The organism is Stenotrophomonas sp. GSD10 (assembly GCF_056172695.1).
Map to the genome: position 1 here is coordinate 3,431,570 of NZ_JAOCMC010000002.1, position 56,673 is coordinate 3,488,242.

47 protein-coding genes and 10 pseudogenes (1 of these 57 running past the window's edge) are annotated in these 56,673 nt (G+C 67.5%); 34 read left to right on the top strand and 23 right to left on the bottom strand.

Features of this window, described 5'->3' with window-relative positions:
* A protein-coding gene (locus tag N4G47_RS16035; RefSeq protein ID WP_475288657.1) for an OprO/OprP family phosphate-selective porin crosses the window boundary here: on the top strand, positions 1-55 show its 3' end. It extends 1,112 nt beyond the left edge of the window; the window shows 55 of its 1,167 coding nt (coding positions 1,113-1,167); its start codon lies off the left edge, out of view; it ends in the stop codon at positions 53-55.
* 66 nt (positions 56-121) lie between these two features.
* The gene (locus N4G47_RS16040) at positions 122-2,770 is read left to right on the top strand and encodes a hybrid sensor histidine kinase/response regulator (protein ID WP_475288659.1); all 2,649 of its coding nucleotides are present in this window, start codon (positions 122-124) and stop codon (positions 2,768-2,770) included.
* Positions 2,771-2,904: 134 nt separating this feature from the next.
* On the opposite strand, the gene N4G47_RS16045 is transcribed toward N4G47_RS16040, so the two are convergent.
* From N4G47_RS16045 to N4G47_RS16060, 4 genes are read right to left on the bottom strand one after another with little or no spacing between them, the layout of a single operon-like run.
* On the bottom strand, positions 2,905-3,552 hold the full coding sequence (locus N4G47_RS16045) for a response regulator (protein WP_475288663.1): 648 nt from the start codon (positions 3,550-3,552) through the stop codon (positions 2,905-2,907).
* 27 nt (positions 3,553-3,579) lie between these two features.
* On the bottom strand, positions 3,580-4,635 hold the full coding sequence (locus N4G47_RS16050) for an ABC transporter substrate-binding protein (RefSeq protein WP_475288665.1): 1,056 nt from the start codon (positions 4,633-4,635) through the stop codon (positions 3,580-3,582).
* Entirely contained in the window at positions 4,632-6,023 is a 1,392-nt protein-coding gene (locus N4G47_RS16055) for a sensor histidine kinase N-terminal domain-containing protein (RefSeq protein ID WP_475288669.1), read from the bottom strand. Before N4G47_RS16055 ends, N4G47_RS16050 begins: the two co-directional genes overlap by 4 nt.
* Positions 6,016-6,705, bottom strand: a complete 690-nt coding sequence (locus N4G47_RS16060) for a response regulator (protein WP_475288673.1) — start codon at positions 6,703-6,705, stop codon at positions 6,016-6,018. Before N4G47_RS16060 ends, N4G47_RS16055 begins: the two co-directional genes overlap by 8 nt.
* Positions 6,706-6,927: 222 nt before the next feature.
* On the opposite strand from N4G47_RS16060, the gene N4G47_RS16065 reads away from it, so the two are divergent.
* The 14 genes and pseudogenes from N4G47_RS16065 (at position 6,928) to N4G47_RS16130 (ending at position 20,426) form a co-directional block, all read left to right on the top strand.
* Positions 6,928-8,064, top strand: coding sequence for an OprO/OprP family phosphate-selective porin (locus tag N4G47_RS16065; RefSeq protein ID WP_475289957.1), 1,137 nt, complete (start codon positions 6,928-6,930; stop codon positions 8,062-8,064).
* A gap of 75 nt (positions 8,065-8,139) precedes the next feature.
* Positions 8,140-9,468, top strand: a complete 1,329-nt coding sequence (locus tag N4G47_RS16070; protein WP_049411738.1) for a CitMHS family transporter — start codon at positions 8,140-8,142, stop codon at positions 9,466-9,468.
* Between the two features lie 24 nt (positions 9,469-9,492).
* Positions 9,493-10,233: an acetoacetyl-CoA reductase gene (gene phbB / locus N4G47_RS16075; RefSeq protein WP_012481221.1), complete on the top strand. Its 741-nt coding sequence runs from the start codon at positions 9,493-9,495 to the stop codon at positions 10,231-10,233.
* A 123-nt stretch (positions 10,234-10,356) separates the two neighbouring features.
* A complete protein-coding gene (locus N4G47_RS16080) occupies positions 10,357-10,893 on the top strand; it encodes a hypothetical protein (protein ID WP_475288677.1) in 537 nt (178 codons plus the stop codon).
* 120 nt (positions 10,894-11,013) lie between these two features.
* A pseudogene (locus N4G47_RS16085) lies at positions 11,014-13,347 on the top strand (type VI secretion system Vgr family protein); the annotation flags it as partial.
* A 169-nt stretch (positions 13,348-13,516) separates the two neighbouring features.
* Positions 13,517-14,350, top strand: a complete 834-nt coding sequence (locus N4G47_RS16090; protein WP_475288679.1) for a DUF4123 domain-containing protein — start codon at positions 13,517-13,519, stop codon at positions 14,348-14,350.
* Between the two features lie 377 nt (positions 14,351-14,727).
* Positions 14,728-15,039, top strand: a pseudogene (locus N4G47_RS16095) (DUF3304 domain-containing protein); the annotation flags it as partial.
* Positions 15,032-15,613 carry a DUF3304 domain-containing protein gene (locus tag N4G47_RS16100; protein ID WP_475288681.1) on the top strand — a complete coding sequence of 194 codons (582 nt, stop codon included), beginning with the start codon at positions 15,032-15,034 and terminating at the stop codon, positions 15,611-15,613. The pseudogene N4G47_RS16095 and the gene N4G47_RS16100, both read left to right, overlap by 8 nt.
* A gap of 261 nt (positions 15,614-15,874) precedes the next feature.
* Positions 15,875-16,186, top strand: a pseudogene (locus N4G47_RS16105) (DUF3304 domain-containing protein); the annotation flags it as partial.
* Positions 16,179-18,167, top strand: coding sequence for a phospholipase effector Tle1 domain-containing protein (locus tag N4G47_RS16110; protein WP_475288683.1), 1,989 nt, complete (start codon positions 16,179-16,181; stop codon positions 18,165-18,167). The pseudogene N4G47_RS16105 and the gene N4G47_RS16110, both read left to right, overlap by 8 nt.
* Positions 18,164-19,264 carry a hypothetical protein gene (locus N4G47_RS16115; RefSeq protein ID WP_475288685.1) on the top strand — a complete coding sequence of 367 codons (1,101 nt, stop codon included), beginning with the start codon at positions 18,164-18,166 and terminating at the stop codon, positions 19,262-19,264. Before N4G47_RS16110 ends, N4G47_RS16115 begins: the two co-directional genes overlap by 4 nt.
* Complete coding sequence (locus N4G47_RS16120; RefSeq protein WP_475288687.1) at positions 19,198-19,626, top strand: hypothetical protein; 429 nt, start codon at positions 19,198-19,200, stop codon at positions 19,624-19,626. The genes N4G47_RS16115 and N4G47_RS16120 overlap by 67 nt, the downstream gene beginning before the upstream one ends.
* 148 nt (positions 19,627-19,774) lie before the next feature.
* A complete protein-coding gene (locus tag N4G47_RS16125; protein ID WP_475289958.1) occupies positions 19,775-20,152 on the top strand; it encodes an META domain-containing protein in 378 nt (125 codons plus the stop codon).
* Between the two features lie 4 nt (positions 20,153-20,156).
* A complete protein-coding gene (locus tag N4G47_RS16130; RefSeq protein WP_475288689.1) occupies positions 20,157-20,426 on the top strand; it encodes a PAAR domain-containing protein in 270 nt (89 codons plus the stop codon).
* A gap of 93 nt (positions 20,427-20,519) precedes the next feature.
* On the opposite strand, the gene N4G47_RS16135 is transcribed toward N4G47_RS16130, so the two are convergent.
* From N4G47_RS16135 to rsgA, 3 genes and pseudogenes are all read right to left on the bottom strand, one after another.
* Positions 20,520-22,823, bottom strand: a complete 2,304-nt coding sequence (locus N4G47_RS16135; RefSeq protein WP_475288690.1) for a TonB-dependent receptor — start codon at positions 22,821-22,823, stop codon at positions 20,520-20,522.
* Positions 22,824-22,978: 155 nt separating this feature from the next.
* A pseudogene (locus tag N4G47_RS16140) lies at positions 22,979-24,231 on the bottom strand (flavohemoglobin expression-modulating QEGLA motif protein).
* 185 nt (positions 24,232-24,416) lie between these two features.
* The gene (gene rsgA / locus N4G47_RS16145) at positions 24,417-25,526 is read right to left on the bottom strand and encodes a ribosome small subunit-dependent GTPase A (protein ID WP_475289959.1); all 1,110 of its coding nucleotides are present in this window, start codon (positions 25,524-25,526) and stop codon (positions 24,417-24,419) included.
* A gap of 114 nt (positions 25,527-25,640) precedes the next feature.
* On the opposite strand from rsgA, the gene N4G47_RS16150 reads away from it, so the two are divergent.
* The 3 genes and pseudogenes from N4G47_RS16150 to N4G47_RS16160 all read left to right on the top strand — a co-directional run bounded on the left by N4G47_RS16150 (position 25,641) and on the right by N4G47_RS16160 (position 28,259).
* Positions 25,641-26,915, top strand: coding sequence for a pyridoxal phosphate-dependent aminotransferase (locus tag N4G47_RS16150; protein WP_475288692.1), 1,275 nt, complete (start codon positions 25,641-25,643; stop codon positions 26,913-26,915).
* A 3-nt stretch (positions 26,916-26,918) separates the two neighbouring features.
* Positions 26,919-27,536, top strand: coding sequence for an SGNH/GDSL hydrolase family protein (locus tag N4G47_RS16155; protein ID WP_475288696.1), 618 nt, complete (start codon positions 26,919-26,921; stop codon positions 27,534-27,536).
* Positions 27,537-27,540: 4 nt separating this feature from the next.
* Positions 27,541-28,259, top strand: a pseudogene (locus tag N4G47_RS16160) (class I SAM-dependent methyltransferase).
* A 122-nt stretch (positions 28,260-28,381) separates the two neighbouring features.
* On the opposite strand, the gene N4G47_RS16165 reads toward N4G47_RS16160, so the two are convergent.
* Positions 28,382-29,161: a polysaccharide deacetylase family protein gene (locus N4G47_RS16165; RefSeq protein ID WP_475288700.1), complete on the bottom strand. Its 780-nt coding sequence runs from the start codon at positions 29,159-29,161 to the stop codon at positions 28,382-28,384.
* A gap of 58 nt (positions 29,162-29,219) precedes the next feature.
* Between N4G47_RS16165 and grxD the strand changes: the two genes are divergently transcribed.
* Entirely contained in the window at positions 29,220-30,146 is a 927-nt protein-coding gene (gene grxD / locus N4G47_RS16170; RefSeq protein ID WP_475288704.1) for a Grx4 family monothiol glutaredoxin, read from the top strand.
* A 111-nt stretch (positions 30,147-30,257) separates the two neighbouring features.
* On the opposite strand, the pseudogene N4G47_RS16175 reads toward grxD, so the two are convergent.
* Positions 30,258-30,796, bottom strand: a pseudogene (locus tag N4G47_RS16175) (DUF924 family protein).
* Positions 30,797-30,839: 43 nt separating this feature from the next.
* Positions 30,840-31,616, bottom strand: a complete 777-nt coding sequence (locus tag N4G47_RS16180) for an AMP nucleosidase (RefSeq protein ID WP_057497361.1) — start codon at positions 31,614-31,616, stop codon at positions 30,840-30,842.
* A gap of 164 nt (positions 31,617-31,780) precedes the next feature.
* Between N4G47_RS16180 and N4G47_RS16185 the strand changes: the two genes are divergently transcribed.
* The 5 genes and pseudogenes from N4G47_RS16185 to N4G47_RS16205 all read left to right on the top strand — a co-directional run bounded on the left by N4G47_RS16185 (position 31,781) and on the right by N4G47_RS16205 (position 36,567).
* Positions 31,781-33,178 (top strand): amidohydrolase, encoded by a 1,398-nt coding sequence (locus tag N4G47_RS16185; protein WP_475289960.1) that lies wholly within the window; start codon positions 31,781-31,783, stop codon positions 33,176-33,178.
* The gene (locus tag N4G47_RS16190; protein WP_475288710.1) at positions 33,178-34,461 is read left to right on the top strand and encodes an amidohydrolase family protein; all 1,284 of its coding nucleotides are present in this window, start codon (positions 33,178-33,180) and stop codon (positions 34,459-34,461) included. Before N4G47_RS16185 ends, N4G47_RS16190 begins: the two co-directional genes overlap by 1 nt.
* A 20-nt stretch (positions 34,462-34,481) precedes the next feature.
* On the top strand, positions 34,482-35,114 hold the full coding sequence (locus N4G47_RS16195; protein ID WP_475288713.1) for a DsbA family protein: 633 nt from the start codon (positions 34,482-34,484) through the stop codon (positions 35,112-35,114).
* 94 nt (positions 35,115-35,208) lie between these two features.
* Positions 35,209-36,151, top strand: a pseudogene (locus N4G47_RS16200) (DegV family protein).
* A gap of 77 nt (positions 36,152-36,228) precedes the next feature.
* Positions 36,229-36,567: a hypothetical protein gene (locus N4G47_RS16205; RefSeq protein WP_475288715.1), complete on the top strand. Its 339-nt coding sequence runs from the start codon at positions 36,229-36,231 to the stop codon at positions 36,565-36,567.
* Between the two features lie 32 nt (positions 36,568-36,599).
* Here the strand turns inward: N4G47_RS16205 and N4G47_RS16210 are convergent.
* From N4G47_RS16210 to N4G47_RS16225, 4 genes and pseudogenes are all read right to left on the bottom strand, one after another.
* Positions 36,600-38,010: pseudogene (locus tag N4G47_RS16210) on the bottom strand (efflux transporter outer membrane subunit).
* Complete coding sequence (locus N4G47_RS16215) at positions 38,007-39,089, bottom strand: HlyD family secretion protein (protein WP_475288717.1); 1,083 nt, start codon at positions 39,087-39,089, stop codon at positions 38,007-38,009. Before N4G47_RS16215 ends, N4G47_RS16210 begins: the two are co-directional and overlap by 4 nt.
* A 20-nt stretch (positions 39,090-39,109) precedes the next feature.
* Positions 39,110-40,638, bottom strand: a pseudogene (locus N4G47_RS16220) (MFS transporter).
* Positions 40,639-40,980: 342 nt separating this feature from the next.
* The gene (locus tag N4G47_RS16225) at positions 40,981-41,889 is read right to left on the bottom strand and encodes a LysR family transcriptional regulator (RefSeq protein ID WP_475288719.1); all 909 of its coding nucleotides are present in this window, start codon (positions 41,887-41,889) and stop codon (positions 40,981-40,983) included.
* Positions 41,890-42,030: 141 nt separating this feature from the next.
* Here N4G47_RS16225 and N4G47_RS16230 point away from each other — a divergent pair, with 141 nt between their 5' ends.
* A complete protein-coding gene (locus tag N4G47_RS16230) occupies positions 42,031-42,477 on the top strand; it encodes a universal stress protein (protein WP_475288723.1) in 447 nt (148 codons plus the stop codon).
* A gap of 5 nt (positions 42,478-42,482) precedes the next feature.
* Positions 42,483-42,953: a hypothetical protein gene (locus N4G47_RS16235; protein ID WP_475288725.1), complete on the top strand. Its 471-nt coding sequence runs from the start codon at positions 42,483-42,485 to the stop codon at positions 42,951-42,953.
* 38 nt (positions 42,954-42,991) lie between these two features.
* On the opposite strand, the gene N4G47_RS16240 is transcribed toward N4G47_RS16235, so the two are convergent.
* The 5 genes and pseudogenes from N4G47_RS16240 to N4G47_RS16260 form a co-directional block, all read right to left on the bottom strand.
* Positions 42,992-44,380 carry a GGDEF domain-containing protein gene (locus N4G47_RS16240; RefSeq protein ID WP_475288727.1) on the bottom strand — a complete coding sequence of 463 codons (1,389 nt, stop codon included), beginning with the start codon at positions 44,378-44,380 and terminating at the stop codon, positions 42,992-42,994.
* Positions 44,381-44,608: 228 nt separating this feature from the next.
* Positions 44,609-45,439, bottom strand: coding sequence for an S-formylglutathione hydrolase (gene fghA, locus N4G47_RS16245; protein ID WP_475288729.1), 831 nt, complete (start codon positions 45,437-45,439; stop codon positions 44,609-44,611).
* A 63-nt stretch (positions 45,440-45,502) separates the two neighbouring features.
* Complete coding sequence (locus N4G47_RS16250; protein ID WP_475288732.1) at positions 45,503-45,859, bottom strand: YqcC family protein; 357 nt, start codon at positions 45,857-45,859, stop codon at positions 45,503-45,505.
* Positions 45,860-45,867: 8 nt separating this feature from the next.
* Positions 45,868-46,977, bottom strand: coding sequence for an S-(hydroxymethyl)glutathione dehydrogenase/class III alcohol dehydrogenase (locus N4G47_RS16255; protein WP_475288735.1), 1,110 nt, complete (start codon positions 46,975-46,977; stop codon positions 45,868-45,870).
* Positions 46,978-47,035: 58 nt separating this feature from the next.
* Positions 47,036-47,310: pseudogene (locus N4G47_RS16260) on the bottom strand (metal/formaldehyde-sensitive transcriptional repressor).
* Between the two features lie 186 nt (positions 47,311-47,496).
* Here N4G47_RS16260 and N4G47_RS16265 point away from each other — a divergent pair.
* Together N4G47_RS16265 and N4G47_RS16270 are read left to right on the top strand one after the other, a co-directional pair.
* Positions 47,497-47,841 (top strand): Imm70 family immunity protein, encoded by a 345-nt coding sequence (locus tag N4G47_RS16265; RefSeq protein ID WP_475288739.1) that lies wholly within the window; start codon positions 47,497-47,499, stop codon positions 47,839-47,841.
* Entirely contained in the window at positions 47,802-47,915 is a 114-nt protein-coding gene (locus N4G47_RS16270; RefSeq protein WP_475288741.1) for a hypothetical protein, read from the top strand. Before N4G47_RS16265 ends, N4G47_RS16270 begins: the two co-directional genes overlap by 40 nt.
* Before the next feature lie 11 nt (positions 47,916-47,926).
* Here the strand turns inward: N4G47_RS16270 and N4G47_RS16275 are convergent, their stop codons facing one another.
* Positions 47,927-48,832, bottom strand: a complete 906-nt coding sequence (locus N4G47_RS16275) for a LysR family transcriptional regulator (protein ID WP_475288743.1) — start codon at positions 48,830-48,832, stop codon at positions 47,927-47,929.
* 128 nt (positions 48,833-48,960) lie between these two features.
* Here N4G47_RS16275 and N4G47_RS16280 point away from each other — a divergent pair, with 128 nt between their 5' ends.
* On the top strand, positions 48,961-50,064 hold the full coding sequence (locus N4G47_RS16280) for an alkene reductase (RefSeq protein ID WP_475288746.1): 1,104 nt from the start codon (positions 48,961-48,963) through the stop codon (positions 50,062-50,064).
* A gap of 112 nt (positions 50,065-50,176) precedes the next feature.
* On the opposite strand, the gene N4G47_RS16285 is transcribed toward N4G47_RS16280, so the two are convergent.
* A complete protein-coding gene (locus tag N4G47_RS16285; RefSeq protein ID WP_475288747.1) occupies positions 50,177-50,734 on the bottom strand; it encodes an SMI1/KNR4 family protein in 558 nt (185 codons plus the stop codon).
* A gap of 234 nt (positions 50,735-50,968) precedes the next feature.
* Between N4G47_RS16285 and N4G47_RS16290 the strand changes: the two genes are divergently transcribed.
* On the top strand, positions 50,969-51,385 hold the full coding sequence (locus tag N4G47_RS16290) for a VOC family protein (RefSeq protein WP_475288749.1): 417 nt from the start codon (positions 50,969-50,971) through the stop codon (positions 51,383-51,385).
* A 61-nt stretch (positions 51,386-51,446) separates the two neighbouring features.
* Here N4G47_RS16290 and N4G47_RS16295 read toward each other — a convergent pair whose 3' ends face one another.
* A complete protein-coding gene (locus N4G47_RS16295; RefSeq protein WP_475288752.1) occupies positions 51,447-52,331 on the bottom strand; it encodes a LysR family transcriptional regulator in 885 nt (294 codons plus the stop codon).
* A gap of 107 nt (positions 52,332-52,438) precedes the next feature.
* Between N4G47_RS16295 and N4G47_RS16300 the strand changes: the two genes are divergently transcribed.
* Positions 52,439-53,497 (top strand): NAD(P)-dependent alcohol dehydrogenase, encoded by a 1,059-nt coding sequence (locus N4G47_RS16300; RefSeq protein WP_005419275.1) that lies wholly within the window; start codon positions 52,439-52,441, stop codon positions 53,495-53,497.
* Positions 53,498-53,620: 123 nt separating this feature from the next.
* On the opposite strand, the gene N4G47_RS16305 is transcribed toward N4G47_RS16300, so the two are convergent.
* Complete coding sequence (locus N4G47_RS16305; RefSeq protein ID WP_475288755.1) at positions 53,621-54,985, bottom strand: glutamate--cysteine ligase; 1,365 nt, start codon at positions 54,983-54,985, stop codon at positions 53,621-53,623.
* A gap of 152 nt (positions 54,986-55,137) precedes the next feature.
* Between N4G47_RS16305 and N4G47_RS16310 the strand changes: the two genes are divergently transcribed.
* Entirely contained in the window at positions 55,138-55,842 is a 705-nt protein-coding gene (locus N4G47_RS16310) for a VIT1/CCC1 transporter family protein (RefSeq protein ID WP_475288757.1), read from the top strand.
* Entirely contained in the window at positions 55,839-56,663 is an 825-nt protein-coding gene (locus tag N4G47_RS16315) for a helix-turn-helix transcriptional regulator (protein ID WP_475288759.1), read from the top strand. The genes N4G47_RS16310 and N4G47_RS16315 overlap by 4 nt, the downstream gene beginning before the upstream one ends.
* The last annotated feature ends 10 nt before the right edge of the window (positions 56,664-56,673 follow it).

Sequence of the window (56,673 nt, forward strand, 5' to 3'; positions counted from 1 at the left end):
TGGCGTGCACAGCACGCCGGAGATCTTCGAACTGCGCGCGCAGATGCACTTCTGACCCCTTCCACGTCAGATCCCGGCGGGCGTGCACGCCACGCCCGCCGGCCCTGCGTAGACTGCCGCCATGTACTGGCTGAGCCGCCATCGGATGCTGTTGCTGACCCTGCTGGTGATGGTCGGCGGCACCGTGTTGTGCGCGGTTGCGGCGGGACACTACGCCTGGCGCCGCGCGCTGGGCGAAGAAAGCAGCCAGGTGCAACGCCAGCTGCAGCTGTATGGCCAGGGCCTGCAGCAGCGCATCGACCGCTTCGGCACCCTGCCGCAGGTGTTGGCGCTTGATCCGGACCTGCTGCACGCCCTGCGCGTGCCACCCTCGCCTGCCGAACGGCAGCGGCTGAACCTCAAGCTGCAACGTGCCAATGAAGTCACCCGCGCCTCGACGCTGACCCTGGTCGGCCACGACGGCGTGGCGGTGGCCGCCAGCAACTGGGACCAGCCGACCACCAATGTCGGCGAGAACTACAGCTACCGGCCCTATTACCGCCAGGCCCTGGCCCAGGGTCGTGGCCGCTTCTACGGCATCGGCATGACCACCGGCGTGCCGGGCTATTACCTGTCGCAGGCCATCGAGGAAAACGACCAGCGCCTGGGCGTGGTGGTGATCAAGGTCGAACTGTCCGCGCTGGAGCAGGAATGGCTGAGCAGCCCGGATGTGGTGCTGGCCAGCGATGACCATGATGTGGTGTTCCTGGCCAACCGCGATGCCTGGCGTTACAGGCTGCTGCGCCCGCTGGGTGCCGATGAGCGCCGCGAGATGCTCGACGCCCGCCAGTACGCCGATCGCGCCCTGCAGCCGTTGCGCGCGCGTACCGAAGACGTGCTGGCCGACGGCGGACGCATGGTGCGCCTGCTCGACCCCGCGTTGCCACAGCCGATGCTGTGGCAGACCCTGGTGCTGCCGGCCGAAGGCTGGAACCTGCACCTGCTGCACGACGCCAGCGCCGCCAGCAGCGCCGGCCGGGCCGCCGCCGTCACCGGGGGCGCGGCGTGGCTGGCGCTGGGCTTCCTGGTGTTGTTCGTGCAACAGCGCCGGCGTCTGGCCAAGCATCGCCTGCGCAGCCGCCGCGAGCTGGAAACCCTGCTCAAGCAGCACGCACAGGAACTGCGCACTGCACAGGATGGCCTGCTGCAGGCCGCTACCGATGCCGACAGCGGGCTCAGCCGCAGCCTGGCGCACCTGCCACAGGGCGTGGTGGTGATCGACCGCGAACTGCGGCTGGTGGCATGGAATGCACGCTATCTGGAACTGTTCCGGTTCCCGGCAGACCTGGTGCGCGTCGGCCGTCCGATCGAGGAACTGTTCCGTTTCAATGCCCGCCGCGGCCTGCTCGGGCCCGGCCCGGTCGATGAGGCCATCGAGCGCCGCCTCAACCATCTGCGCAGCGGCCGTCCACATATGCGCGAGAGCGAGAAAGACGACGGCACGGTGCTGGAGATCCGCGGCAACCCGCTACCCGACGGCGGCTTCGTCACCAGCTATGCCGACATCACCAGCTACAAGAACGCCGCGCGCGAACTGCGCTCGCTGGCTGACGCGCTGGAACACCGCATCGCCGAGCGTACCCACGATCTGGATGAGGCGCGCCGCGAGGCCGAGCAGGCCAATCGCTACAAGACCCGCTTCGTCGCCTCGGCGGTGCACGACCTGCTGCAGCCGCTCAATGCCGCGCGCATGTTTGTCTCGGTGCTGCGCGGCAAACTGAGCGACCCGGCACAGCAGCAGACCGCCGACCATATCGATGCGGCGTTGGCAGCGCAGGATGCGATCCTCAACAGCCTGCTGGATATCTCGCGGCTGGAGTCTGGATCGCTGCAGATCCGCGTGCGCACCTTTGCGATTTCGCCTCTGCTTGAAACCCTGGCCCGTGAGTTCGGCATCGCCGCGCAGAGCCGTGGCCTGCAGCTGGACTGGGTGGATACCCGTGCGCTGGTGGTCAGCGACGAAGCCCTGCTGCGGCGCATCCTGCAGAATTTCCTGTCCAACGCGCTGCGCTACACGCCGCGTGGACGCGTGCTGATCGGCTGCCGGCGCGCAGGCGACCAGCTGCGCATCGAGGTGCATGACCAGGGCCCAGGCATTCCGGAAAGCCTGCAGGGTGAGATCTTCGAAGAGTTCCGCCGCCTGAACGATGGCGTGGAGCAGGAACGCGGTGCCGGCCTGGGCCTGGCCATTGTCGAACGCATCGGCCGCCTGCTCGGCCACCGCATCAACCTGCGCTCAACGCTGGGCAAGGGCAGTGTGTTCACCGTGAGCGTGGCACTCGGGCACGCCGACGATGTGATCGCACCCGCCGCAGCGCCGGTCGTCACGAGCGAACCCTTCGACGACAGCCCACTGCGAACATGCCGGGTATGGAGCATCGACGATGACCCCCATGTCTGTGCAGCGACCCGCGCGCTGCTGGAGCGCTGGGGTTGCCAGGTGGAACTTGCCGATGGGCCGCAGGGAGCACTGGAGATCGCCAGTGCATTGAACGTTCCGCAGCTGCTGCTGCTGGACGTGCGCATGGGGCAATGGCACGGTCCGGACCTGTACGAGGCGCTGTGCACGCTGTGGAAGGCGCGACCGCCGGTGATCCTGGTGACCGCCGAACGCGATGAGGCGCTGAAGGCACACGCCGCGGAGAACGGCTGGGGCTACCTGCTCAAGCCCGTGCGGCCGCCGGCGCTGCGGGCGTTGATGACCCAGGTGTTGTTGCGCCACCGCGCGTAGCGTCGAGCTTGCTCGACTGTCGTGCTTGGTAGCGTCGAGCTTGCTCGACTGCTGTTGCCAACCCAGTCGAGCAAGCTCGACTCTACAAAGCAGCAGTCGAGCAAGCTCGACTCTACAGAAGCAGCAGTGCAGGGTCAGATCCCGCCCGCATCCCCTTCCGGCTCCAGCGCCTTCACCAGCACGGCCGCCTGGGTGCGGCTGTGGCACTCGAGCTTCTTCAGGATCGCGGTGACGTGCACTTTCACGGTGTTCTCGGCCAGGCCAAGCTCGTAGGCAATCTGCTTGTTGAGCAGGCCATCGGCCAGGCACAGCAGCACGCGAAACTGCTGCGGGGTCAGCTGCGCCAGGCGGCTGGCCAGCAACGCGTCGGCCTCGGAACGTTCGGCGGCCATCGCCGGGAACCACAGGCCGCCGTCCAGCACCGCCTGCACCGCCTCGCCGATGGTCTCGGCCGGGGCCGACTTCGGGATGAAACCGGCGGCGCCGAACTGCTGGGCGCGGCGGATCACCCGCGGATGATCGTTGGAGGAGAGGATCACCACCGGGATGTCCGGATGCGAACCGCGCACGTGCAGCAGTGCGGAAAAACCGTGTGCACCGGGCATGGTCAGATCGAGCAGCACCAGGTCCATGTCCGGGTGTGCATCCAGCGCTGCGGCCAGCGCTTCGGCACTGGCCACCTCACGCACCTGCGCCAGCGGCAGGCTCTGCCGCAGGGACTGCACCACCGCCGAACGCAGCAGCGGATGGTCATCGGCGATCAGGATGGTGTATTCGCTCATGCCGCCATTGTACGGGTAGCCGCCGGGTCAGCGCCCCGCCGGCTCCACGCTGCTGCGCCAAGCGTCGAGGAACTGGCTGCGCTTGAGCGCGTCCAGGTACACCAGCAGGCCGGGGCCGAGCTGGATCGGGCGGCGGCTGCGGCCGGGGGCATCGTCGGCACGCGCGTTGCCGGTCACGATTGGCATCAACCGCGCTTCGCGTGACAGTACCTGCTGGCCGCGCGGCGACAGCAGGTAATCGAGGAAGCGCCGCGCCTCCTCCGGGTGTGGGCCGGTGCGCGGGATCACCGCGGTACGCAGCACCACCAGCGTGTAGTCCTCGGGCTCGACGATGGCCAGCGGCGCGCCGGCATCCACACGTGCCTGCGCGTAGGAGCCGAGCACGTTGTAGACCAGCGACAGTTGGCCACTGGCCACCTTGTCCAGCAGCACGCCGGTGCGCTCTTCGCGCACCACGTCGTTGTCGCCGAGCGCACCCAGCAGCGCGCCGGCGATGCTGCCACGCTGCGCATCCTGGGTTGCCAGCAGGTAGCCGACACTGCTGCGCTCGATGTCATAGGTGCCGACCTTGCCGCGCAGCGGTGCACCTTCAGCACGCAGGCGGTCGAGCAGCTGGCGGCGCGTATGCGGCACCTTCGCCGCTGGCAGCGCGCCGGTATTGTAGACCATCACCACCGGCTCATAGCTGATGCCGAAGGCCTCGTTGCGCCACTGCGCCCAGGCCGGCAGCGCAGCGGTCTGCGCCGAGCGATGTGGCAGCGCGTGGCCATCGTTGACCAGCTTGGTCTGCAGGTCCATGCCGCTGGAGATCAGCAGGTCCGGCGATGCCGGCCCGGCACGGTCGTGCAGGTACCGCGCGTACAGGTCCTGGGTGATGATGTCCTCGTACACCACCTCGGTGCCGGGATGCAGACGCTGGTAATCGGCGATGACCACCGCGAACACTTCAATGTCGGTGGTGCCGTGGATGCGCAGCTGCGCGGTGGCCTTTCCCTGTGCCGGGAAACGGCGCACCTCGCCGGGCGCGGCCAGCACCGGCAGCGCCAGCAGCAGGGCAACGGCAGCTGTGAACAGGCGGATCATGAACTGCTCCGGGGCAGGCGGATGGTGGCGACCAGGCCGCCCTGCGGGCGGTTGCTCAGATCGATGCGGCCGCCGTGGCTGTCAATCACGCGCTTGACGATGGCCAGGCCCAGCCCGGCACCGCCAGAGGGCGCCCCCTCGCCACGTGCGAAGCGTTCGAACACGCGTTCGGCATCGGCGGGCGCGATGCCCGCGCCATGGTCGGCAATGGTCAGCACCGCCTGCCCGCCCTCGACGGTCAGGGCGATCTGCAAGGGGCCGTCGCCCCCGTACTTCAATGCGTTGTCGACCAGGTTCTTGATGGCCTCGCGCAGCAGCAGCGCGTCGCCGTGCACCTGCACCGGCTCGGCGGTCATCGCCAGCTGCACGCGCGGTGCCGGGCCAGCCTGCGGCAGCGCTTCATGCAGCGCCTGGTGCACGGTCTCGGCCAGGTCCACCGCGGCAAAACGCTGCAGGTGCGAACGATGGATCACGCTGGCATCGCTGAGCAGCTGGTTGAGCAGGCGGCTCATGTGGGTGGCGTTGCGCTCGATCGCCTGCAGGCTGCGGCGCATGTCGTCCGGATCGTCATCATCCAGCGCCAGCTGCGCCTGCGCGCGCAATGCCGCCAGCGGCGTGCGCATCTGGTGCGCGGCCTCGGCCATGAACGCACGCAGCGTCTCGTTGCTGCTGGACAGCCGCTCCATGAAGCGGTTCAGCGCCGCCACCATCTGGTCCATCTCGCGCGGCACGCGCGCGTCCAGCGGCTTCAGGTCGGACGGTTCGCGCCGCGACAGCTCGCGCTCCACCCGCACCAGCGGGCGGAACGCGCGGTGCACGCCGAACGCCACCAGCGCCAGCAGCAGGCCGGACAGCACGCCGACCGACAGCAGGGCGCGGTTGACCATGTCCTGCGCCACCGCTTCGCGCGCACGCCGGGTCTGGCCCACCTGCACCTGCACCTCGCCCTGCGCCGAGGCCGCGGCGAAACTGCGGCTGACCACCACGAAGCGCACCGTCTCACCGCTGTAGGCCGCATCGAACAACTGCGGCTGGGTACCGGGCCGACGCGGCGGCGCCGGCAGATCGCCATAGCCGGTGATCAGGTTGCCGCGGCTGTCGGCCACCCGATAGAACACGCGGTCCTCCGGCGCCATCGCCAGCAGGTCCAGCGCCGCGTACGGCAGATCGACCTGCCACTGGCCGTCGATCAGCGCCACCGAATCGGCGATGGACAATGCCGAGGAGACCAGCAGATGGTCGTAGGAGCGGTTGGCCGCGCGTTGGCCGTAATCGCGTGCGGCGAACAGCAGTGCCACCGCGAACACCGCCAGCAACGCACCGAGATACAGCAGCAGCGTGCGCCGCAGCGAGCCCGGCGCGGCGTTCGCGGTGCGTGCATCAACCATCGGCGTCGCCACTGCCGTCGCTGGTTTCCAGCAGATAACCCACGCCGCGTACCGTGGTGATGCGCAACGGTGCGCCGGCCAGCTTCTTCCGCAGGCGCCCGACATACAGTTCGATGGCATTCGGGCCGGCCTCGTCATCGAAGCCGAACAGGCCGTTGCCGATCTCGTCCTTGCCCACCACCTGGCCAAGGCGCCCGACCAGGATCTCCAGCAGGCGGTACTCGCGGTTGGGCAGCTCGATCGCCTCGCCATCAAGGCTGACCCGGTGCGCGGCGTTGTCGAACTGGAAACCGCCGATCTGCACCACTTCGCTGGCCTGGCCACGCGCGCGCCGCAGCAGCACGCGGCAGCGCGCTTCGAATTCGCGGAAATCGAAGGGCTTGCCCAGGTAGTCGTCGGCGCCCACATCCAGTGCCTGCACACGGTCCTCGATGCCATCGCGTGCGGTCAGCATCAGCACCGGGGTGCTGTCGCCGCGCTCGCGCATGCCGGCCAGCACGCGCAGGCCATCGAGTTTGGGCAGGCCGATATCCAGCACCACCAGGTCGAAGCTCTGGTAACGCAGCACGCTGGCGGCGGCCAGGCCGTCGGCCTGCCAGTCCACCGCATGGCCACTGCGACGCATGCGACGGATGATCGCATCGGCCAGATCCGGGTTGTCTTCGACCAGCAGCAGGCGCATGGGCACACCGGTGGGAGGGGAAGCGAATGCTACCGCATGGCGCACGGTCCGCCCGCCGGGCCCCGGTTTACGCTGCACCGCACAAACCGTTGACAGGACGATGACAGCTACGGCAACCCAGACTGCGGCCGCGCACCGTCCGGTGCCCACGATTGCCGCGCGCCTGGCGCGCACCTGGGAGGGTTTGTGGAATTCACGTTTGCCTGGCGGCGTCCTGTCGCCATGATGGCGCTGGCGGCCCTGTCGGCGCCGGCTTTCGCCGAAGACGACCGTCCGGTCACCGCCACCCTGGGTGGCCGCCTGCACCTGGACTTCGCCACCTTCGACAACGACAACCGCGGCACCCCGAACAAGGACGACACCGAAATCCGCCGTGCCTGGGTCGACGTGTCCGGCAAGTTCTTCGTGGTCGACTACAAGCTGGAAGCCGATTTCTCCGGCGATCGCGTCGAGGCCAAGGATGTGTACCTGGCGCGCAGCTTCGGCAAGGCCGGCAAGCTCACCGTCGGTCAGTTCAAGCAGTACTTCTCGCTGGATGACCGCACCAGCTCCAACTACGGCAGTTTCCTGGAGCGCGGCAACGCCGGCACCACGCTGGCGCCGCTGTACCGGCTGGGCGCGTCGTGGCAGGCCAACCCGGGTGACTTCACCTGGGCAGCCAGTGTCTACAGCCTGGAAAGCATCGATGCCTGGCAGGTGAAGGGCCGTGCCGCCGGTGGCCGGGTTACCTGGGCGCCCTCGCCCGCCGACGGCGACGTGCTGCACCTGGGCCTGTCGCTGGCCCGCGAGGCCTATGACAACCCCGGCGCCAACGGCGTTCCCGGCCTGAAGATCCGCCCGCGCCCGGCCGGCCATCTGTCCGACAACAGCCGCCTGACCCTGGTCGACTTCTCCGCCGGCCGAGATACCGACGTCAACAAGTGGTCGCTGGAATACGCGCAGGTGCGCGGCCCGCTGTCGTGGCAGGGCGAGTTCAGCGGTGCCACCTTCGATGACGGCGCGCAGCGCGGCGATGTGATGGCCGCCTACGGCATGCTCAGCTGGTTCGTCACCGGCGAAAGCCGCGCCTATGACCGCAAGACCGGCCGCTTCGCACGGGTCAAGGACATCCGCCACAAGGCCGGTGCCTTCGAAGTGGCGCTGCGCTATGACCAGATGTGGGGCGCGCAGCATCTCGATGGCGCGCCCGACCTGCGCCGCGGCAGTACCGAAGCGTGGACGCTGGGCGGCAACTGGTACCTGCGCGACAACCTGCGCTTCATGCTCAACGTGATCGAAAGCCGCAACCGCGACCGCCTGGCCGGAATCACGGTGGACCGCACGCGCGCGGTCACCGGCCGCCTGCAGTACGACTTCTAAGCCCGGTTTCCCGGGCATGCCGCCCGGGCCCCTTCCACTCCCCCACGTCCTGTTTTCGCAAGGAGTCCGCAGATGATGCTGAGCATCCTCGGCTTTGGCATGGTCATTACGTTCATGTACTTGATCATGAGCAAACGCCTGTCGCCGCTCGTCGCCCTGATCACCATCCCCATCCTGTTCGCGCTGATCGGCGGCTTCGGCGCTGGCATCGACGAGATGATGCTGGAGGGCATCAAGAAGATCGCGCCGACCGGCGTGATGCTGATGTTCGCCATCCTCTACTTCGGGGTGATGATCGATGCCGGCCTGTTCGATCCGCTGGTGCGGGTGATCCTGCGCTTCGTCAAGGGCGATCCGATGAAGATCGTGCTCGGCACGGCGGTGCTGGCGATGCTGATCTCGCTCGATGGTGATGGTTCAACCACCTACATGATCACCGTCTCGGCGATGCTGCCGCTGTACCAGCGCCTGGGCATGAACGCGCTGAACATGACCTGCGTGACCATCCTCGCCGGTGGCGTGATGAACCTGACCCCGTGGGGCGGCCCGACCGCACGCGCGGCCACCGCGCTGCATGTGGATCCGGCCGATGTGTTCGTGCCGCTGATCCCGTCGATGGTGATCGCCTGTGCCGGCGTGCTGCTGCTGGCCTGGTACCTGGGCCTGAAGGAACGCCGCCGCCTCGGCGTGGTGACCCTGCCCAAGGGCGGCAGCTGGATGGACAACAGCGTGTCCGACGACAGCAACGCGCTGCCGACCGTGGAAGACGCCGAAGACATCAAGCGCCCGAAGCTGCTGTGGGTGAACCTGGCGCTGACCGTGGCGCTGATGACCGCGCTGATCATCGGCGTGCTGCCGATGCCGGTGCTGTTCATGGTCGGCTTCGCCATCGCGCTGGTGATCAACTACCCGAACCTGGCCGAACAGCGCCGCCGCGTGGTCAACCACGCCGGCAACGTGCTGTCGGTGGTGTCGCTGATCTTCGCCGCGGGCATCTTCACCGGCATCCTCAACAACACCGGCATGGTCGAAGCGATGTCGCACAGCTTCCTGGCGGTGATTCCGGAATCGTGGGGCCCGTACCTGGCGGTGATCACCGCTGTGGCGTCGATGCCGTTCACCTTCTTCATGTCCAACGACGCGTTCTACTTCGGCGTGCTGCCGATCCTGTCCGAGGCCGCCAGCAACTACGGCATCACCCCGGTGGAAATGGCGCGCGCGTCGCTGGCCGGGCAGCCGGTGCATCTGCTCAGCCCGCTGGTGCCGTCCACCTACCTGCTGGTGGGCCTGGCCAAGGTCGAGTTCGCCGACCACCAGAAGTTCACCCTGAAGTGGGCCATCGCCATCTCGATGCTGCTGATGATCGGCAGCCTGCTGTTCGGCCTGTATCCCCTCGCCGCCTGACCCCTTGCCAAGGAGCCTTCTGCAATGACGCTTCGAATCGCTTACGTCACCAGTGGAATGGGCAGTGTCGGTACTGCCATCTGCCAGAGCCTGGCCCGCAGCGGCCACACCGTGGTTGCCGGCTGCGCGCCGAACTCACCGCGCAAGGCCAATTGGCTGCGCGAGCAGCGCGAACAGGGCTTCGACTTCATCGCCTCCGAAGGCAACGCCACCGACTGGGCCTCGACCAGCGCCGCGTTCGCCAAGGTCCGCGCCGAGGTCGGCGAGGTGGACGTGCTGGTCAACAACTCCGGTGGCAGCCGTGATCTGCTGTTCCGACAGATGACGGTGGAAGACTGGAACGCGGTGATCGCCTCCAACCTCAATTCGTTGTTCAACCTGACCAAGCAGGTGGTCGATGGCATGGCCACGCGAGGCTGGGGCCGCATCATCAACATCGGTTCGGTCAGCGCCCACAAAGGCCAGATCGGCCAGGTGAACTACGCCACGGCCAAGGCCGCGATGCACGGTTTCAGCCGCGCACTGGCCGCCGAAGTCGCCTCGCGCGGGGTCACCGTAAACACGCTGTCGCCGGGCTACATCGCCAGCCAGGCGATCAGCAGTTTCCCGCCGGATGTGCTGGACCGGCTGGCGGCGTCGGTGCCGGTGCGCCGCCTCGGCCGCCCCGAGGAAGTGGCCGGCCTGTGTGCCTGGCTGGCCTCGGATGAAGCCTCGTACGTGACCGGCGCCGACTATCCGGTCAATGGCGGGCTGTACATGGGCTAAGCCCTCCCCACGGAGTGCGCCGGGGCCGGAGAACCTTCGCACGCGAGGGGGATCCGGCCCCTTTTTCTGCGTGTACTGCGCCCGTGCTATACCGGCCATGGGCCAGGCACAGGGAGTGCGCGCATGCAGCGCTGGAGGTGGACGATTGCGGTGATCGTGTTGGCCGCGCCGTGCAGGGCAGCAACACCGGCCACGCTGCCGATGGCCGATGAGGTGCAAGCCGACCGGCTGGTGGAACTGAGCCGGCGCTGGGCGGCGCCATGGCCGCGCACACCACGGCTCGCCGACCTGCATGCAGCCGTTCCTGCGTCAGCGGCGGTCATCGAAACGCACGCGGCGCCGCCGCACCTGACATTGCCTGCGATGCCGCTTTCGCTGCCCTTGCAGGTCACCGGCGGCGTGGTGACGCTGTACCCGGACCACCAGCGCGTGCAGTCCGTGCGCCTGGACATCAGCGGCGCCTGCGTGACCCGCCAGCAGATCAATCAGCGCCTCGGCCTCGCTGACCGGGTGCTGCCACCCAGCGGCCATGCACCGGAACAGGCGCTGACGCTGAGCTATGCCGAGGCCGATCGCTGGATCAGCTACCTGTTCCCCGGTGTGGATCACCGTTGCGTCTCGCAGGTGGTTCTCATGCCGGCGGAGGCGCCTGCTCCATGACAAGCACGCTTCAGTTCTTCAGCCAGAGGCTGACTATTTCGTAGTCTTCCTATAGACCACCGCAGTCAGCAGATCGCACCCTGAGCAGACAATCCGCCAGGGAGGCGCGCTGTAATGGACATGAGGGTGAAGCCAGCAAGCACCGATCGACTGATCGACATCTGCTGGGGTACAGAGGCACCCGCACCGTCAGTCTTCATCCAGTCCCTCGACTACCGTGATGCATTCAACGAGGATTTCACCCTCACCGCCCGCGGCCTGGTGCAGGGCAGTCTTGATGAAGCGCAGGCCCTGCAGGGTCGTGTCCTGGGCATCGGGCTGGCCCAACCTGGCGGCAGGCGCCGCTGGTTCTGCGGCGTCGTCGATGCCGTCCGCTGTACCGCGCAGCAGGACGCATGGCAGAACGTAGCGCTGCAGGTCGTGTCAGCGCTGGCCCTGCTGGAGCGGCGAATCGCCTGCCGGGTCTTCCAGGACATGAGCGTGCCGGATATGGTCGCTTGCATCCTGGAGGAACATCGCCAGGGCAACGCCCGCATCGCCCTTGCATTCGATCACCGTCGCTCCCTGCTGGCGCAGCATGACGTTCGTTCGTACTGCGTGCAGTTCAACGAGTCCGACAAGCAGTTCATCGAACGCCTGCTGGCCGAAGAGGGCATCAGCTACCGGTTCACCTTCGACCTGCTCGACGGCACGCCGCGCCACATGCTCGTACTGAGCGACCAGCCGTTGTTCGATGCCGAACGCGCCATTGCGCTCCCGCACCGAGCGGCCGGTACCGATGACGGTACGCCTCATCTGCAGGCGTGGCAGCTGCTGCACAGGCTGCCACCCACGCGTCACACCCTGTCCAGCTTCGACTACGCGAGCGCACAGCAGCTGCGCGGCAGCGATGATCTTGCCCTGCCGGTGAGCGCGGACGTGGCCCGCAGCGTGCAGGGCCTGGAAAGCCATCACGCGCGCACGTTGTACTACGGCAGCAGCACCGCCGACATGAACCGCTACGCGCGCTTGCGAATGCAGGCGCAGGAACTGCGGTCGCGGACCTGGCTCGGCGAAGGTGACTTCCGCGGGCTTGCGACCGCAGACAGCATCCAGGTGGAAGGACGTCCTGGCACTACCGAAGCGCTTCCGCCGGCAGGTTTCCTCATCAGTGGTGTGCATCTGCTTGCGACCAACAACCTCCCCGACGCCGCCCCCAGCCTCGGTCCGGACGCAGAGCACATGCCGCCTGCAGGCCAATGCGTCACACGTTTCCGCGCGGTGCCCGGCAACATCCCTGTGGTGCCCGTGCACGCGCACCGACTGCTGCGCCCCAACGCGCCTGGCATGCAGACCGCCACGGTGGTGGGACCGCCGGGCGAGACGGTGTACACCGATGCCTTGGGGCGCATCCGCATCCGCTTCCACTGGCAGCGAGTGCAGGATCACCCCGGCGCACCGGACCCTCAGGATGAGCGCTCCTCCACCTGGGTGCGCGTGGCCATGCCCAGCGCGGGTGACGGTTTTGGCCATCAGTTCCTTCCGCGGGTGGGCCAGGAAGTCGTCGTCGCCTTCCTCCACGGCGACATTGATCGCCCCCTGGTGATCGGTGGCGTCTACAACGGGCGCCACGCAACGCCACGCTTCGGCGGCATGGGCAGCCTGCCGGGTAATCGTGCTGTATCCGGCATCCGCAGCAACGAGCACGATGGCGAGGGGTTCAACGAACTCTCGATGGATGACACCGGCCAATCGGTGGGGGCCACGCTGCGGTCCAGCCCCTTCGAAAGCGCCCTGCACCTGGGCCACGTGGCAACGCCACGCCGTGATGGCAGCGCGCAGGCGCGTGGACAGGGCGCGGAACTGCGTACCGATGCTGCACTGGCCTTGCGCTCGGCCAAGGGTTTGCTGGTAAGCAGCCACGCACAGCCCCGCGCGGGTGGCCTGCAGATGGCGTTGCCGGAGCTGCTGGAGGTGCTTGGCAGCTGCCGTCAGCTGTTTGATTCTCTCGCCGAGATGGCCACACGCCTGCAGGCCGGCACACCGGAGGGCGATGCACAGGCGGCGCTGGATACGGCGCTGCAGGGCTGGTCGGCGGATACCGGTGCAGCAAACGAGCCGGTCATAGCGCTGGCCGCCGCTGCCGGCCTGGTCAGCGCCTCGCCTGCCAGCCAGCTGCACGTCAGCGGTCAGCACCACGATGTCGTGGCGCAGGGCCGGGTGCAGCACACCAGCGGTGAGCGCATGCAGCTGCTGGCCGGGAAGGGCCTGTCCCTGTTCGTGGCCGAAGGCGGCCTTCAGGCCGTTGCCAACCAGGGCGACCTGCAGCTGCAGGCACGCGACGGGCTGATCGATGGCCACGCGCTGTCCGGCCTTCAGCTGAGCAGCGAACAGGGCGAGATCGTGCTGTCCGCGCCCATCATCCGTCTGGTGGCCGCTGATGGCAGCTTCATCCGCATAGGCGATGGCGTAACCGTGGGCAGCAACGGGGCGTTGGCCTTCCACGGCGCCGACCATCGCTGGGAAGGCCCCGCGAGCGACCCCTGGAGCCGGACACTGCCGACGGAACCGCCACCAGTCTGCCTGCCCTGTCTGCTCAGGGCTGCAGCGTCGGGGGCGCGCGCGTACAGCTGGCGGGTGCGGCATGAATCCGCTGCCCAGCCAGTGGCACCACTGCTGCCAACAGCCCGGCATCGAGCCGCTGGTACTGGTGGACGGCGCAGTGCAGCGCGATATCGGCGCCCGCCTGACGCGCCGTGCAAGCGACGCCGTTTCGCTGTTTTCCGATCTATCCGAAGCGGCGCAGGCGCTCGGCCCGTGGCTGATGCGGCCCGCCCAGGCTGCATCGATGGGACTGGATGGCAGTGGCCCGGGGATGAACTGGCTGGCAAGCCGCTGGGCCTTCGAAGACACGCTCACGCACCTGCGCCATTGGCTGCGCGATGGCGACGCCTTCGGTATGCATTACACCCGGCTGGCAGACGGGCGCGTGCTGCGTGCGGCGATGCAGGTGTGGCGCCCTGCGCAGTCTGTCGCTTTCAGCTTGCCGTGGGCCGCGTGGTGGCTGGCAGATCGTGATGGGCGGGCGCAGCGGCTGACGATTCCCCCGCTACCTGCGGTGCCTGCCGATGAGGATGCGTCGCCAGGGTGGAATACAGACCAGGCCACAGCGCTGGCCGAGCTGGAACTGGCCGATGCGCTGCTGCAGTCGCTGAAGCCCACGCTTCGCTCTACGGCCTCAGCCACAAGCCGCGAAGCGCGCCACGCCCTGGCCACAGCACTGATAGCCGCAGCGCGGCAACAGGGATACGTCGAGCCGACCGATCTTGCCAGCTGGATTGCCTGGGGAATACGTCGCGGCGAGGACGCCGAAGCCCTGCGGGTGCATCCGGTGCATGCACAGGAACTGCGAGGCGCTGCGCTTTGGATGGCGCTGGGTAATGCGGAGGGAAATCGCTCCACCACCGCTTCCGTCTAACCGATGAGGCGCTGGTCACTTCTGGCACACGTTCACCCCGTGACGCCAGCGACTGCGGCACGTGTTACCCGTACAAGGATCGCTTCGATGACTGAGGAGCTGGCGAACATGAGTAAGCAGGAAATAGTAAGACATCGCCAGAACTCCACCACTTGCCTGCTCACCCTGCGAAGCCAGCTCCGGCCAGTGCTCAATCGAGCTTGGCTGCTGGTGGCCGCCGCGGCGCTGTGCGCATGCGCGCGTGCAGACAAGGCTGGCGAGCCACCGGCGTACATCGGCAGCAATCTGACTTCGATGGATTACGAGCCGACTGACACCTTCGTTCGGCCGGTCTATGTGAACGGAAAAGGAGGGGGCGAGCAAGCACCGGTGCGAGCACCATGCTGGGCGTCCTCAGCTTGCCGGCGCGCTGGCATCCCGGCCTGACCGTGCGAGTGAAGTGGCGGCGTTGCGAGGCAGGTACAGAGTACGTACCCGATGAACCAGTAGATGAAGGCTGCCGCTGGATGGAAAAAGACGTACCAGTCCAGCCCTACACCTATGTGGCCGAGACCTGGCTGCACATTTTCGAGAGCGATGAAGTACTGGTCATCCCCAGTGCTTTCTTCCCAAGCGACCCAGATTATCCCGGCGCGCGATATCCCTACAAGAACTTCAATGAGAAGCGAGGAATTGGCGAGCATGAGTAAGCGGGATATCTACAGGCGTCACCAGAGTTCCACCGCTTGCCTGCTCACCCTGCGAAGCCAACTCCGGCCAGTGCTGAATCGAGCTTGGCTGCTGGTGGCCGCCGCGGCGCTGTGCGCATGCGCGCGTGCAGACAAGGCGGGCGAGCCACCGGCGTACATCGGCAGCAATCTGACTTCGATGGATTACGAGGCGACCGACACCTTCGTTCGGCCAGTCTATGTGAACGGAAAAGGAGGTGACATGGCCGGCGATGGCGCGAGCACCATGCTGGGCGTCCTCAGCCTGCCTGCGCGCTGGTATCCGGGCCTGACCGTTCGTGTGAAATGGCGGCGATGTGAGCGGAATCTCGACTATGTACCAGGCGAGCCAAAGGACAAAGGCTGCCACTGGGTGGAGAAGGACGTACCGGTCCAGCCCTACACCTATGTGGCCGAGACCTGGCTGCACATCTTTGAGAACGACGAAGTACTGGTCATCCCTAGTGCGTTCTCACCCCGCCACCCCGATTATCCCGGCGCGCGTTACCCCTATAAGAACTTCTTCGATAAGCGAGGAATTGGCGAGCATGAGTAAGCGGGATATCTACAGGCGTCACCAGAGTTCCACCGCTTGCCTGCTCACCCTGCGAAGCCAACTCCGGCCAGTGCTGAATCGAGCTTGGCTGCTGGTGGCCGCCGCGGCGCTGTGCGCATGCGCGCGTGCAGACAAGGCGGGCGAGCCACCGGCGTACATCGGCAGCAATCTGACTTCGATGGATTACGAGCCGACTGACACCTTCGTTCGGCCGGTCTATGTGAACGGAAAAGGAGGGGGCGAGCAAGCACCGGTGCGAGCACCATGCTGGGAGTTCTCAGCCTGCCGGCGCGCTGGCATCCCGGCCTGACCGTTCGTGTGAAATGGCGGCGATGTGAGCGGAATCTCGACTATGTACCAGGCGAGCCAAAGGACAAAGGCTGCCGCTGGGTGGAGAAGGACGTACCGGTCCAGCCTTACACACATGTTGCCGAGACCTGGCTGCACATCTTTGAGAACGACGAGGTGCTGGTCATTCCGAGTGGTCTGTTCCCGAGCGACCCGGACTATCCCGGCGCGCGTTACCCCTACAAGAACTTCAATGAGAAGAGAGGCATTGGAGAAGATGAGTGAGCAGAAGATCGAGCATGCCTGGCTTCCCGGCGACGCACCGGCAACCCTGGGCTTCAATCCCGTATCGCCACAATTGAGTTCTGGCGTGGTGCCGTGCCAGATCACAATGCAGTTCTCCATATTCTTTGATGGCACGCGCAACCACGCCGATGAGGACAGGCCAAGTGGATCGCACAGCAACATCGCGCGTCTATCCGATGCTTGCAATGACGGAATTGAGGTCGGCCAGCACATGCTCTACATCCCGGGCGTCGGCACCCCATTCCCCCTCATCGGCGAGCACGAACCGCACCCGATGGGCGCGCGCGAGGGTGCCTACGGCGACCGTCGCCTGCGCTATGCCTACCTGCACATAGCCAATCGAATCGCCAAACTCAGCGGCCATCCGGCAATTGTCGAAGAGAACGAGCCGGCACTGATCCGCGCCATTGAAGACGAGAAACAGGTAAAGATCTGGACCACCACGCTGGCCAGTATTCTCGCTCGCCCCAAGCCCGCCGCACCCCACATTGCCGGCATCACGCTGGATCTGTTCGGATTCTCACGAGGCGCCACTGCTGCACGTACGTTTCTCAATCAGCTCATCGAGTGGGCTGGCGACAACCAGCCCAAGATCTGTGGCATTCCGCTGCGGGTGCGTTTCATGGGCTTGTTCGACACCGTGGCATCGGTGCATGTGGCCGACTCGGTGCCCTTGCTGCCCGGTGATGGTCACCTGAAATGGGCCGAACCGCGCCACATGGGCATACCTGGGTTCGTCGAGCAGTGCGTGCACATGATTGCGGCACATGAGGCGCGAAACTCGTTTCCGCTCACCACCATCTGTGCACTGCAGAGTGAGTCGCCACAGCGGCTGGAGATCATCTACCCGGGCATGCATTCTGACGTGGGCGGTGGCTATGGCCCGATAACGCAGGGCAAAGGGACGAACCAGTCCGGCGCCATTCGCCAGCAACAGCAGGACATGCTGTCGCAGATTCCGCTCAACGATATGTATCGCAGGGCGCAGGCAGCGGGTGTGCCTTTGGTTGACTCCGAAGCCCTGAAAGAACAGGGCCTTGCAGATGACTTCGCCATCTCCCCCGAGCTCCAACGCGCGTTCGATGCACATCAAGCCCGCCTTGGCAGCTTCAAGGGCGGCGCCCCCTTGATGCGTCAGCTGCATCACCACTACCTCGACTACATCGGCTGGCGCCGCAGCGTGCTGCGCAGAAGCGACTACATCGCCCTGCCCTTCGTGCGGCAGTGCAAGCCCGCCCTGTTGCAGGACTACATCAATCTTGACCAGTCCAACGTCGAGCTGCACCAGGATGTGGAGGCCTGCGAGGGCTTCGGTGGTACCGTCCGCAGCCTGGTCAGCCGCTGGTCCGGTGCCTACAGCTACGCCACGGGCTTTCCGCCCATGCGCGAGATGTACCAGCGCTACTGGAAGATCTCGCCCGATCCCGGCCCTGCGGTCCGCACGCTGCTGGAGGACCATATCCATGATTCACGGGCGGCCTTCGTGTTGACCGACCCGCAGTGCCAGCGTGACTACGACACGATGCACAAGCAGCTGGAGGAGAAGGATCGGCGTTACAAGGAATCCCGACGCCGCTACGAGGAGCGCACGCTGCCGGAGTATCGGCGACGCATGGAGCGGAATCCCTCCAGCCATGAAGAAGAGCCTCTCCCACCGGTCGACCCATTGGGTATTGAGGACAGGCGAGCGCTGAAGATCTTCCGCGACGGGGGCCAACCCATCTTCACCGATGCAAAACCAGCATCGGCCATGGATGGAAAGGCCGACGTCCTCGACGTCATCGCAAACGTCACCCGCCGCGAGCCCCGCTGGAGCTACCTGCGTCGCCGCCAGGTATTCCGCATCACTTCCGGCACCACAGGCACTGTCAGACCCTCTGGACCACTGGCGCAGCCTTCAGGGGGAAATCGACCCTTCTGGATCAGCCGGCGCCTCATGTACGCGGATGGCTTGTCATGAGCCGCTCTGTCTGGGCCCTCGGCTTCCTGCTGCTGACCCTGGGCTGGTCCGTACTGATGGTGCTCTACGCAACAGACCCGGCAGAGAGCGCCGGTGCTGCGGCGCTGCTACCGTGGCTGGCAGGTACGATCATGGCCGCTCTGGCGTGTACGGCGGGGCATGCGCTGCAGCAGGCGTTTGTGCCTCCGCCGCCACGCCCTTCCCCACAACCGCCCGCGCGGGCGCCTTCACGCGCAGCCTCCGCACTCCACGTGCGTGCGTGTCACGCGTGGATTGCTGGCCGCCCTGTCGCGGAACTGGCATCCATGCTGGCCCTCGACCAGCACGCCACGCCCGCCGAGGCAACGCATCGCAGCGTTGACAACGATTCCGCTGAACACGGCATGCGACTGCAGGTGCAGTTGGCCCTGGCAATGGACATGCTGGTGACTCACGCCCCGGATGCTGGACCGTTGCCAATCCTGACGCTGGCCCCGCCAGCTACAGAGACCAGCCGCTACGCGGCCCGGCATTGGCCCGGCTTGATGAAAATGCAATCCGATCAGCCTGCCCGACTGCTGGTGCGCGAGCGCGATCTGGACGGCCCCTCCCTTGTGCCGCTGCTGCGGGACCTGCACAGGATGATGGACGAGACACCCCTACTGGACAGCATCGCGCTGCTCAGCGTCGATGGGCGCCTGATCCGCGGCGACACAGGGCGGCAAACGCCGCGCCAACCTCCCGACGACAGCATCGTGCTGCTCTGGGTCAGCCGAGAGCAGCTGCCATCACGTATCCGCAAGGAGTCGATCGCCGAAGCACGCGCCGACACGGACGCGCTGCGTGCACCCTACCTGTGGTGGCGGGACGAAATGGAGTCGATGATTCCACCGCGCTTCGCCACACCTGAAACCCACGTTCATCCCAGCTCGACCTGGCAGCAAGCCATGTCTGGCGAGATGACCGAGGGCGTCCCAGAGGGGCCGCAGGCGCACATCACCCGTGGTATCCCGCGCCGTGGACGCACGAGCAGGTTTCGCAGTGGGACGCCGTGCCTCTGCTGGCATCGCTGCCACCTCCAGCCTTCATTCCGATCAAGCCACACGCAGACGTTCTGACATCCGCTGGCCCTCTTCAGCAGCGGATCGCAGAAGCGTGGAACGCGCTTGTCGCCACCCTACCCGGCAGCGCGCTGCATATCTGGTACGACAGCCACTCGGAGCCTGGCCACATCCGCGCACTTCGGCTTGCCTTGGCGGGTCTGACCGAGCCCATCGACCTGCTCGATCCCGAACACGCCACCGACATCCATTCCCAGGTGGGAGTGCTGGGCAGCGGAGCGGGCGCCTCGATGCTGGCCTTGGCCATGCACAGTGCGGGCAATCATGTGGTCGTCGTTGCGTCCGCAGACGGACTGCTGCTGCAGCCGGTCCTTTCGCGCATCCCATCCAATGAGTCACTAAACGAGGAAACCGCATGAGGACCCATATCGCGCTGCTTCTGGCGGGGGTGCTACCGTTCACGTTTGCAGCCTGCAAGAAAGAATCCCCCCAATCGGCTGAAACCCCACCCCGCCCCTGGTACGCCCCGGAACCCTGGAAGGCAGGTCCCGAAGCCCCCAGCCGCTGCTGCAGACTGTCTGGAAGTTGAGTCACCTTCCGCTGGATGACCACCACCCTGCCGTGCAGCTGGACCCTCGCTCCCAGGCAGGTTTTGTCATCTTCGAGGCCGACGGCCGCCGCCTTACTGGCTTCGCAGGCTGCCAGCCGCTGACCGGCGTCTACCATCTGGAAGGCGAGCAGGCGCTGGCGGTGGAAGCCGTTGCCCGCACCGGCACGCGCTGCCACAAGGCCATGTTCGACACGGTGGGCGACCGCTTTGCCACCGCGCTCAGCACTGCTACCGGCTACCGCCTGGGCAAGGACGATGCGGTGCTGGAGCTACTTAACGGTGAACGGGTGACGGCGACCCTGATCTATCGCACTCCGCCTCCAGGCCGGTGGTGACGCTATGCCTTCTCCCATCTGCCAAGGCGATTCCACCACGGGCGACGGCGAGGTTACCCGCTGCCAGCTTGCTGCAACCCACCGCATCAATGGCCATCCGTTGGCGGTAAAGGGCGATTACGCCACCTGTTCCCTGCACCCCGGCGAGCACAGCTTCGTCGAGGGCAGCGGCACCCATCTGGCCAACGGCCTCCCGATCGTGCTGGAAGGCCACCTGCTCAGCTGCGGCTGTCATGCCATTGCCGGCAAGGCCGCGCATATCAACGTGGCATGACCGCGACCGGTGGCGGGCTCATCCCTCCACGCGCGGCGTGGATCTACCGTTTCAGTAGATCCACGCCATGCGTGGACGCGTCACACCCTGCAATCAGAACTCCGCGGCCACCGTCATGAACACCTGACGCGGTGCGCTTGCATGGATCGCATAGCGCGTACCCTTCGGATCGGTCGGTGCGAACGAGCTCAACTGGCCGGCATAGCGCTTGTTGGTCAGGTTGGTCGCGTTCAACGACACCCGCACATTGCGCAGGCCGAAGCCCGGGCCGAAGTCGTAGCCCGCACCGGCGTCGAAGGTGGTCACGCCCGGCACCGACTGGTCGTTGGTGTAGGTGTAGTAGCGCTTGCCGGTGTACTTGGCGCGCAGGCTGGCGAAGAACCCGTCGTGGTTCCAGCTGATCTCACTGGAGGCCATGCGCTGCGGCGTGTCCACGGTGATCTTGCCGGCCACCGGCACGATCGCGCCGCCCGAGGTGTAGTCATCCTCGTAGGTGGTCTTGTTCCAGGACAGCGCGTTGTACCACTGCAGGCCATCGATCGGCTTGAGGATGAAGGTCAGCTCGGCACCGTGGCTCTTCACCGAACCGACGTTGATGAAGCGCGTCACGCACTCCGGGCGCGTGCCCACTTCGATGCTCGAACACGGGTTCAGCGACAGCAGGCGGTTGTCGAACTTGACGTTGTAGGCGGCGATCGAGGCCTGGTACTTCTCACCAAAGGTGCGGAAGCCGGCTTCCAGGCTCTTCGACTTCTCCGGCTCCAGGCCGGCGCTGGCCGCGAACGATTCCGGCGACACCTGCAGCGGGCCACCGCTGCCACCACCGACGAACGCGGCAATGTTCTCGGCGTACGAGGCGAACAGCTCGTTGTTGGCGTTGAGCTTGAAGCCCAGGCCCACCTGCGGCAGCACCGATTCCTTGGCGGTCAGCGTGCCCGAGGCGATGCTGGTTTCCACGCCCGGCTTGGCGGTGGCGCGCATGCGGGTGTTCGGGCTCTTGATGCCCACGTCCACGGTCAGGCGCTGATCGAGGAAGCGCATGCGGTCCTGCACGTAGAACTGGCGCGTGCGGATGTCGAAGTCCTGGTTGAACAACAGGCGGTCCGGGTTCTTCAGGTACAGGTCGTCCAGGAACGGGCCGCTGATGTAATAGAAGTTGCGCGAGACGTTATGGTCGTTCTGCTCGTACCACAGGCCGGCTTCCAGCTCGTGGATGCCCACCGTCCACGACAGCGCGGCGGTCAGGCCATCGCGGTTGATCGTGTAGTTGGTGCTGCGGATGGAGATCGGCAGCATCTTGTCGGTGCCCGGGTAGGACGGCTGGCCCGGTGCCCACCAGTGGCCCTGGCCACGGTTGTCATGGTGGTAGGCCAGCAGCTTCAGGCGGCCCTGCTCACCGAGGCGCAGGTCGGCATCAACCGAATACAGATTGTCGTCGCGCAGTGCGCGGCTCTGGTAGTAGGCATCGTCGATGCTGTTGACGCCACCACTGAACGCACAGCGTGCCTTGTTGAAGGTGCCCGGCGCGCAGTACGCGGCCGCCACGGCGCGGTCCCAGTCCGGCGCATAGATGTTCCAGTCATAGCCCAGGCCGCGTGCCAGCATGTCCTTGGACAGGTAGGCGTAGTTGGCCTGGCTGGCGCGCGAGGTGGCCACGAAGGCGCCGAAGCGATGGTCGCCCACGTTCCACACCGCCTTGGCGTTGAACTGGCGCGTGGTCTGGTTCTGGTACGGCGCGGCCCACATGTCCTGGTCCTGGTGTACGCCGGAGACATAGGCCGAGAAGCCGTTGATGTCGCCGGTATCCACGCGCAGGTAGCCGCGGCGCTGGTTGTCGTCGCCGACGGTGACGCTGGCGCGGCCGCCGAACTCGGTGGACGGGTCCATCGAGAAGTACTGGATGGTGCCACCCAGGTTGCTGGTCGAGGCCACGCCCAGCGAGCCGATGCCCTGCGACAGTTCGGCGCCGGCCAGGTTCTCGGCGATGATCGCGCGGGCGATGCTCAGGCCGTTGTAGTTGCCGTAGCTGTTGTCACCCAGCGGAATGCCATCGAGCGTGTAACCCAGGCGGCTCTTGTCGAAACCGCGCAGGCTGATGGTCTGCGATTCTTCGTTGGCGCCGAAGGCATCGTTGGACTGCACAGACACGCCCGGCAGGCGGTCGAGGATCTTCTGGCCACTGGTGCCCGGCGGCAGCACCTGCTTGTCGACGGCGGTGATGCGCTGTACCTGGCGGGTCTCGCCCTGGCCGATCACGGAGACGGTATCCAGCGTCTGCGCGCTCAGCGCGGCTTCGGTGCTGGCGTTGGCGCCGGCGTCAGCCACGGTGGCGGCATGTGCGCTGGCGGCGGCGGAGAGCGCGATCGCCACGGCGATCGTCAGGTGTCGGGTCTGCATGGTGGTCCGTTGCATTGGGGGTGGTCACCGGCATGCGTGCGCGGTGCATGGCCACTATGCGAACGGAACATGAAACCTTCTTTACGAAAAACCAACGAACGGTGCAGGGGCGTGATGCGCCTCTCATTGAGGCCGCCATGAGCCGCCAGCGTCTTTCACTCCGGCGCCAGCTGGTCCATCCGTATCCGGTTGGCGAACAGCGAAAACGCCAGCATGCCGGCCAGCCCGTTCGCCCGGCTCACCCAATGCGGCAGCCAGCGCGGCGGCTTCAATACCCCCGCCTCGAACAACGGCGCGAACGCGATCGCATCGGCCAGGCTCATCTTGCCGGCGAACAACCAGCGGCAGACCTGGAGGCGGTCCTCGGCCAGCATGTGGCGGAAGAAGGTATGCACAGAGACCAGGCCGCGCAGGTACACCGTGTCCTTGGTGAAGGCCAGACCGCCGCTCGGTGGCACGCCACGGAACACACGCTGCGCCGAAGCGAAGCTTTCTTCCACGTTCTGCCCGGCATCGCAGAAGTAGCGGAACACCTCGATGAAATCGGCACCTTCGCGTGCCATCGCGATCGCTTCGGTGCGCAGGCTGATGCGCTTCAGTCGCTCGATATCGATGCTGCCGGTGATCTGCTCGGCGAACGTGGCCAGCCCTTCCTGGGTCGCGGTCACTCGTGGCGAGGACAGTGCCAGGCTGGGCAGTACCGGCTGTTCGCGGCCATTCAATGCGGTCAGCGAATGCACCAGCGCTTCGTGGTGGAACAGCTGCGCACGGTCGTAGGCGCTGAAGCGCGCACTGGTGCGCAGGCGGATGCGGGTCGGGCCGGCGGCGGCCTTGGAGACCAGTTCCGGGTCCAACTGCACCTGGATGATCCGCGATTCAAAGAACGCATCGAGGTCGTTCTGCAGCTGCAGTTGCAGGGCGATGGCCGAAACCGGCACCTGCTCTTCCGGCGCCAGCAGTTCGTGGTCCAGCTCGGCGGCGATCTGGATGAAATGGCGCGCGGCCTCACGCGTGCTTGGGCCATTGCCTGGCAGCGGCTGCTCGGGTGCGCCGAACAGCTGCACCGAACAGGTGTCGACGGCGGCGGTGCCCAGCCCTTCCAGCAACTGCGCGGCCAGGTCCCAGCTCTGCGCCGATTGCCGCACGTAGTGGCCCAGCGGATGGCTGTCGTCGCAGTCGGCAGAGATCGCAGCCAGCGCGCGGCGTTCCTCGCTGAAATCCAATCGCGGATAGTCGACCTTGGGCAGCACCGGCTGGCCGCGCGCCACGCTGTCCAGGAAGGGTGCCTGCAGCGTTGCCGGCCAGCTGGTCAGGCCCAGCAGGCGGATGCCCCCACGGCCTCGACCAGGCGCGCGTCGAGCGCTGCATGGTGGGCCACGTCACGGTCCAGCGTCGCGGTCGGTTCCATGGGCGGACTATAGCGCCCTGCCATTGCTTTGGTAGCTGCCAACCTTGGTTGGCATGCGCCGTCGGCGGGCTGCGGACAGATTCGTGCCAACCAAGGTTGGCACCTACCAGGTGCGGGCAGAGGCGGGTTCATTGCCGGGGTCGGATCCCATTGCAGCGCAATGGGCTCTGACCCCGCGACTCCGATCAGCGCCGGCGCGGCTTTCCGGCCGAGCGGAACTGCTGGCCCTTGCCCTTCTTGCCACCACGCTCCTGCGCGGTCTCGGCCTGGCGCACGGCCAGCTTGGCAGCAGCGGCGGCCACTTCTTCCTTCAGCTTGAAGTAGTTCAGCAGCCGGCTCTCTTCGATCTCGCCGGCATCGATCGCCGCGCGCACCGCACAGCCCGGTTCCTGCTGGTGCTTGCAGTCGTTGAAGCGGCACTGCGCCGCCAGCGCTTCGATATCGGCAAAGCCGCCTTCGGACAGCGTCTCTTCACCGGTCGGCTTCAGCTCGCGCATGCCGGGGGTGTCGATCAGGCACGCGCCCATCGGCAGCGGCATCAGCGCGCGATGGGTGGTGGTATGACGGCCACGCGAGTCGTTGGCACGCACCGCATTGGTCTTCATCCGCTGCTCGCCGAGCAGGGTATTGGTCAGCGTGGACTTGCCGGCACCGGAGGAACCGACCAGCACCACGGTGCGGCCGGGGCCCAGCCACGGCTGCAGCACCGCCACGCTTTCCGCATCCAGGCCGTTGATCGCATGCAGCGCGATGCCCTGCATCTCCAGCTCTTCCAGCACCGCCAGCGCGTCTTCGCTGTACTCGGTCTGGTCGGCCTTGGTCAGCACCACCACCGGTTCGGCACCGCCACCGCCGACCAGCAGCAGGTAGCGCTCGATGCGGCGCGGATTGAAGTCGGCATCCAGGCCGCAGACGATGAACACCGTATCGATGTTGGCCGCGATCACCTGCTGGTGGTAATGCTCGCCGGCGGCGCCACGCTTGATCGCGGTGCGGCGCGGCAACAGGGCGACGATGCGGATGCCGTCCAGCAGCACCCAGTCGCCCACCGCCGGCCGTTCATGGCTGGGGAAGCGCGGGCGCTGCCATTCCGGCAGCGACTCGGCCTTGATCGCCGCGTCCGGGCCATCGGCCACCACATAGTGGGTACGGTGCTGTTCGATCACCCGCGCCGGGCGGGCCTGCGGGTGCGCGGCCATCGCGGCCTGCCAGTCGGCCTGCTGCGGCGGGCCCGGCCAGGGCCAGCCGATGGTCTGCAGGGCGGTGAAATCGGGGGTCTGGGTCATCACCGCCATTCTACCCGTGCCGATGCCCTGCCAGCCCAACGACGGCAGGCCCTGGGGCCTTGCCATGCATTGCAGCAATTCCGGTAGGATGGAAACCCCATGCCTTTTGACGGCCCATACCCCATGTCCACCTCCTCGCCCAAGCCCCTGGCCATCCGCGAGCGCCTTTCCGAAGTGCGCTACGAAATCCGCGGAGAACTGGCGCGGCGAGCCCGGGAGCTGGAGGCGCAGGGCCGCAAGCTGATCAAGCTCAACATCGGCAACCCGGGCAACTTCGGTTTCCGCGCGCCCGAGCACCTGCAGCGCGCGATCGCCGACGACATGGGCCGCACCGACCCGTACACCCACCAGCAGGGCCTGCCGGTGGCGCGCGAAGCGATCGCGGCGTACTACGCCCGTCGCGGCGCACCCGATGCGCATCCGGACCGCATGTTCGTCGGCAACGGCGTCAGCGAGCTGATCGACCTGTCGCTGCGCGCGCTGCTCAACCCGGGCGATGAAGTGCTGGTGCCCTCGCCGGACTACCCGCTGTGGTCGGCCTCGACCATCCTCAACGATGGCCGCCCGGTGTACTACCGCTGCGCCGCCGAGAACGGTTTCCAGCCGGACCCGAGCGAGATCGAGACCCTGGTCTCTTCGCGCACGCGCGCCATCGTGCTGATCAACCCGAACAACCCCAGCGGCGCCAGCTACCCGCGCGAACTGCTGGAGCGCGTGGTGGAGATCGCGCGCCGCCACAACCTGCTGTTGCTGGTCGATGAGATCTACGACCAGATCCTGTACGACGATGCGGTGTTCCAGCCGGTCGCGCCGCTGGCCGGCGATCACCCGTGCCTGACCTTCAGCGGCCTGAGCAAGGTGCACCGTGCCTGCGGCTGGCGAGTGGGCTGGGCCCACCTCAGCGGTGACGATGCACGCCTGGGCGACTTCCGTGCTGCACTGGACCTGCTCGGTGCGCTGCGCCTGTGCGCCAACGTGCCGGGGCAGTACGCCATCGAGGCGGCGGTGAATGGCCCGGACACCATTTCCGAGCTGTGCGCCCCCGGTGGCCGGCTGTATGAAACCCGACGCGCGGTGATCGAAGCGTGCCAAGCCAGCGAGCACTTGTCGCTGGTCGCACCCGCCGGTGCGCTGTACGCGTTCCCGGCCGTGGTCGGCGCCGCCGCCAAGGGCTTCGACGACCACACCTTCGCGCTGGACCTGATGAACAACGAAGGCGTGCTGGTGGTGCCGGGCTCGAGCTTCAACGTGCCCTACCGCCATCATTTCCGCGTGACCCTGCTGCCGGAAGCGGCGGTGATGCGCGATGTGTTCGCCCGCATCGACCGCGTGCTGGCGCGCCGTGCCGAGGACGCGACCAAGGTCGTGCCGATGAAGCCGCGCCGCTCGGTGGCCTGAGCCGTGGCGTTGTCCTACCTGGCGCTGGGCGACTCGTACACCATTGGTGAAGCGGTTGCGGTCGAGGGCCGCTGGCCGCACCAGCTGGCCGCCGCGCTGCGTGCGCAGGGCGTGGACCTGGCCGACCCGCAGACCATTGCCACCACCGGCTGGACCACCGACGAACTCGGTGCCGGCATCGATGCGGTGGCTCCGCAGGGCCCCTTCGATTTCGTCAGCCTGTTGATCGGGGTCAACAACCAGTACCGTGGCCGCCCGCTGGACGAGTACCGCGAGCAGTTTGAAGCGCTGCTGCGGCGGGCAATCGGCTTCGCTGGTGGGAATGCCGGACGCGTACTGGTGCTGTCCTTCCCCGATTGGGGTGCGACCCCGTTCGGCGCCGGCAGCGGCCGCGACCTGGCCGCGATCGAGATCGAAACCGACGAGTTCAATGCCGCCGCCGACGTGATCAGCACCCGGCACGGCGTGGCCTTCGTCGACATCACCGACATCAGCCGCGTACAGGGCGACGCACCGACGATGATCGCCGAAGACGGGCTGCACCCCTCGGCGCGGATGTACGCACTGTGGAGCGCGCGCGCCCTGCCGGTTGCGGCGCAACTGCTGGGCAGCACGGACTGAACCGATGGACGGCACGCCACGGAATGGCACGCCCCTGCCCTGCACGCCCCTGACGGCACTCCAGGCCCGTTCGATTGCCGAGGCTTTCCGGCCGGCACAGGCCTGGGGCAACCGTCGCGACTATTACTACACCCGCGGCAAACTCGGCAGCGATCCGCTGTATGACGGCGTGCTGCAGCAGCTGCCGGAGGATGGGCAGCCGGTGCTCGACCTGGGCTGCGGGCTGGGCCTGTTCGCCCATGTACTGCGCCAGCGTGGCGGTACCCAGCGCTACCTGGGCGTGGACGTGGATGCCGGCAAGATCGCCCGCGCCCAGCGCGCTGCTGCCGACCTGCCCGATGTGCGTTTCGACTGCCTGGATGTGCAGGCCCCCTGCCGGCCCATCGCGGGCACGTGCTGCTGCTGGACGTACTGCAGTACCTGGACGCAGGCCCGCAACAGGCGCTGCTGCGCGCCGCCAGCGAGCAGGTGGCACCCGGCGCCCGGCTGCTGCTGCGCACGCCGCTGGCCACCGGCGATGGCCGCGACCGCACGACCCGGGTCGCGGACCGGCTGGCCTGGCTGGTCGGCTGGATGGGCACGCGGCCGCGCCACTACCCCGACCCGCAGGTCGTGCAGGCGACGCTGGCCGCAGCGGGATTGCAGGTCACGGCCCCGCGCCCCCTGCATGGGCGAACCCCGTTCAACAGCTGGCTGCTGGTGGCCGAACGGCCTGAGGTATAGAGCCGAGCCCACGCTCGGCTGCTCTCCGACGCTTTCCGGTGCGGCGCACCGCCGCCCGAGCATCGGCTCGGGCGCTACAGGATGATCGCCCGCCCCTGTAGAGCCGAGCCCACGCTCGGCTGCTACAGAACCGGCAGCCGCGCCTTCAACCCGCGCTCGTCCAGCGCCTGCAGCACGCGCTCGATGATCACCCGGTTGTGCCCATGGGCGGCGCCTTCATGCAGCAGCACGATGGCGCCGGGGCGCAGGTCGGGCAGCAGCCGCGCCAGCACGCCCTCCGGCGTGCAGCCGACGCCGTCGTAGCCGCGGGCACTCCAGCCCACACGCACCAGCCCCAGCGCCTTCAGTACCGGCGCCACGAACGGGTTGGTCATGCCCACCACCGAACGGTACCAGCGCACCGGCTGCCCACCGACCGCCTGCAGCGCGTGCTGGCAGCCTTCGATCTCGGCGCGCATGGCAGACGGGCCCAGACGCCAGAAACGGGCCTGTGGATGGCTGAGGCTGTGATTGCCCAGATCGTGCCCGCGGCGCAGGATCTCGCGCACCAGCTCCGGCTGGGCCAGCGCGCGCTCGCCCACCAGGAAGAAGGTGGCGCGGGCCTGGTGACGGTCCAGCAGATCGAGCACGGCACGGGTTTCCGGGCCGGGGCCATCATCGATGGTCAGCCAGACACCGTCGCCGGCGTCCGCCAGTCGGCTCAGCACCGGCGCGTAGAAGCGGCTGTTGGGCAGGAACACCGGCACCATGAACAATGCGTGGCTGGCCACCATCACGGGCAGGCCCCACTGCCAGCCGGCCAGGACCCAGACCAGGATCACGACCAGTTGCGACAGCAGCAGCCAGGGCAGCCAGCGCCAGGGGCGGGCCGGGATGCGATGCAATGTTCCTGCGTTGCTCATCCCCCATGATGCCATGGGGGTAGAATTGCTGATTCGAATTCCCGGAACCCCGACGTCCATGTCCCTCGATCCCGCCCTGCGTTCGCGCATCGAATCCATCCTCAACGCCAACCGCGTCGTGCTGTTCATGAAGGGCCAGCCGTCGATGCCGCAGTGTGGTTTCTCGGCCAAGGCCGTGGGTGCCCTGCAGGATCTGGGCGTCGAGTTCGCCCACGTCAATGTGCTGGCCGACCAGGAAATCCGCGAAGGCATCAAGGCCTACGGCGATTGGCCGACCATCCCGCAGCTGTACATCGACGGCGAACTGGTCGGCGGCAGCGACATCGTGCTGCAGATGGCCGCCAGCGGCGAGCTGAGCAGCGTGCTGGGCCTGGCCGCGCCGGACCGCACTCCGCCGAGCATCACCGTCACCCCGGCCGCGGTGGAAATGCTCAAGGGCGCGCTGGCCGACGCCCCGGGCGCTGCCCTGCAGCTGACCATCGACGCCCGTTTCCAGCCGAACTTCCAGCTGGCCCCGCACGATGAAGGCGCGATTGCGGCCGAATCCAACGGCCTGCGCGTGCAGTTCGACCTGGCCAGCGCGCGCCGCGCCAACGGCATCACCATCGACTGGGTGGACGACATCCGCGGCAAGGGCCTGGCCATCGACAACCCGAACGCGCCCAAGCCGGTGCAGGAAATCAGCGTGCGCGACGCCGACGATCTGGTGCGTGCCGGCAACGTGACCCTGGTGGACGTGCGCCCGGCCGACGAACGCGCCATCGCCGCCGTCGGCGTGCCGTTCAAGAGCTTCGACGGCAACGGTCGTGCCGAGCTGGAAGCCCTGCCCAAGGACACCGCACTGGCCTTCCTGTGCCACCACGGTGGCCGCAGCGCACAGGCCGCCGAGCAGTTCCGCACCCTGGGCTTCAGCAAGGTGTTCAACGTCACCGGCGGCATCAACGCCTGGTCCGAAGAGGTCGACAACGGCGTGCCGAAGTACTGATCTGACCCTGCAGGGTCGGGGTTGGATCCCTTTCCGCAGGAAAGGGCTCTGACCCCAGCACAGAAAACGCCGGCATTCGCCGGCGTTTTTGCATCCACGCATGCCGTGGATCTACCCGGCGAAGCCGCCTTCGGCCAGGTAATCCAGCTCTTCGGCCGTGGGAAACGGCCGAGCACTGCGTTGCGGTGCGGGAAACGGCCGAAGCGGCGGATGATGTCGCGGTGCAGTTCGGCGTACTGCAGGTATTCCTTGTCACCGAGCACGTCGAACATCGCCACCGAACGGTCCTGGTCCAGCGGATCTTCGGAGTGCTCGAACGGCAGATAGATGAAAGCACGCAGCTTCGGCACCAGCTGCAGGTCCAGCCCTTCCTCGATCGCACGCATGGCGTAGTGCCGCGCCAGGCCGTCGGTGGCGTAGGAATGGGCGGTCCCGCGGAAGCAGTTGCGCGGGAACTGATCCAGCAGCAGCATCAACGCCAGCGCGCCCTCGGCACTGCCCAGCCAGTGTTCGCGCGCGCGCGAAGCCGCAGCGAAATGTTCATCCAGAAACAACTGGCGGAACTGCGCGTCGAACGCGTCGTCGCGGGCGAACCACTTTGCAGGGCCCGCCTCCTTCCAGAATTCCACCACTTGCGCGGCAACGTCCATCACCTACTCCCCAGGGCCGGCGCGCCGCGCCAGGCCGTCATCATCATTCGTCGAAGCGCAGGTGGCGGACCGACTTGCCGTTGCGCCGGATAAGCTTAAGCGCCTCGATGCCGATCTGGATATGGTTTTGCACGAACTGGGAGCTGACCTTGGCATCGGAGGCCTCGGTCTTGACCCCGTCCGGGATCATCGGCTGGTCCGAAACCAGCAGCAGCGCGCCGCTGGGGATGTGGTTTGCGAAGCCGGCGGCGAACACCGTGGCCGTCTCCATGTCGATGGCCATGCAGCGCATCGCCCGCAGCCGCTCCTTGAACGCCTCGTCGTGCTCCCAGACCCGGCGGTTGGTGGTGTAGACGGTGCCGGTCCAGTAGTCGTGGCCGAGGTCGCGGATCATGGTCGAGACCGCACGCTGCAGCGCGAAGGCCGGCAGGGCCGGTACTTCCGGCGGCAGGTAGTCGCCCGATGTGCCCTCGCCCCGGATCGCAGCGATCGGCAGCACCAGGTCGCCCAGCTGGTTCTTGCGCTTGAGGCCACCGCACTTGCCCAGGAACAGCACCGCCTTGGGCATCACCGCCGACAGCAGATCCATGATGATCGCGGCGTTGGGGCTGCCCATGCCGAAGTTGATCATGGTGATGCCGTCGATGGTGGCACTGGCCATGGGCCGGTCCAGGCCGATGACGGGTGCGCCGGTCAGCTCGGAAAAGGTATGCAGGTAGCCGCCGAAGTTGGTCAGCAGGATGTGCTGGCCGAACTGGTCCAGCGGCACGCCGGTATAGCGTGGCAGCCAGTTGTCGACGATTTCCTGCTTGCTCTTCATGGTCGGTCCGGTACGGCGGGGGACCGGCTATTTTCAGCCAGCCGGGCGATGCCGTCGAGCCGCCCGCCACTGCCCTGTGAAGAAGGTCACTTGGCAAGCCCACCACCGCCCGGCTAGCGTCGGCGGCTGGACTACGCCTGGAGGGGAGCTGGATGACATCGACGATGCTGCGCACTGGGGTGGGGCTGGCACTGCTGGCCATGGCCACCGCACCCGCCGTGGGCGCCTCGCGCTTCGTGGCAGACCCCTACCCCAGCACCTACCAGGCCCATCCCGATGCGCCGGTGCTGATCCACAACGCCACGGTGCTGACCGGTACCGGCCAACGCCTGGACAACGCCGACGTGCTGCTGCGCGACGGCCGTATCGCCGCCGTTGGCCGCCAACTGCAGGCCGACGCCGGGGTCACCCGCATCGATGCGCAGGGCAAGTGGGTGACGCCGGGGCTGATCGACGTGCACTCGCATCTGGGCGTCTACCCCAGCCCCGGCGTCGGTGCGCACAGCGACGGCAACGAAGTGACCGCACCGGTCACCGCCAACGTCTGGGCCGAACACTCGGTGTGGCCGCAGGACCCCGGCTTTGCCACCGCGCTGGCCGGCGGCGTGACCAGCATGCAGGTGCTGCCCGGCTCGGCCAACCTGGTGGGCGGCCGCGGCGTGACCCTCAAGAACGTTCCGGCCATCACCTACCAGGCGATGAAGTTCCCCGGCGCGCCGTGGGGGCTGAAGATGGCCTGCGGCGAGAATCCCAAGCGGGTCTACGGCGAAGGCAAGGGCGTAGCCCCGGCCACGCGCATGGGCAATGTGGCCGGCTACCGCGCCGCCTTCATCGATGCCGCCGACTACATCGCCAAGAACACGCCCAAGGCAGCCAAGCGCAAGCGCTGGTTCGGCGGCGACAAGGGCGACAGCGCCGGCGATGCCGGTGGCAAGCGCGACCTCAAGCTGGACACGCTGGCGGGCGCGATCCAGGGCGACATCCGCGTGCACATCCACTGCTACCGCGCCGACGAAATGGCCACCATGCTCGACCTGGCCAAGGAATTCGGCTTCAAGGTGGCCGCCTTCCACCATGGCGTGGAGGCCTACAAGCTGGCCGACCGGCTGGCCGCCGACGGCGTCTGCGGTGCGTTGTGGGCCGACTGGTGGGGCTTCAAGATGGAGGCCTTCGACGGCATCCAGGAGAACATCGCGCTGGTCGACCGGCCGAAGAACAGCTGCGCCATCGTCCATTCCGATTCGCCCGAAGGCATCCAGCGCCTGAACCAGGAAGCGGCCAAGGTGATGGCCTCGGCACGACGCGCGCGCATGCCGGAGATCACCCCCGAACATGCCATCACCTGGATGACCGCCAACGCCGCCAAGGCGCTGGGCATCGAGGGCCAGACCGGCACCCTGGAGGCCGGCAAGATGGCCGACGTGGTGGTGTGGAACGGCAACCCTTTCAGTTCCTATGCGCTGGCCGAGCAGGTCTTCATTGATGGCCGGCGCTTGTATGACCGCAGCGTGCCCGAGGCCACGCCGCGCTCAGATTTCCAGCTTGGCCAGGAGGTGCGCTGATGGTGGTGCTCAAGCAGTTGGCGCAGTCTGCCGCGAAGGGCAGCCGGGCATGGCTCGGCTCTACAGTCATGGTGCTGGCCTGCATTTCCGCATCCGCATCGGCGCAGGATCTGCTGGTGCGCAACGCCACGGTGCACACCGCCAGCACGCGCGGCAGCCTGCACAACGCCGACGTACTGGTGCAGGGCGGCATCATCCGCGCGGTGGGTGCCGGCCTGTCGGCGCCGGCCGGGGTGACCGTGGTCGAGGCCCATGGTCGGCCGCTGACCCCGGCGCTGTTCGGTGGCATCACCGAGATCGGCATCGAAGAAGTGTCCGGTGAATCGAGCACGGTCGACAGCACGCTGAAGATCGGCGAGCAACCGCTGCGGCCCGAGTTCGACGTCACCCTGGCCTACAACCCGGCCTCGGTGCTGATCCCGGTGGCGCGCCTGGAAGGCATCGGCTTCACCGCGCTGGGTGCGGCCACCGGAGGCGGCTTCGTGGCCGGCCAGGGCGGCGTGATGCGGCTGGACGGCAGCGCCGATCCCCTCGGGCCGCACGCCCTGTTCCTGCGCCTGGGCTCGGCGGCATCGGAGCTGACCGGCCACTCGCGCGCAGCGCAATGGATGCTGCTGCAGCAGATGGTGGATGAAGCCCGCGGCCAGGTGCCCACCGATTCGCCGCATGCCCTGCTGACTCCGGCCGGGCGGCGCACGCTGGGCCGCTACTTGGCCGGCCAGGGCCGTATCGTGGTGGAGGTGGACCGCGCAGCGGACATCCGCCAGCTGCTGCGCTGGGCCGCGCGCGAGAAAGTGAAGATCGCCCTGGCCGGCGGCAGCGAAGCCTGGCAGCTGGCGCCGGAACTGGCAGCGGCGCACGTGCCGGTGTTCGTCGACGTGCTGGCCAACCTGCCGGCCAGCTTCGACCAGATCGGTGCCACCCTGGAAAATGCCGCGCGCCTGCAGCGGGCCGGCGTGGCGGTGTCGTTCGTGCAGCGCGGCGATGCCTCGCACAACGCGCGCAAGATGCGCCAGCTGGCCGGCAACGCGGTCGCCAACGGCCTGCCCTGGGCCGACGGCCTGGCCGGCCTGACCCGGGTTCCGGCCCAGGCCTTCGGCGTGGCCGACCAGATCGGCAGCATCGAGCCGGGCAAGCGCGCCGACCTGGTGCTGTGGGAGGGCGACCCGCTGGATGTGGCGCACTATGCCGAACAGGTCTGGCTGGGTGGGCGTGCGATGCCGATGCGTTCGCGCCAGACCGAACTGCGCGACCGCTACCTGCAGCGCAACGCGCAGCCCTGACCGCCTTCAAGGAAACCCCCATGGCCACGCTGCGCTGGTATTTCGACTTCGTCTCGCCCTATTCCTACCTGCACTGGCAGAAGCTGAAGCGGCTGCCGCAGTTCGGCCAGATCCAGCCGGTGCCGATCGCCTTCGGCGCGGTGCTGCATCACCTGGGCAACCTCGGCCCGGCCGAGATTCCGGCCAAGCGTCGCTTCATGTACCGCCAGCTGCATTGGACCGCGCAGGCCGAGGGCACGCCGCTGCGTTTCCCACCGGGCCATCCGTTCAACCCGCTGTCGGCGCTGCGCCTGTGCCTGGCGGCCGGTGCCAGCGCGCAGGCGGTGGACGTGCTGTTTGACTGGATCTGGCGCGAGGGCAACGCCGGCGACAGCGCCGAGGCCCTGCGCGAGCCCGGCGCCCGGCTGGACATCGAGGATGTGGCCACCGCCATTGCCGATCCGGCGGTGAAGGAGCAGCTGCGGCGCAACACCGACGCCGCCATCGGGGCCGGCGTGTTCGGCGTGCCGACCCTGGCCATCGGCGATGAACTGTTCTGGGGCCACGATGCGCACCCGTTGATGGCCGCCGTGCTGGACGATCCGGGCCTGTTGCAGCAGCCCGAGTGGCAGCGCCTGGACAGCCTGCCAGTGGCGGTGCAGCGCAGTCGCTGAACAGGCACTGGCGTATTTCCCTCGCGCGCCGGGCGCGGTTTTGAGATAGTTTTCACATTTCCGAACCTACAACCGCCCTGGAGGGGAGCCGCGGATGCGCATCGGAATCGTCGTCGACTCGGCCTGCGACCTGCCGCAGGACTTCATCGCCGAACACAACATCGTGCTGCTGCCGATCACCGTCCGCATCGGCGAAGCCGTGCTGGCCGATCACCGCGATGAGCAGGCCACGCTCAGCTTCCTGCACGCCCACGTGGCCGAGCATGGCGCTGAAGCGGAAACCATCCCCTTCAGCGTCAACCAGATCCGCGACCTGTTCCTGCAGCAGCTGGTGATCGACTACGACCACGTGTTCTGCATGACCATCACCAAGACCCGCAGCCCCATCCACGACAACGCGCTGCAGGCCAGCTTCGCCATCCTCAATGACTACAAGCCGGTGCGGCAGGCGGCGGGCTACAACTCGCCGTCTCGCGCTGCGCGTGCTCGACACCCAGAACCTGTTTGCGGCGCAGGCGGTGACCGCGATCGAGGCCGTGCGCCTGCGCGACAGCAACGCCAGCGTGCAGCAGATCCGCGAGCGGCTGGAGGAACTGGCCGGCAACGTGCATGGCTACATGGTCACCCGCGACCTGTACTACATGCGCGCACGTGCACGGCACAAGGGTGACCGCAGCGTCGGCCTGCTCAGTGCTGCGCTGGGCAGCGCGCTGGACATCAAGCCGGTGCTGCACGGCTACCGCGGCGAGACCGGGCCGGTGGCCAAGATCAAAGGCTTCGACAACGCCGTACAGAAGCTGTTCGCCGTGGTGGGCCAGCGTGTACGCGCTGGGCTGATGACACCGACGGTGTGCGTCAGCTACGGCGGTGAACTGGACGAACTGCGCGCCCTGCCCGGCTATGCGGCATTGAAGCAGGTCTGCGCCGAGCACGGCGTCAGCGTGTATGAGTCGGTGATGAGCCTGACCGGCATGGTCAACGTCGGCAAGGGCGCGGTCACCGTGGGCTTTGCCGATGGGCCGCATCGGTTTGAATGAAGGCCAACTGCGGCGGGAATCTGCACATCGATTCCACCGCGACTGTGCCAGCCTTGCCGCACTTCAAGGAGAACACCATGCCTGCGCAGTACCACATCAGCCTGCCCGACCCGTCCAAGGCCCGCGGCAACGACCCTGACCTGTCCTTCCATTCGCAGGGCGCCGCCGGCTTCGCCGAGGAACTGCAGAACGCCCTGCGCAGCGGCACGCTGTTCGAGCGCTGGAAGGCCAAGCAGCCCGACCCGGATGCGGTGGAACCGCAGTGGGGCGTGACCGATCCGGACGCCACCGTGACCGGCGAGCAGAAAGACCTGCGCATCAACCTGGTGGCCACCACCCGCATCGACAGTGACGTGTTCAAGCAGCGCCTGCGCCTGCTGGCGGGGCACCATTGGGAACTGCGCGACGTGCGTTGAGACCGCCAGGTAGTGCCGGCCGCTGGCCGGCATTACCAGCCGCCGCCCAGCGCGCGGTACAGCTCCACCCGGGCGATCGCCGCCGTGGCCTGGCTGTTGGCCAGCGCGGCCTGGTTGTCCAGCGCGATGCGTTGGGTACTGAGCACATCCAGCATGTCGACCACGCCGGCCTGGTACTGTCGACGCGCCGCACCCAACGCGGTTTCGCTCTCCTCCACCGCCACATGCAACTGCACGGTGCGCTGCTGTTCGGTGGCATAGCCATCCATGGCGTCATCGACTTCATGCCAGGCCTGCAGCACGGTGCGCCGGAACAGCAGCGCCGACTGTTGCTCTTGCAGCCTGCTCAGCGCCAGGTTGGCCTTCAGCCGCCCGCCCTGGAAGATCGGCAGGCTGATCGACGGCCCGACGCTGAAGCGATGCGCGTTCCAGCCATCGAGGTCATCGAGCTGCTTGGCCTGGAAACCGGCATCGCCGTTCAAGGTGACGCGCGGCAGGAAACTGGCCTTGGCCACCCCGATACCCGCCGTTGCGGCATGCAACGCCGCTTCTGCACGCCGGATGTCCGGGCGGCGCTCGGCCAGTTCGCTGGGCAGACCCACCGCCACCGCCGGCAACGCCGGCCAGTCGCGACGTGCATCCTGCAACTGCGCATCCAGTGCCTGCGGGGGCGCGCCAGCAGCAACGCCAGCGCATTGCGCAGCTGCGATTCGCGATGCCGCAGCGGCGCGATACGTGCCTGCAACGAGGCCACCTGCGCCGCCGCGCTGGATACCTGCAGCGTGCTGGCCACGCCCTGGCGCTGGCGTGCCTCGGTCAGGCGCTTGATGTCGTGGGCGATGCTCAGATTGTCCTCGGTGATCGCCAGCAGCTGCCGCGTCGCACGCAGCTGCAGATAGTCACGCGCGGTTTCCGCCAGCAGCGCGATGCGCACCGCATGCGCATCCTCCTCGGCCATCTGCACGCGGGCATCGGCGGCTTCCAGCTGGCGGCGCACGCGCCCCACAGATCCAGTTCCCAGCTCAGGCCGATCCCGGCCTGGAACAGCCCGTAATCATCGCGGCCGCCGTTGCCGGAGGGATCGTTCAGGCCCACTTCGCTGTTGCGTGCGCGGGTGCCGCTGGCGGTTGCGCTGACGCTGGGCAGACGATCGGCAGCGCTGATGCCACGCGCGGCGCGGCTCTGCTGCACGCGGTTGGCGGCCAGTTGCAGGTCCAGATTGGCCTGCAACACCTGCCCTGCCAGCTGGCCCAGTAGTGGATCGTCGAAGCCGGCCCACCAGCCGGCGTCCTGATCGATTGCACTGGCGGTCACCGCCTCACCCTGCCAGTGGCTGGGCAGTTGCGCCTGCGGACGCACGAAGTCCGGGCCCATCGTGCAGGCGGCCAGCGCCGTGCACACACTGGCCGCGAAGAAGGTGCGCAACACGGTGCCTGCGCTCATGCACCCTCCCCGGCCACAGGGCCCGCAGCACGCTGCACGTTCTGGGCGCGCGCACGACTGTCCAGGTCGACGCTGGCCTCCACCGACATGCCGGCGCGCAGCTGGTCCAGCAACGGCTGGCCCGGCTCCAGCACGATCTTCACCGGAATGCGCTGCACCACCTTGGTGAAATTGCCGGTGGCATTCTCCGGCGCGACCGCGGCGAAGGTGACGCCGGTGGCCGGAGCGATGCTGTCGATGTGGCCACGCAATGGCTTGCCCGGGAACACGTCCACCGTCAGCGCGACCTGCTGGCCGGCCTGCATGCGGGTCATCTGCGTTTCCTGGAAGTTGGCGACCACGAAGGCGCGCTGCAGCGGCACCACTGCCGCCACCGGCGTTCCTGGCGTGAGGTAGGCCCCCACGCGAACCGCGCGACGACCGACCATGCCATCGATCGGTGCGCGCAGCACGGTGTGCGAAAGATCCAGTTCGGCGCGCGCCTGCGCCGCTTCTGCACGCTGCACCGCCGCCTGTGCGGCCTGCACACCGGCACTGAGGATGTCGGTGCGCTGGCGCGCGGTCGACAGCGCCGCCTGGCCCTGCTGCAGATGCGCACTGGCCACGGCCTGCTTCGACTGCGCCTGCTGTGCGTTCTGCACGGTGCCGGCGCCATCGCGGGCCAGCTCGCGGTAACGCTGCTGGTCGGCGCTGGCCAGGGTCAGCTCGGAACGGCTGACATCGACACTGGCCCTGGCCTGTTCGATCAGCGAGCCCTGCTGGGCCAGCGCGGCCTGCGCGTTGGCCAGCTGTGCATGGGCATTGGCCAGGTCGGCACGTGCCGCCTGCAAGGCGACCTGGTAGTCACGGTCGTCGATGCGGGCCAGCACGTCGCCGGCCTTCACCGCCTGGTTGTCTTCTACTTCCACGGCACTGACGAAGCCGGGAATTTTTGGCGCCACCAGCGTGTAGTCGGCCACCACGTACGCATTGTTGGTGCGCTGGTGGCCGCCATCGCGCAACAGCAGCCAGGCGCCGATGGCCAGGGCCAGCACACCCAGGCCGAGGCCGGTGTGGAGCGTGGTTCGATTGATCGTCATGAGAGGTTCCTGCGAAGGGTTCAGGCCACGGCGCGTGGCGGATGGATGCGGGTGGGCATCCAGGCAATGAGGGGAATGAAGGCGAGCGCGACCAGCGCGACCACCCAGTACAGGTCAGCCGAGGTCAGCGCCTGTACCTGTGCATGCAGGCGCGCGCCGAGCTGCGGCCCGTCGGCCAGCCACGGCTGCTCGCCGAGGCGGTCGACCAGCACGGTGGAATGGAAGTGGCGACGGCCCTGCGCGACGGCGTCCAGTACGCCGCTGGCGAGCACGGCGGCGAAGCCCTTGACCGTGTTGAACCACGCCGAGGCGAACGGGCCGTCCTGCGGCGCCAGGCCGCCGGTGGCCAGCATCAGCAGCGGCAGCACCGCCATCGGTTGTGCGAACACCTGCAGCAGCTGTACCCACAGGAAGTTGTCGCGGATCCAGGCCGCATCCAGGTGCGAGCCCAGCCAGCAGGCCAGCGCCAGGAGCGCAAGGCCGGTGGCCTGCACCCAGCGGCAATCCACTGCGCGGATGTTCAACAACGCCGCCACCAGCGGCAACGCGATCACCTGCGGCAGCGCCACCCACAGCAGCATCGGTGCGGTCTGCAACGGCCGGTAGCCCTGCACGCTGGCCAGGAAACCGGACGGGATCGAGATCACTGCCAGCAGCACGAACAGCACACCGCCCAGGGTCACCAGCGAGTAGCTGAGGTTGCGGTTGGCCAGCAACTGCAACTTGAAGAACGGCAACGGGTGGAACCATTCGTTGACCATGAACAGCACCATCAGCCCGGCGCCGCCCCCGAGCATCAGGGTGATCATCGGCGAGTCGAACCAGTTCAGGCGCGGGCCCTGCACCAGGCCGAGCACTAGCAGCACCAGTGCCGGCAGGCCGAGCAACAGGCCGACCGTATCGAACTGGGCGAAGCGCTCCAGCCGCAGCGGGTCCTGCGGCAGGCCCCAACTGACCATCGCCATCGCCGCCAGGCAATACGGCACGATCTGCCAGAACGCCCAGTGCCAGCCCACCTGCTCGACCCAGAACGCAGCCAACGGCGTACCCATGCTCGGGCCAAACGTGGCGGTCAATGCGTAACCTGCCAGGCCGTACAGCTTGATGCCCGGTGGCAGGAAGCGCAGTGCCACGCTCATCAACAGCGGCGGCAGCGCGCCCCGCACAGGCCCTGCAGTGCGCGCAGCAGCAGGAAGGTCTGCAGGTTCGGCGCGAGGGGACACAGCACGCCCAGCACCATGAAGCCGGCGATCATTGCCAGTGCGAAGCGGCGCAGCGAGAAGGTGGCCGCGCACCACGGTGCGAAGGCCATCGCGCTGACCGACATCGCACTGTACAGCGCGACGATCCAGCTGCCGTCATCGACGCTGAAGCCCATCGCACCGCGGATGTCGGCCAGCGCGACCTTGGTGACGTTCTCGTTGAAGCCCGACACCAGCACGGCCAGCAGCACACCACACAGGCCGACCAGGATGCGGCGGTCGAGCCCGGGGGCGGCGGGAGGTCTGGGCGCTGCGGTGGCTGGGACAGCAGCGGCCGGCGTACTCATCGCCGGGCACCTATCCGTGCAGTGCACGGCATGTTGGGGGTCATTGGAATGCGCTCAGTGAAACTCTGGGGAGCGCAGTCTAGGGAGGGGCTCTGCTGCGAAAAATGGCGCAGCCCGCATGCCAGAGGTGCGTCGGACGCACGGATTGCGGTACTGGATGGATCGGCGCCTGGTGGCGCACGGCTTGCGGTGCTGCGTGGATTGCCACCTCGCGGCGCACGGCTTGCCGTGCTGCGTGGATCGGTGCTTCGTAGAGTCGAGCTTGCTCGACTGCTGTGCGCCACCATCAGTCGAGCAAGCTCGACTCTACCGATGGGCTGAGGCAGCCGAGCAAGCTCGACTCTACGAGACGTTGGCGTCGCACATGTTCTTGATCGCGCGCCGCAGCCACTGGTGGGCCGCGTCGTTGTCCAGCCGCGGATGCCAGGCCTGCACGATGGCAGCAGTACGCACCGGGATCGGCAGCGGGAACAGGCGCAGCGGCAGGCGCATGCTGACGATCCGCTCCAGCATCACGCTCGGCATCTGCGGCAGGATCAGGTCCGATTCGGCGGCGGCAAAGATCGCGCCATGGAAGGTCGGGCTGATCAGCGCCACCCGGCGTTGCAGGCCGAGCGCGGCCAGGTCGTCATCGATCGGTCCGCGCGGCAGGCCGCGGCGCGAGACGGCGATCTGGTCGCAGGCGGCAAAGCGCTCGGCGCTGATCTCGCCATCGAACAGCGGATGATCCTCGCGCGCGGCGCCCATGAAGGAAGTGCTGAACAGGTTCTGCACCTTGGTGTCCGGCGCATGCTTGCCGGCGGTGCTGATGTACAGGTCGATCCGCCCCTGTGCCATCGCATCGTCATCGGTGTCGCCCTCGGGCACGAAGCGCAGCACCGCGCGCGGTGCCTGCTGGCGGAAGATCTCGCGCAGGCGCCCGCCGAAGCCGCCGATGAAGACATCGTTGGCGCGCACGCTGAAGGTGCGTTCCAGGGTGCGCAGGTCGATCTCGCGGCCGGAATGGAACACGCGATGGGCCTGCTCGATCACGTCGCGCACCTGCTCACGCAGCTGCAGCGCGCGTGGTGTCGGCGCCAGCCCACGGCCGGCGCGTACCAGCACCGGATCGCCCAGCGCGGTACGGATCCGGCCCAGGGTACGGCTCATCGCCGGCGCGCTCAGGTTCATCCGGCGCGCGGCGGCGGCCACGCTGCATTCATCGATCAGCACATCCAGTGCCAGCAACAGGTTCAGGTCCGGCAGGGGCATGACAGTCTCCAGTAGATCAGATGACTTTACGGCACGTCGAACCACGATGGATTGCGTTTGGCGCATCCATTGACTGCCGCGCACGGCATGGGTGCGCGCGGTGACATCGGCGACCATCCCCGGCCTGCCAAGGAGACATCCATGTTCAACACCCTGCTGGTCGCCCTCGATGGCGGCCCCCAGCACGCGCGCGTGCTGGACCTGGCTGCGGCCGTTGCCGGCCCGCGCAGCCGCCTGCATCTGCTGTGCGTGCTCGACCCCGAATTCGCGCTGGCCGCCGATGCCAGCGAAGCCGACCGCATCGAGTACCCGGAAGCCGCCCGCCAGCGCTCGCGCGCCGAAGCGGTGCTGGCCGAAGCCCTGGCCGAGCTGCGCGAACGCGGCGTCGATGCCATCGCACAGATCCCCTCCGGCGAGCCCGGCGAAGTGATCAGCAACCAGGCCCGGCGCCTGAAGTGCGACCTGATCGTGATCGGCCATCGCCACCTGTCGCGCCTGGAACGCCTGTTCGAACCTTCGGTCGGGCAATGGACCATCGACCACGCGCCCTGCCCGGTGCTGGTGGAAACCCGCGACCGGCACGGCTAGCGGCCATGGCCTCCCGCGCTCCGTTGTTCCCCACCCGGGTCAGCTACCGCGCCTTCGGTCGTCAGTTCGGTCGCGGCGAGCAGGCGCTGCTGGCGGCGATCCGCCAGCTGCGCGAGCCCGAGCTGCAGGCCGAGGGCCTCATCGGCCTGGGCGATCTCGGCCTGGACCGGCAGGGCTGCGATGCGTTTCTGGGCCTGCTGCCCCTGCTGGCCACGCCCTCGGCGCCGATCGACCTGCTGCTGCCCGGCTCCCCGTTCATCGCCGCCAGCGAACTGGACCTGCTGGTCTGCCTGCTGCGCATCGCCCAGTGGCGGCATGCGCGCCCGCGCGCGGGCGACCCGCTGGCGCCGCTGCGCCTGCAGCTGGCGCGCTGCGCCCAGGCGGTGCAGGCAGCGAACCTGCACCTGCGGCCACGCTCGCTGTCGCCGGTCGGGCTGCGGCTGCTGGATCCGGCCGGCTGGCAACGGCAGCGATGACCCCGCGCCCGCGCGGGCGCGGGGCTGGCCGGTTGTTCTCAGCAGTCCAGGGTGCCGTGCGCGTTGCCCTCATCGTCGAGGACGTGCGCGTGCAGCATCACCTGGTTGCGGCCTGCACGCTTGGCGGCATACAGGCCGGCGTCTGCATCGGCCAACAGCTGATCGGCGCTGGCCAGCGCGGGCGGATGCAGATAGCCCACGCCAACACTGATGCTGATCGATCCTTCCGGCAACGGCAGCGCCTCCACCGCCTCGCGCAGGCGCTCGGCCAGCGCCAGCACCCCCGACAATGCACTTCCGGACACGATCACCGCGAACTCCTCGCCACCGTAGCGCGCCACACTGTCGCCGGCGCGGCCGGCCGTTGTCTTCAGCACCGCCGCGACCGCCTGCAGGCAACGGTCGCCGGCCGGATGGCCGTGCTGGTCGTTGAACGCCTTGAAGTGGTCGATGTCGACCAGCAGCAGGGCCAGCTCGCTGCCGTTGCGCCGCGCGCGGTTCCATTCGGCCTGCAGCACCGTGTCGAACTCGCGGCGGTTGGCCACCCCGGTCAGGCCGTCGCGCCGGGCCAGCTCATCCAGTCCCGCCTGGCGCTCCAGCAGATCCATCTGCAGCACGGTACTGCGCAGGCTGAAGCCCAGTGTGGCGACCACGAAGCCGGCCACCGCCAGCCATCGCGCGTGGTCCACCACCAGGGTGCCGACCACCAGCAGCAGCAGCGGCAGGATGATCGGCCCGCCGGCCTGGACCAGCCGCGAAAGGCGGGGGTGCAGCACGAAGCCGGGCGCCGGTGCCTGGCGCAGCGCCAGCACGGCCAGCAGCAGGAACGGCAGGTCGATCAGCAGGTCGTTGTAGGCACCGAATGACTGCTCGGCGGTGTAGTGGTTGATGTAGAACGCTACCGTCAGGTAGACCAGCGCATACAGCGCCAGCGCGCGGAAGAAGCTGCGCCGCTCGGGCACATCGCCGGCCAGCCAGCGCACCACCGCGAAGACGGCGATGCACAGGTTCTGGATGTCGAACATGCGCTGCATGTTCGCCATGGCCTGGTTGTCGATATCGATACGATCGGCAAACGACTGCGTATGCACGAAGAACAGCACGCCCAGCAGCGCCGCCATGCCACCGTCGATCACGCTGATCGACCAGCGCTCACGGCGCGCACGCGCCAGGATGAACACCAGCGGCACGCCGTACAGCACATACAGAAGCAGGCTCACCCGCGGAGTGATGTCGGCGCGATCGGCGCCAAGGGCATCGAGCATGTTCACGCCCATGCCGCCGGCCCAGAGCAGCAGGGCCAGCGCCGTGGCCCGCCAGCCCAGCGCCGCGCGGTCGCGTTGGCCACGCCACAGGCAGGCCGCTGCGGCCAGCAGGGGGCGCCGGTCAGGAAAACGAACGACCCCGCACCCGCCGATCCCGGCCACAGGGTCAGCACCAGGCCATGGCAGAGCACATACAGCAGCGCCAGCACTACCGGCATGCATCCCCCGATCCACAAAGCCGTACGCGCGCACGATAGCCCGGGGCGGCGCCACGATGGTGTGATCCATCGCTAGAAAAGCGGCGTGTAACCGTAGAGCCGAGCCCATGCTCGGCTGCCATCCAGTCGGAAGCCCAAGGGAAAGCCGAGCTCAGGCTCGGCTCTACCGGGGTCAACGCTTCAGCGCTTGGGCGTGATGGGCGATGTGCTCGCCGATGAAGCTGGCGATGAAGTAGTAGCTGTGGTCGTAGCCGGGCTGCAGGCGCAGGGTCAACGGATGGCCGACCGCCTCGCAGGCCGCCTGCAGGCGCTGCGGCTGCAACTGGGTCTGCAGGAACTCATCGGCCCCGCCCTGGTCGACCAGCAACGGCAGCCGTTCTTCGGCCGTGGCCAGCAGCGCGCAGGCGTCCCACTGCACCCAGTCGGCCGGGTTGGCGCCCAGATAGGCGGTGAAGGCCTTCTGTCCCCACGGCACCTGGCTGGGTGCCACGATCGGTGAGAACGCCGACACGCTGCGGTAGCGGCCGGGATTGCGCAGCGCGATCACCAGCGCACCATGGCCGCCCATCGAGTGCCCGCTGATGGCGCGCGCGGTGGTCACCGGGAAGTGCGCCTCGATCAGCGCCGGCAGTTCCTGCGCCACATAGTCGTGCATGCGGTAGTGCTTGGCCCACGGCTGCTCGGTGGCGTTGAGGTAGAAGCCGGCGCCCTTGCCCAGGTCGTAGCCTTCGGCATCGGCCACCTCGTCGCCGCGCGGGCTGGTGTCGGGCGCGACCAGGATCACCCCGTGCTCGGCCGCGTACCGCTGCGCGCCGGCCTTGGTGATGACGTTCTGTTCGGTGCAGGTCAGGCCGCTCAGCCAGTACAGCACCGGCAGCTTCTGCGTGGCCGCCTGCGGCGGCAGGTACACGGCGAACTGCATGTCGCAGCCCAGCGTGGTGGAGGTGTGGCGGTAGACGTCCTGCCAGCCGCCGAAGCAGGCGCGGTGTTCAATGCGTTCCATGAGGTTCTCCTGCGCGGCGCGTCGGCGCACGCATGCTTCTGGTCGATGCCGACCTTGGTCGGCTTATCCACGCCCGGCGTGGATGCCTTTGTTGATCAGTTCATCCAGCTGCGACAGCAGGCGCAGCAGCGGTTCGACGCCGGGCTGCCCGTCCAGGTTGCGGTACGCGGCCACCGCCACCTGGCTGCGCGGCGGCCACTGGCCGTCGCCACGGGCTTCGTGCAGGCGGGGCAGGAACACCTGCGCCAGCCAGTGCTCGAACGGCATCTCGTCGATACCGAACGGTGAATCCACGGCACGCGGCGGCCCGACTGGCCCTTCGACCCAGCCCAGCGCACGCAGCGCCTGCTCGATCGGTTCGACCAGGGCCGCGCGCGGATCGTCCGCGCGCGGCCTGCGCAGGGCATCGAGCCAACCCATGCCGCGGCTCAGTAGTGGACCACCGAACGGATCGACTTGCCTTCATGCATCAGGTCGAAGGCTTCGTTGATCTTGTCCAGGTCCATGGTGTGGGTCACGAACGGTGCCAGTTCGATATCGCCCTTCATCGCGTCCTCGACCATGCCCGGCAGCTGGCTGCGGCCCTTCACGCCACCAAAGGCGGTGCCCATCCACTTGCGGCCGGTCACCAGCTGGAACGGGCGGGTGGAGATTTCCTGGCCCGACCCGGCCACGCCGATCACCACGCTCTGGCCCCAACCACGGTGTGCACATTCCAGCGCCGCGCGCATCACGTTGACGTTGCCGATGCACTCGAAGCTGTGGTCCACGCCCCAGGTGGTCATTTCCACGATGACCTGCTGGATCGGCGTGTCGAAGTCCTTCGGGTTGATGCAGTCGGTGGCACCGAATTCGCGCGCCAGCTCGAACTTGGACGGGTTGGTGTCCACCGCGATGATGCGGCCGGCCTTGGCCTGGCGCGCGCCCTGGATCACCGCCAGGCCGATGCCACCGAGGCCGAACACCGCCACGCTGTCGCCTTCCTGCACCTTGGCGGTGTTGTGCACCGCGCCGATGCCGGTGGTGACGCCGCAGCCGAGCAGGCAGACGTGTTCCGGGTTCGCGTCCGGGTTGATCCTGGCCAGCGACACTTCGGCCACCACGGTGTACTCGCTGAAGGTCGAGCAGCCCATGTAGTGGTAGATCGGTTCGCCGTTGTAGCTGAAGCGGCTGGTGCCGTCGGGCATCACACCCTTGCCCTGGGTGGCGCGCACGGCCACGCACAGGTTGGTCTTGCCGCTCTTGCAGAACAGGCACTCGCCACATTCGGCGGTGTACAGCGGAATCACGTGGTCACCCGGCTTGACGCTGGTCACGCCCTCGCCCACGTCCACCACGATGCCGGCGCCTTCATGGCCCAGCACCACCGGGAACAGGCCTTCCGGATCATCGCCGGACAGGGTGAACGCATCGGTGTGGCAGACACCGGTGTGGGTGATCTTGACCAGCACTTCGCCGGCCTTCGGCGGGGCGACGTCGATCTCGACGATCTGCAGCGGCTGGCCGGGACCAAAGGCGACGGCGGCACGGGACTTCATGATGGCTTCTCCAAAGACAGGCAGTAACAGGATGGGCAGCGCAATGTTGCGCCGTCGTTTATTTCAGGTACGAGCGGATCAACGCGCTCATGTCGCGCACGCGTTCGGCGCGCTGTTCATCAGAGGCCGCCGGCTGTCCGAATTCCTCGCGCAGATGGGCCTCCATCACCTCGGACATCAGGCCGTTGACCGCGCCACGGATGGCGGCGATCTGCTGCAGCACCGGCCCGCAGTCAGCGCCGGCTTCCAGCGCGCGGTCCAGCGCATCGCACTGGCCGCGGATACGGCGCACGCGGGCCAGGACCTTCTTTTTCTCTTCGGGGAGTGCGGCATGGCAGGGCCACCTCGGAACTATACTGGGGGATAGTATACACACACTCTTCCGAGTGACGTAAATGGCCCCGTCAGCCTCCACAAGCGTTGCGCTCAATCTTTTCATATCAAACACTTACATAGCTTCAGCGTCGGCCGCCGCCATATCGGGCAAGCTGCACAATCGGCAGAATCAGGAACCAGACGATGGGCGTTGGCATCCAGCTCGGGCGCATCACCGATGAGATCGGTACCGGGGCATTTCTCTATGCCTTTTTCTCGACCGTCTCCGGAAACCTGGAACCGGATGGTTGGGGAAGTCGCTTCCCGATTCTCATGACGCAGCTTTACGCCGGCAACTTGCAGCAATCAGATGCTGCCGACGCGCTGGCCGAACTGCATATCGTCCGCCGCGAGCTGGCCGAGATGGCGCCGGCCCGTGTCATCTGGTCATTCGATGATCGAGCCCAGCGCCCCCGTGGGGGCAGGATATCGCCCCTGATATCGACAGCTTGGCGACCTACTTTGTCACCGCACGTGGGCGCGATCTGATCGAACTTCTGGCTGAAGTGCTTGGAGCCCTTCAGGAAGGCGAAGACACCTCGGCTCGGATCGTCAACTATTGATACGCGCCGCCTCAATCGAACACGCCCTGGCCTGCGAGCCGGGTCAACTCATCCACCACATAGCGCACCTTCGGCCGCAGGTGACGCGTCGGCGGCCACAGCGCGTGGATGTCGATATGGCGCTGCATGTGCGCGTCCAGCACCGAGTGCAGCGCGCCGGAGTCCAGGTGCCGGCGCACCAGCGAAACCGGCATCTGGCAGATGCCGAGCCCGGCAAGGGCACCCTCGATCACCGCGTCGCCGTCGTTGAGCTGGTAGGTCGCATTGGGGATGAACGTCCCTTCCGCATCATCGCTGCCGACCCGCCACGCCACCGGCTGGCCGTGGCGAAAGCCGACGATGCTGCGGTGCTGCGCCAGTTCCTCCACCGTCTGCGGAGTGCCGTGCGCCTGCAGGTACTCCGGCGACGCACAGGTGACCAGGCGCTGACGCCCGAGCCGGCGCGCCACCAGGTGCTCGGCGTGATGCAGGCCACCGAAGCGGATCAGCAGGTCGATGCCTTCCTCGACCGGGTCGACGAAGTGATCGGTGAAGGTCATCGTCAATTGCAGGTCCGGGTACTGCCGGCACAAGCGCAGCAGCACCGGCAGCACCACCAGCCGACCGAACGAGGACGGCATGTCGATGCGCAGGCGCCCGCTCGGCAGGCCGGCCGAGCCCAGGCAGGCTTCGGCGGCGGAGATCTCCTCCAGCGCCGCTGCACAGGAGGCGTAATACGCCTCGCCGTCGGTGGTCAACGCGATGCGTCGCGTGGTGCGGTGGAACAGGCGCACGCCCAGCCGTGCCTCCAGCCGCGCGATGGCCTTGCCCACCGCCGAGCGCGAGATGCCCAGCGCGTCGGCGGCTTCGGTGAAGCTGCCCGAGCGTGCGGTGGTGACGAAGGTCACCAGGCCATTCAAGGATTCCAGCGGCAGCATCGTTCGCGCTCCATTGGGGACAAATAGTCCCGCACAGAGGGAGATCGAAGCGCTTTATGCGCCCGCATGTCAACTCCATCCTGTGTGCATGGCGCCGCTGGCGCCCTCCCCGCACCGAGACGACCGACATGACCGCCACCCTGTTCCACCCGTTCGACCTGGCAGGCACCGCCCTGCGCAACCGCATCGCGATGGCCCCGATGACCCGTGCCCGCAATCCCGGCACGGTCGCCAACGCACTCACCGCGCAGTATTACCGGCAACGCGCCAGCGCCGGCCTGATCATCAGCGAAGGCACGCCGGTCTCGCCGCAGGGTCAAGGCTACATCGACGTGCCGGGCATCTGGTCGGCCGAGCAGGTGGCCGGCTGGAAGCTCGTCACCGAGGCTGTGCATGCCGAGCAGGGTGCGATCTTCGCCCAGCTCTGGCACGTAGGCCGCATGTCGCACAGCTCGCTGCAGCCCGATGGCGGGCAGCCGGTCAGCGCCGGCACGCGCCCGGTGGCCAGCGCGCCGAAGAACACCTCGTTCGTGTACCTGGCCGACGGCAGCCGCGGCCATGCCGATCCGACCCCGGCACGCGCGCTGGATACCGCGGAGATTCCCGGCATCGTCGACGACTTCGTGCGCGGCGCGGAGAATGCGATCGCCGCCGGCTTTGACGGCATCGAGCTGCATGCCGCCAATGGTTATCTGTTCGAGCAGTTCCTCAACCCGCTCATCAACCAGCGTGAGGACCGCTACGGCGGCTCGCTGCCGAACCGTGCGCGGCTGATCCTGGAAACCGTCGATGCCATGGCGCAGCGCATCGGTGCGCACCGCATCGGCGTGCGCCTGGCGCCGAACAACCTCACCTTCGACATGCCGTTCTACGACGACAACGAGGCCACCTACCTGTACCTGGCCGAGGAACTGGGCAAGCGCGGGCTGGCCTACGTGCACCTCAACGACAACCTGCAGCAGGGTGAATCGGTGCTGGGTGAGGCGTTCCTGCAGCAGTTCAAGCAGGCCTACGGCGGCACGCTGATCCTGGCCGGCGGCATGACACGCACGCGCGCACTGCAACTGGTCGAAGCCGGCACCATCGATCTGGCGGCGTTCGGCCAGCCGTTCATCGCCAACCCGGATCTGGTCGAGCGCCTGCGCCGCGACATCGCGCTGGCCACGCCTGACCGCAGCACCTATTACGGCGGCGGTGAGGAAGGCTACCTGGATTACCCGGCCGCAAGCTGATTCCGCACGGGGTCGGCACGGGGTCGGATCCCTTTCCAACGGAAAGGGCCCTGCCCCCTGTTCGGCGAAGGAGGGGTCAGCGCCGCGCTGCGCGCGGATCCGACCCCGGCCTTCAGGCATCCTCGCGCACGTAGGCGAACGACGCGTCCAACTGATCGAAGCCGATCACTTCGGCAACGATGGCCTGCGCGTCGTCGTCGCTGATGTTTCCTTCCGCAATGTCGCCTGTGCGAGCAAACAGGTGCTGCAACGCCACGTGCTGGTCACTGCGCAGAACCGACCGGTGGGTCTGCAACCAGCGCTGCAGATTCCCGGCCAGGTCGCCGTGCGAAAGCAGCGAGTACGGCGGCTCGTATTCGGCAACCGCTTCAACCATCTTGCGGAACAGGAAATCCTGGTAACTGGCGGCCAGCACATCGGCACGATCATCGTCATGCCACACCAGCACCACCGGCGGCTCGGCAACACCGGGCGCGTTGCTCCAGAAGCAGTAGCTGTCGCCTGCTCCGGTTCGCGCGAACGGCAGCAGCTGCAGGTCGGCGCGCAGGGGATTGTAGTGATCTTCCGCGGTCAACTCCTGCCATGCCTCCAGCAGCTCGTCAGATTCCAGCGGCTCATAATCCTGGGCGTACAGCAGCACCGGCGGATCATCCTGCAGCGTCGGAAACACCGCTTCGGACCATTGCGGGTGGGGGCTGCCCCAGCTCAACCGGCCCGCTGCATGCAGTTGCTTGAACAAAGGGGGAAGACCTGCCCGGTGGCCTGTTCGATGTCAGGGAGCGCGCTCATGGAAGTCCTTGTCGACAGAGGTCGCCCAGCTTGCCCGATTCCGTGCAGGAGATGATTCCGCAACAGCCGGCAGCAGGACTAGACTGCAGGCCACCGACTGCCGTGGGTCGCTGCCATGCACTCCCCTGCACAGAGCTTCATCATCAACGTCGACGTGCCCGACCTGCCCACCGCCGAAGCGTTCTATGTGGCCGCCTTTGGATTGCGCGTCGGCCGGCGCCTCGGGCCCGGTGCGGTGGAACTGCTGGGCGGACCCGCCCCGCTGTACCTGCTGCAGAACGACAGTGGCAGCCCTGCTACCGAAGACGGCGACGTGCGCGATTACCAGCGCCACTGGACGCCACTGCATCTGGACTGGGTGGTCGATGACATCGAAGTCGCCCTGGCGCGTGCGGTTGCGGCCGGAGCGATCCTCGAACAGCCGGTTGGCGAGCGCCGCTGGGGGCGTATCGCGGTGCTGGCCGATCCGTTCGGGCATGGTTTCTGCCTGATCCAGTTTGTCGGCCTGGGGTATGACGCGCTGGTGGAATGAGCGATCGTGGTGGGCATGGTGGGTGCCGACCGTTGGTCGGCACTGCATCACCTACCGCTATTCACTCCCGCAGCATATCCACGAACGCGCGCAGCGCACCGGGCATCTGCCGCTGCTTCGGGTAATACAGTGCAAACCCGGCGAACGGTTCGCTCCAGTCTTCCAGCACCGCCACCATCTGCCCCGATTCGATGTACGGCCGCGCCGTGTCTTCCAGCACATAGGCCAGGCCGATGCCATCGAGCACCGCGCCGACCACGGTGCCCTGCTCACCCAGCGTCAGCCGCCCCGGCACGTCGATTTCCAGCGCCTGCCCATCACGCTCGAACTGCCACTTGTACAGATGCCCGCTGGCGAAGCGGAAGCGGATGCATTCGTGGGCGGCCAGATCACGCGGATGCTGCGGGGCCGGACGTCGCTGCAGATACGCTGGCGAACCGACGATCAAGCCGCGCAGCGGCGGCCCCATCGGCACCGCCACCATGTCCTCGGGCACGAACTCGTGCAGGCGCACGCCGGCGTCATAGCCTTCGGCGACGATATCGACCAGGCCATCGTTCTCGGTCAGCTCCACCCGCACATCCGGGTGGGCGTGCAGGAAGCGCGCCAGCCTCGGCCCCAACTGGGTCGCCACCGCCGCCCGCGTCGCGTTGATCCGCAGCAGGCCAGCCGGGGCGGCGCGGAACTGGTTCATCTCTTCCAGCGCGTCATGCACCTGACCCAGCGCCGGCTGCAGGCGCTCCAGCAGGCGCTGCCCGGCCTCGGTCAGGGCCACGCTGCGGGTGGTGCGGTGGAACAGGCCAACGCCCAACCGCTCCTCCAGCGCGCGGATCGCATAGCTCACCGCCGAAGTCGACAGCGCCAGTTCGGCGCCGGCGCGGCGGAAGCTGCGGTGGCGGGCGACCGCGGCGAACGCGGCCAAATGGGTGAGGTTGTCAGTGGCCATGATTGTGCAGTTCCACTTGATGAATCATGCCGATATCCGGGCTTCTTGCCGCTGGGTACGGGGCGTATTGTAAAACGCCTTTCGACAAACCCTGCCAAGGATTCCCCATGTCCCTCGCCCGTGGTTACGCCGCCCATTCACATACCGACCCGCTGATCCCGTACGAGTTCGAACGCCGCGCGGTCGGCCCGGACGACGTGCGCATCGAGATCCTCTACAGCGGCATCTGCCACTCCGACTTGCACCAGGCCCGCGACGACTGGGGTGGCTCGATCTACCCGATGGTGCCGGGCCACGAGATCATCGGCCGCGTGACCGAGGTCGGCAGCAACGTCACCCGCTTCAAGGTCGGCGACCACGCCGGCGTCGGCTGCATGGTCGATTCCTGCCGCCACTGCGACGCCTGCGAGCACGATCTGGAACAGTACTGCGCCGAAGGCGCGACCTGGACCTACAACGGCCGCGAGCGTGAAAGCGGTGCGCCGACCTACGGCGGCTATTCCGACCACGTGGTGGTCGAACAGCGCTTCGTGGTGAAGGTGTCCGACACCCTCGACCTGAAGGCCGCTGCGCCGCTGCTGTGCGCCGGCATCACCACCTGGTCGCCGCTGCGCCACTGGAAGGTCGGCCCGGGCCAGAAGGTCGGCGTGATCGGCCTGGGTGGCCTCGGCCACATGGGCGTGAAGTTCGCCAAGGCACTCGGCGCGCACGTGGTGATGATCACCACCACGCCGGAAAAGGGTGCTGACGCCAAGCGCCTGGGTGCTGATGAAGTGCTGGTCTCGCGCGATGCCGCACAGATGAAGGCGCATGCCGGCAGCTTCGACTTTCTGCTCAACACCATCCCGGTCGGCCATGACACCAACCCGTACATGGGCCTGCTCAAGCGCGAGGCCACCATGTGCCTGGTCGGCGTACTGACCGAGCTGGACCCGCCGCTGACCGGTGGCAGCGTGATCTTCGGCCGCAAGCACCTGACCGGCTCGGCAATCGGCGGCATGGCCGAGACCCAGGAAATGATGGACTTCTGTGCCGAGCACGGCATCGTCAGCGACGTCGAGATGATCGACATCAAGAACGTCAACGAAGCCTGGGAACGCATGGCCAAGAACGATGTGCGCTACCGCTTCGTGATCGACATGGCGACGATGAAGAACGCGGCCTGATCCAGGGCAGGTGTGAAAATGAAAAACCCCGGCAATGCCGGGGTTTTTCTTTGGGGTAGTGCCGGCCGCTGGCCGGCAACCTCATACATCTGCCGGCCAGCGGCCGGCACTACCGCGAGGCAATCAATACGCGAACTCGCGGAACACCGGATCGACGTCGCCGTGCCAGCGGCCATGGAACAGCGCCAGTTTGCGCTCGGCCGGGGTCAGCCCGGACTCGACGATTTCCTGCAGCACGTCCAGGAACTTGCTCTCGTCCTGGCCATCGGCATTGCGCGCGGCACGACGCTTGAGGCCTTCCACCGAAATCTTCACCGCTTCGCGGGCCAGGTCGCGCACCGTGCCGGTGCGGAACGGCAGGTTCATCGCATGCCTGGGCACGCCGTCGCGCAGCGCGTGGCGCTCGGCCAGGCTGAAGTCACGCACCAGATCCCACGCCGCATCCAGCGCGGTGTCGTCGTACAGCAGGCCGACCCAGAACGCCGGCAGCGCACACAGCCGGCTCCACGGGCCGCCGTCGGCGCCGCGCATTTCCAGGTACTTCTTCAGGCGCACTTCCGGGAACGCGGTGGTGGTGTGGTCCGACCAGTCGCGCAGGGTCGGCAACGCGCCCGGCAGCACCGGCAGCTTGCCCTGCATGAAGTCGCGGAAGCTCTGCCCGCTGGCGTCGTGGTAGATGCCATCGCGGTAGGAGAAGTACATCGGCACGTCGAGCAGGTAATCGACATAGCGCTCGTAACCGAAGCCATCCTCGAACACGAAGTCGAGCATGCCGGTACGGTCGGCGTCGGTGTCGGTCCAGATGTGCGAGCGATAGCTCAGGTAGCCGTTCGGCTTGCCTTCGGTGAACGGCGAATCGGCAAACAGCGCAGTGGCGATCGGCTGCAGCGCCAGCGACACGCGGAACTTCTTCACCATGTCCGCTTCGCTGGCGTAATCCAGGTTCACCTGCACGGTGCAGGTGCGGGTCATCATGTCCAGGCCCAGCGAACCGACCTTGGGCATGTACGACCGCATGATCTTGTAGCGGCCCTTGGGCATCCACGGCATCTCATCGCGCGACCACTTCGGCTGGAAGCCCATGCCGAGGAAGCCCAGCTGCAGCTCGCCGGCCACCTGCGCCACTTCATTCAGATGGGTACCGGTCTCCACGCAGGTCTGGTGGATGGTTTCCAGCGCCGCGCCGGACAGTTCCAGCTGGCCGGCCGGTTCCAGCGTCACCGAGGCGCCGTCGCGCAGCAGGGCGATGGTGTTGCCGTTTTCCTGCACCGGCTGCCAACCGAAGCGGACCAGGCCCTTGAGCAGCGCTTCGATGCCGCGCTCGCCCTCGAAGGTCGGCGGGCGCAGGTCATCCAGGCGGAACCCGAACTTCTCGTGCTCGGTACCGATGCGCCACTGCGCACGGGGCTTCTCGCCGGAGGCGATCTCCGCAACCAGCTGCGAGCGGTCGGTAATGGGCGTATCGGCGACGTGGCTGGGGCTCGACAAGGGGAGGACTCGCTGGACAGTGGCAGGGGATGTGGGGCCCAAGGCCTTCCATCGCAAGGGCGCACTATAGCGTGGCACCCCGTTGCGTCATGCGACGGTGACGGGTTTCAGCATCCTACCGACGCCCTCTTGACCCCCGTACACTCAAGGTCATGAGCCGCCATTCACGACACCCCGAACTGCACCGCTCCGAGCGCGTCGGCTGGCTGCGCGCCGCCGTGCTGGGGGCCAACGATGGCATCGTCTCGGTGGCTGGCCTGGTGGTTGGCGTGGCCGCCAGCGGCGCCTCGGCCAGCACCCTCCTGGCCACCGGGGTCGCCGGCACCGTGGCCGGTGCGATGTCGATGGCGGCCGGCGAGTATGTCTCGGTACAGACCCAGGCCGACACCGAAGACGCCGACCTTGCCGCGGAGAAGCGCGAGCTGCACGAAGACCCGCACAGTGAGCTGGAAGAGCTGAGTGCGATCTACCGCCATCGCGGCCTGGACCCGGCGCTGGCCCGTCAGGTCGCCGAGCAGCTCACCGCACACGATGCGCTGGGCGCGCACGCCCGTGACGAGCTCGGCATCACCGACACCCTGCGCGCGCGTCCCTTGCAGGCGGCGCTGGCCTCGGCTGGGGCGTTCACCTGCGGCGCCGCACTGCCGGTACTGACCGCCCTGCTCGCGCCGGTGGACAAGGTCGCGCTGATGACCACCGCCAGCACCCTGCTCGGCCTGTGCCTGACCGGCGCGATGGCCGCGCAGGCGGGCGGCGCACCGCCCTTGCGTGGCGCGATCCGGGTGATGTTCTGGGGCGCGTTGGCGATGGCCGCCGCCGCCGGCGTCGGCCGCCTGCTCGGCGCACACGTGTCATGACCATCATGCTGCCGCCCGCCTCCGCGCTGCTGGCTGAAATGGCCAGCCTGGCCGGCTGCGAACGCGCCGAAGGCTATGCCTGCATCACCGCACGCCGCGAGCATGGCGCCAGCTCGGTGGAGATTCCGCAACCACAGTTCGCGATCCTGCTGGAAGGCCGCAAGCAGGTGCGCACCGCACACCAATCACTGGAATTCGTGCCCGGCGACATCCTGCTGCTGACCCAGCGCTGCCGCATCGATGTGGTCAACCGCCCCGATCCACACAGCGGCCGCTACCTCAGCGCGATCGTACCGCTGTGCGCCGAAGTGCTGGCGGCAGCGCGCACGCTGTGGAACGAGGAGCTGCCCGGCGCCGGCCCGGCGATGGCGCGGCTGCCCCTGGCCGAACATGGCGCGGTGCTGCGCCAGTGGCGGCAGTCGCTGCAGGAGGGCCGCTACAGCGAAGCGCGGCTGGCCTTGGCCACGCTGGTGCTGACCCTGTGCCGCCAGGGCCACGGCAACCTGCTGCTGCCACATGCACCGAGCCTGGGCGAACAGATCCGCGACCGCATCGCCGCCGAGCCGGCACGCGACTGGCAATCGCGCGATGTCGAGGAACAGTTCGCACTGAGCGGTGCAACCCTGCGCCGCCGCCTCGCCGCCGAGGCCACCAGCCTGCGCCAACTGCTCACCGAGGCACGGCTGGCGCATGGCATGCAGCTGCTCTACACCACCGACCTGCCGTTGAAGACCGTCGCGGCACGCGCGGGCTACCGGTCCACGGCGAGCTTCAGCAAGCGCTTCGCCGAGCAGTACGGGCTGGCACCCACAGACATCTGAGGGGTTCGGC

Bases quoted from the DNA above. Each gene is read 5' to 3' on its own strand.
- N4G47_RS16250 (WP_475288732.1), bottom strand. From the start codon at position 45,859: ATGGGTTGGCTCGATGCCCTGCGCAGGCCGCGCGCGGACGATCCGCGC.
- N4G47_RS16235 (WP_475288725.1), top strand. From the start codon at position 42,483: ATGGCCTCCCGCGCTCCGTTGTTCCCCACCCGGGTCAGCTACCGCGCC.
- N4G47_RS16060 (WP_475288673.1), bottom strand. From the start codon at position 6,705: ATGCGCCTGCTGCTGGTCGAAGACAACCCGGATCTGGCCGATGCGATC.
- N4G47_RS16115 (WP_475288685.1), top strand. From the start codon at position 18,164: ATGAGCCGCTCTGTCTGGGCCCTCGGCTTCCTGCTGCTGACCCTGGGC.
- N4G47_RS16290 (WP_475288749.1), top strand. From the start codon at position 50,969: ATGCACTCCCCTGCACAGAGCTTCATCATCAACGTCGACGTGCCCGAC.
- rsgA (WP_475289959.1), bottom strand. From the start codon at position 25,526: ATGGCGGTGATGACCCAGACCCCCGATTTCACCGCCCTGCAGACCATC.
- N4G47_RS16080 (WP_475288677.1), top strand. From the start codon at position 10,357: ATGCAGCGCTGGAGGTGGACGATTGCGGTGATCGTGTTGGCCGCGCCG.
- fghA (WP_475288729.1), bottom strand. From the start codon at position 45,439: ATGGAACGCATTGAACACCGCGCCTGCTTCGGCGGCTGGCAGGACGTC.
- N4G47_RS16195 (WP_475288713.1), top strand. From the start codon at position 34,482: ATGGCCACGCTGCGCTGGTATTTCGACTTCGTCTCGCCCTATTCCTAC.
- N4G47_RS16225 (WP_475288719.1), bottom strand. From the start codon at position 41,889: ATGCCCCTGCCGGACCTGAACCTGTTGCTGGCACTGGATGTGCTGATC.
- N4G47_RS16205 (WP_475288715.1), top strand. From the start codon at position 36,229: ATGCCTGCGCAGTACCACATCAGCCTGCCCGACCCGTCCAAGGCCCGC.
- N4G47_RS16130 (WP_475288689.1), top strand. From the start codon at position 20,157: ATGCCTTCTCCCATCTGCCAAGGCGATTCCACCACGGGCGACGGCGAG.
- grxD (WP_475288704.1), top strand. From the start codon at position 29,220: ATGTCCCTCGATCCCGCCCTGCGTTCGCGCATCGAATCCATCCTCAAC.
- N4G47_RS16065 (WP_475289957.1), top strand. From the start codon at position 6,928: ATGATGGCGCTGGCGGCCCTGTCGGCGCCGGCTTTCGCCGAAGACGAC.
- N4G47_RS16295 (WP_475288752.1), bottom strand. From the start codon at position 52,331: ATGGCCACTGACAACCTCACCCATTTGGCCGCGTTCGCCGCGGTCGCC.
- N4G47_RS16180 (WP_057497361.1), bottom strand. From the start codon at position 31,616: ATGAAGAGCAAGCAGGAAATCGTCGACAACTGGCTGCCACGCTATACC.
- N4G47_RS16315 (WP_475288759.1), top strand. From the start codon at position 55,839: ATGACCATCATGCTGCCGCCCGCCTCCGCGCTGCTGGCTGAAATGGCC.
- N4G47_RS16100 (WP_475288681.1), top strand. From the start codon at position 15,032: ATGAGTAAGCGGGATATCTACAGGCGTCACCAGAGTTCCACCGCTTGC.
- N4G47_RS16300 (WP_005419275.1), top strand. From the start codon at position 52,439: ATGTCCCTCGCCCGTGGTTACGCCGCCCATTCACATACCGACCCGCTG.
- N4G47_RS16255 (WP_475288735.1), bottom strand. From the start codon at position 46,977: ATGAAGTCCCGTGCCGCCGTCGCCTTTGGTCCCGGCCAGCCGCTGCAG.
- N4G47_RS16265 (WP_475288739.1), top strand. From the start codon at position 47,497: ATGGGCGTTGGCATCCAGCTCGGGCGCATCACCGATGAGATCGGTACC.
- N4G47_RS16165 (WP_475288700.1), bottom strand. From the start codon at position 29,161: ATGAGCAACGCAGGAACATTGCATCGCATCCCGGCCCGCCCCTGGCGC.
- N4G47_RS16070 (WP_049411738.1), top strand. From the start codon at position 8,140: ATGCTGAGCATCCTCGGCTTTGGCATGGTCATTACGTTCATGTACTTG.
- N4G47_RS16110 (WP_475288683.1), top strand. From the start codon at position 16,179: ATGAGTGAGCAGAAGATCGAGCATGCCTGGCTTCCCGGCGACGCACCG.
- N4G47_RS16215 (WP_475288717.1), bottom strand. From the start codon at position 39,089: ATGACGATCAATCGAACCACGCTCCACACCGGCCTCGGCCTGGGTGTG.
- N4G47_RS16050 (WP_475288665.1), bottom strand. From the start codon at position 4,635: ATGATCCGCCTGTTCACAGCTGCCGTTGCCCTGCTGCTGGCGCTGCCG.
- N4G47_RS16310 (WP_475288757.1), top strand. From the start codon at position 55,138: ATGAGCCGCCATTCACGACACCCCGAACTGCACCGCTCCGAGCGCGTC.
- N4G47_RS16135 (WP_475288690.1), bottom strand. From the start codon at position 22,823: ATGCAGACCCGACACCTGACGATCGCCGTGGCGATCGCGCTCTCCGCC.
- N4G47_RS16045 (WP_475288663.1), bottom strand. From the start codon at position 3,552: ATGAGCGAATACACCATCCTGATCGCCGATGACCATCCGCTGCTGCGT.
- N4G47_RS16150 (WP_475288692.1), top strand. From the start codon at position 25,641: ATGTCCACCTCCTCGCCCAAGCCCCTGGCCATCCGCGAGCGCCTTTCC.
- N4G47_RS16185 (WP_475289960.1), top strand. From the start codon at position 31,781: ATGCTGCGCACTGGGGTGGGGCTGGCACTGCTGGCCATGGCCACCGCA.
- N4G47_RS16230 (WP_475288723.1), top strand. From the start codon at position 42,031: ATGTTCAACACCCTGCTGGTCGCCCTCGATGGCGGCCCCCAGCACGCG.
- phbB (WP_012481221.1), top strand. From the start codon at position 9,493: ATGACGCTTCGAATCGCTTACGTCACCAGTGGAATGGGCAGTGTCGGT.
- N4G47_RS16280 (WP_475288746.1), top strand. From the start codon at position 48,961: ATGACCGCCACCCTGTTCCACCCGTTCGACCTGGCAGGCACCGCCCTG.
- N4G47_RS16055 (WP_475288669.1), bottom strand. From the start codon at position 6,023: ATGGTTGATGCACGCACCGCGAACGCCGCGCCGGGCTCGCTGCGGCGC.
- N4G47_RS16090 (WP_475288679.1), top strand. From the start codon at position 13,517: ATGAATCCGCTGCCCAGCCAGTGGCACCACTGCTGCCAACAGCCCGGC.
- N4G47_RS16190 (WP_475288710.1), top strand. From the start codon at position 33,178: ATGGTGGTGCTCAAGCAGTTGGCGCAGTCTGCCGCGAAGGGCAGCCGG.
- N4G47_RS16275 (WP_475288743.1), bottom strand. From the start codon at position 48,832: ATGCTGCCGCTGGAATCCTTGAATGGCCTGGTGACCTTCGTCACCACC.
- N4G47_RS16040 (WP_475288659.1), top strand. From the start codon at position 122: ATGTACTGGCTGAGCCGCCATCGGATGCTGTTGCTGACCCTGCTGGTG.